This window comes from Burkholderia sp. DN3021 (assembly GCF_049805555.1).
GTDB lineage: Bacteria > Pseudomonadota > Gammaproteobacteria > Burkholderiales > Burkholderiaceae > Burkholderia > Burkholderia pyrrocinia_C.
Map to the genome: position 1 here is coordinate 1 of NZ_JBNCAB010000037.1, position 56,251 is coordinate 56,251.

54 protein-coding genes, 1 tRNA gene and 1 pseudogene (1 of these 56 cut by a window edge) are annotated in these 56,251 nt (G+C 65.4%); 33 read left to right on the plus strand and 23 right to left on the minus strand.

Annotated elements, in window-relative coordinates; all coding sequences use genetic code 11:
* The first annotated feature begins 293 nt into the window (after positions 1–293).
* From cueR to ACPUER_RS19070, 3 genes are all read left to right on the plus strand, one after another.
* A complete protein-coding gene (gene cueR / locus ACPUER_RS19060; protein WP_072445469.1) occupies positions 294–698 on the plus strand; it encodes a Cu(I)-responsive transcriptional regulator in 405 nt (134 codons plus the stop codon).
* A 216-nt stretch (positions 699–914) separates the two neighbouring features.
* Complete coding sequence (locus ACPUER_RS19065; RefSeq protein WP_072445473.1) at positions 915–1,061, plus strand: DUF3563 family protein; 147 nt, start codon at positions 915–917, stop codon at positions 1,059–1,061.
* Positions 1,062–1,174: 113 nt separating this feature from the next.
* The gene (locus ACPUER_RS19070; RefSeq protein WP_310141455.1) at positions 1,175–1,537 is read left to right on the plus strand and encodes a hypothetical protein; all 363 of its coding nucleotides are present in this window, start codon (positions 1,175–1,177) and stop codon (positions 1,535–1,537) included.
* A 21-nt stretch (positions 1,538–1,558) separates the two neighbouring features.
* Here the strand turns inward: ACPUER_RS19070 and ACPUER_RS19075 are convergent, their stop codons facing one another.
* Both ACPUER_RS19075 and ACPUER_RS19080 read right to left on the minus strand, forming a co-directional pair.
* The gene (locus ACPUER_RS19075) at positions 1,559–2,404 is read right to left on the minus strand and encodes a 23S rRNA (adenine(2030)-N(6))-methyltransferase RlmJ (protein WP_175964542.1); all 846 of its coding nucleotides are present in this window, start codon (positions 2,402–2,404) and stop codon (positions 1,559–1,561) included.
* A 111-nt stretch (positions 2,405–2,515) separates the two neighbouring features.
* Positions 2,516–3,487: a potassium channel beta subunit family protein gene (locus tag ACPUER_RS19080; RefSeq protein ID WP_175964541.1), complete on the minus strand. Its 972-nt coding sequence runs from the start codon at positions 3,485–3,487 to the stop codon at positions 2,516–2,518.
* Between the two features lie 163 nt (positions 3,488–3,650).
* Between ACPUER_RS19080 and ACPUER_RS19085 the strand changes: the two genes are divergently transcribed.
* Complete coding sequence (locus ACPUER_RS19085; RefSeq protein ID WP_425131871.1) at positions 3,651–4,439, plus strand: 3-hydroxybutyrate dehydrogenase; 789 nt, start codon at positions 3,651–3,653, stop codon at positions 4,437–4,439.
* Positions 4,440–4,579: 140 nt separating this feature from the next.
* Here the strand turns inward: ACPUER_RS19085 and ACPUER_RS19090 are convergent, their stop codons facing one another.
* On the minus strand, positions 4,580–5,779 hold the full coding sequence (locus ACPUER_RS19090; protein WP_072445377.1) for an amino acid aminotransferase: 1,200 nt from the start codon (positions 5,777–5,779) through the stop codon (positions 4,580–4,582).
* 251 nt (positions 5,780–6,030) lie between these two features.
* Between ACPUER_RS19090 and uvrB the strand changes: the two genes are divergently transcribed.
* The 5 genes from uvrB (at position 6,031) to ACPUER_RS19115 (ending at position 11,583) form a co-directional block, all read left to right on the plus strand.
* Positions 6,031–8,121 carry an excinuclease ABC subunit UvrB gene (uvrB, locus tag ACPUER_RS19095; protein ID WP_175964182.1) on the plus strand — a complete coding sequence of 697 codons (2,091 nt, stop codon included), beginning with the start codon at positions 6,031–6,033 and terminating at the stop codon, positions 8,119–8,121.
* A gap of 227 nt (positions 8,122–8,348) precedes the next feature.
* A complete protein-coding gene (locus ACPUER_RS19100) occupies positions 8,349–8,900 on the plus strand; it encodes an iron transporter (protein ID WP_175964181.1) in 552 nt (183 codons plus the stop codon).
* 55 nt (positions 8,901–8,955) lie between these two features.
* Positions 8,956–9,288, plus strand: coding sequence for a cupredoxin domain-containing protein (locus ACPUER_RS19105; RefSeq protein ID WP_072445375.1), 333 nt, complete (start codon positions 8,956–8,958; stop codon positions 9,286–9,288).
* Positions 9,289–9,346: 58 nt separating this feature from the next.
* Complete coding sequence (locus ACPUER_RS19110; RefSeq protein WP_034190352.1) at positions 9,347–10,189, plus strand: FTR1 family iron permease; 843 nt, start codon at positions 9,347–9,349, stop codon at positions 10,187–10,189.
* Entirely contained in the window at positions 10,186–11,583 is a 1,398-nt protein-coding gene (locus tag ACPUER_RS19115; RefSeq protein WP_034183486.1) for a 4Fe-4S binding protein, read from the plus strand. Before ACPUER_RS19110 ends, ACPUER_RS19115 begins: the two co-directional genes overlap by 4 nt.
* Before the next feature lie 311 nt (positions 11,584–11,894).
* Here the strand turns inward: ACPUER_RS19115 and hemP are convergent, their stop codons facing one another.
* The 3 genes from hemP to ACPUER_RS19130 all read right to left on the minus strand — a co-directional run bounded on the left by hemP (position 11,895) and on the right by ACPUER_RS19130 (position 13,733).
* Positions 11,895–12,140, minus strand: a complete 246-nt coding sequence (hemP, locus tag ACPUER_RS19120) for a hemin uptake protein HemP (protein WP_034183487.1) — start codon at positions 12,138–12,140, stop codon at positions 11,895–11,897.
* A gap of 137 nt (positions 12,141–12,277) precedes the next feature.
* Entirely contained in the window at positions 12,278–12,760 is a 483-nt protein-coding gene (locus tag ACPUER_RS19125) for an SRPBCC family protein (RefSeq protein WP_034183488.1), read from the minus strand.
* Positions 12,761–12,860: 100 nt separating this feature from the next.
* A complete protein-coding gene (locus tag ACPUER_RS19130; protein ID WP_175964178.1) occupies positions 12,861–13,733 on the minus strand; it encodes a pirin family protein in 873 nt (290 codons plus the stop codon).
* Positions 13,734–13,855: 122 nt separating this feature from the next.
* Between ACPUER_RS19130 and ACPUER_RS19135 the strand changes: the two genes are divergently transcribed.
* Both ACPUER_RS19135 and ACPUER_RS19140 read left to right on the plus strand, forming a co-directional pair.
* Positions 13,856–14,830: a LysR family transcriptional regulator gene (locus ACPUER_RS19135; protein WP_310141474.1), complete on the plus strand. Its 975-nt coding sequence runs from the start codon at positions 13,856–13,858 to the stop codon at positions 14,828–14,830.
* A gap of 105 nt (positions 14,831–14,935) precedes the next feature.
* On the plus strand, positions 14,936–15,181 hold the full coding sequence (locus ACPUER_RS19140; RefSeq protein ID WP_425131872.1) for a hypothetical protein: 246 nt from the start codon (positions 14,936–14,938) through the stop codon (positions 15,179–15,181).
* Between the two features lie 64 nt (positions 15,182–15,245).
* Here the strand turns inward: ACPUER_RS19140 and ACPUER_RS19145 are convergent, their stop codons facing one another.
* The 9 genes from ACPUER_RS19145 to ACPUER_RS19185 all read right to left on the minus strand — a co-directional run bounded on the left by ACPUER_RS19145 (position 15,246) and on the right by ACPUER_RS19185 (position 22,544).
* Entirely contained in the window at positions 15,246–15,674 is a 429-nt protein-coding gene (locus ACPUER_RS19145; protein ID WP_006478310.1) for an ExbD/TolR family protein, read from the minus strand.
* A 13-nt stretch (positions 15,675–15,687) separates the two neighbouring features.
* Positions 15,688–16,419, minus strand: a complete 732-nt coding sequence (locus tag ACPUER_RS19150) for a MotA/TolQ/ExbB proton channel family protein (protein WP_131945917.1) — start codon at positions 16,417–16,419, stop codon at positions 15,688–15,690.
* Positions 16,420–16,455: 36 nt separating this feature from the next.
* On the minus strand, positions 16,456–17,190 hold the full coding sequence (locus tag ACPUER_RS19155; protein WP_175964175.1) for an energy transducer TonB: 735 nt from the start codon (positions 17,188–17,190) through the stop codon (positions 16,456–16,458).
* Between the two features lie 218 nt (positions 17,191–17,408).
* Positions 17,409–17,645 (minus strand): (2Fe-2S)-binding protein, encoded by a 237-nt coding sequence (locus ACPUER_RS19160; RefSeq protein WP_034183493.1) that lies wholly within the window; start codon positions 17,643–17,645, stop codon positions 17,409–17,411.
* Between the two features lie 150 nt (positions 17,646–17,795).
* Positions 17,796–18,656: a glutamate racemase gene (murI, locus tag ACPUER_RS19165; protein WP_425131873.1), complete on the minus strand. Its 861-nt coding sequence runs from the start codon at positions 18,654–18,656 to the stop codon at positions 17,796–17,798.
* A gap of 28 nt (positions 18,657–18,684) precedes the next feature.
* A complete protein-coding gene (bfr, locus tag ACPUER_RS19170; RefSeq protein ID WP_174382342.1) occupies positions 18,685–19,161 on the minus strand; it encodes a bacterioferritin in 477 nt (158 codons plus the stop codon).
* Positions 19,162–19,354: 193 nt separating this feature from the next.
* A complete protein-coding gene (locus ACPUER_RS19175) occupies positions 19,355–20,878 on the minus strand; it encodes a fumarate hydratase (RefSeq protein WP_034183495.1) in 1,524 nt (507 codons plus the stop codon).
* Positions 20,879–20,913: 35 nt separating this feature from the next.
* On the minus strand, positions 20,914–21,522 hold the full coding sequence (locus ACPUER_RS19180; protein WP_425131874.1) for a TIGR00645 family protein: 609 nt from the start codon (positions 21,520–21,522) through the stop codon (positions 20,914–20,916).
* A gap of 113 nt (positions 21,523–21,635) precedes the next feature.
* Positions 21,636–22,544, minus strand: a complete 909-nt coding sequence (locus ACPUER_RS19185) for a DMT family transporter (RefSeq protein ID WP_425131875.1) — start codon at positions 22,542–22,544, stop codon at positions 21,636–21,638.
* Positions 22,545–22,847: 303 nt separating this feature from the next.
* Between ACPUER_RS19185 and acs the strand changes: the two genes are divergently transcribed.
* The 3 genes from acs (at position 22,848) to ACPUER_RS19200 (ending at position 27,279) form a co-directional block, all read left to right on the plus strand.
* The gene (gene acs / locus ACPUER_RS19190; protein ID WP_310141501.1) at positions 22,848–24,830 is read left to right on the plus strand and encodes an acetate--CoA ligase; all 1,983 of its coding nucleotides are present in this window, start codon (positions 22,848–22,850) and stop codon (positions 24,828–24,830) included.
* An 85-nt stretch (positions 24,831–24,915) separates the two neighbouring features.
* On the plus strand, positions 24,916–25,260 hold the full coding sequence (locus tag ACPUER_RS19195) for a DUF4212 domain-containing protein (RefSeq protein WP_034183498.1): 345 nt from the start codon (positions 24,916–24,918) through the stop codon (positions 25,258–25,260).
* A gap of 3 nt (positions 25,261–25,263) precedes the next feature.
* Positions 25,264–27,279, plus strand: a complete 2,016-nt coding sequence (locus ACPUER_RS19200) for a sodium:solute symporter family protein (RefSeq protein WP_425131876.1) — start codon at positions 25,264–25,266, stop codon at positions 27,277–27,279.
* A 106-nt stretch (positions 27,280–27,385) separates the two neighbouring features.
* Here the strand turns inward: ACPUER_RS19200 and ACPUER_RS19205 are convergent.
* Positions 27,386–27,476: transfer RNA gene (locus ACPUER_RS19205), tRNA-Ser, on the minus strand.
* Positions 27,477–27,777: 301 nt separating this feature from the next.
* Between ACPUER_RS19205 and ACPUER_RS19210 the strand changes: the two genes are divergently transcribed.
* From ACPUER_RS19210 to ACPUER_RS19270, 13 genes and pseudogenes are all read left to right on the plus strand, one after another.
* Positions 27,778–28,407: a LysE family translocator gene (locus ACPUER_RS19210; RefSeq protein ID WP_310141504.1), complete on the plus strand. Its 630-nt coding sequence runs from the start codon at positions 27,778–27,780 to the stop codon at positions 28,405–28,407.
* Positions 28,408–28,452: 45 nt separating this feature from the next.
* Positions 28,453–28,644 (plus strand): hypothetical protein, encoded by a 192-nt coding sequence (locus tag ACPUER_RS19215; RefSeq protein WP_310141505.1) that lies wholly within the window; start codon positions 28,453–28,455, stop codon positions 28,642–28,644.
* 179 nt (positions 28,645–28,823) lie between these two features.
* On the plus strand, positions 28,824–31,601 hold the full coding sequence (locus ACPUER_RS19220) for a type VI secretion system Vgr family protein (RefSeq protein WP_425131877.1): 2,778 nt from the start codon (positions 28,824–28,826) through the stop codon (positions 31,599–31,601).
* Between the two features lie 23 nt (positions 31,602–31,624).
* Positions 31,625–33,886, plus strand: coding sequence for a T6SS effector phospholipase Tle3 domain-containing protein (locus tag ACPUER_RS19225; RefSeq protein WP_204423862.1), 2,262 nt, complete (start codon positions 31,625–31,627; stop codon positions 33,884–33,886).
* A 134-nt stretch (positions 33,887–34,020) separates the two neighbouring features.
* On the plus strand, positions 34,021–35,364 hold the full coding sequence (locus tag ACPUER_RS19230) for a virulence factor (protein ID WP_425131888.1): 1,344 nt from the start codon (positions 34,021–34,023) through the stop codon (positions 35,362–35,364).
* Positions 35,365–35,373: 9 nt separating this feature from the next.
* Positions 35,374–35,637 carry a PAAR domain-containing protein gene (locus ACPUER_RS19235; protein WP_175964166.1) on the plus strand — a complete coding sequence of 88 codons (264 nt, stop codon included), beginning with the start codon at positions 35,374–35,376 and terminating at the stop codon, positions 35,635–35,637.
* A gap of 177 nt (positions 35,638–35,814) precedes the next feature.
* Positions 35,815–35,989: pseudogene (locus ACPUER_RS19240) on the plus strand (virulence factor); the annotation flags it as partial.
* A gap of 416 nt (positions 35,990–36,405) precedes the next feature.
* The gene (locus ACPUER_RS19245) at positions 36,406–37,494 is read left to right on the plus strand and encodes a toxic anion resistance protein (RefSeq protein ID WP_425131878.1); all 1,089 of its coding nucleotides are present in this window, start codon (positions 36,406–36,408) and stop codon (positions 37,492–37,494) included.
* A gap of 10 nt (positions 37,495–37,504) precedes the next feature.
* Positions 37,505–38,245 (plus strand): VWA domain-containing protein, encoded by a 741-nt coding sequence (locus tag ACPUER_RS19250; protein ID WP_034183503.1) that lies wholly within the window; start codon positions 37,505–37,507, stop codon positions 38,243–38,245.
* Between the two features lie 43 nt (positions 38,246–38,288).
* On the plus strand, positions 38,289–39,305 hold the full coding sequence (locus ACPUER_RS19255; RefSeq protein ID WP_072436946.1) for a DUF475 domain-containing protein: 1,017 nt from the start codon (positions 38,289–38,291) through the stop codon (positions 39,303–39,305).
* A 92-nt stretch (positions 39,306–39,397) separates the two neighbouring features.
* On the plus strand, positions 39,398–40,054 hold the full coding sequence (locus tag ACPUER_RS19260; protein ID WP_175964164.1) for a TerD family protein: 657 nt from the start codon (positions 39,398–39,400) through the stop codon (positions 40,052–40,054).
* Between the two features lie 51 nt (positions 40,055–40,105).
* Complete coding sequence (locus ACPUER_RS19265; RefSeq protein WP_425131879.1) at positions 40,106–40,972, plus strand: hypothetical protein; 867 nt, start codon at positions 40,106–40,108, stop codon at positions 40,970–40,972.
* Between the two features lie 136 nt (positions 40,973–41,108).
* On the plus strand, positions 41,109–41,729 hold the full coding sequence (locus tag ACPUER_RS19270; protein ID WP_310141523.1) for an HAD family hydrolase: 621 nt from the start codon (positions 41,109–41,111) through the stop codon (positions 41,727–41,729).
* 24 nt (positions 41,730–41,753) lie between these two features.
* On the opposite strand, the gene ACPUER_RS19275 is transcribed toward ACPUER_RS19270, so the two are convergent.
* Entirely contained in the window at positions 41,754–42,863 is a 1,110-nt protein-coding gene (locus ACPUER_RS19275; RefSeq protein WP_425131880.1) for a fatty acid desaturase, read from the minus strand.
* 226 nt (positions 42,864–43,089) lie between these two features.
* Between ACPUER_RS19275 and ACPUER_RS19280 the strand changes: the two genes are divergently transcribed.
* The gene (locus ACPUER_RS19280) at positions 43,090–44,127 is read left to right on the plus strand and encodes an AraC family transcriptional regulator (RefSeq protein ID WP_425131881.1); all 1,038 of its coding nucleotides are present in this window, start codon (positions 43,090–43,092) and stop codon (positions 44,125–44,127) included.
* A 63-nt stretch (positions 44,128–44,190) separates the two neighbouring features.
* On the opposite strand, the gene ACPUER_RS19285 is transcribed toward ACPUER_RS19280, so the two are convergent.
* Entirely contained in the window at positions 44,191–45,240 is a 1,050-nt protein-coding gene (locus ACPUER_RS19285) for a lactonase family protein (protein ID WP_425131882.1), read from the minus strand.
* Positions 45,227–46,594, minus strand: a complete 1,368-nt coding sequence (locus ACPUER_RS19290; protein ID WP_310141534.1) for an MFS transporter — start codon at positions 46,592–46,594, stop codon at positions 45,227–45,229. Before ACPUER_RS19290 ends, ACPUER_RS19285 begins: the two co-directional genes overlap by 14 nt.
* Positions 46,595–46,951: 357 nt before the next feature.
* On the opposite strand from ACPUER_RS19290, the gene ACPUER_RS19295 reads away from it, so the two are divergent.
* Together ACPUER_RS19295 and ACPUER_RS19300 are read left to right on the plus strand one after the other, a co-directional pair.
* Positions 46,952–47,932, plus strand: coding sequence for an acetyltransferase (locus ACPUER_RS19295; protein ID WP_310141536.1), 981 nt, complete (start codon positions 46,952–46,954; stop codon positions 47,930–47,932).
* A 313-nt stretch (positions 47,933–48,245) separates the two neighbouring features.
* Entirely contained in the window at positions 48,246–49,724 is a 1,479-nt protein-coding gene (locus tag ACPUER_RS19300) for a cryptochrome/photolyase family protein (protein ID WP_425131883.1), read from the plus strand.
* A 30-nt stretch (positions 49,725–49,754) separates the two neighbouring features.
* Here the strand turns inward: ACPUER_RS19300 and ACPUER_RS19305 are convergent, their stop codons facing one another.
* From ACPUER_RS19305 to ACPUER_RS19315, 3 genes are all read right to left on the minus strand, one after another.
* Positions 49,755–49,877 carry a hypothetical protein gene (locus ACPUER_RS19305; protein ID WP_275557394.1) on the minus strand — a complete coding sequence of 41 codons (123 nt, stop codon included), beginning with the start codon at positions 49,875–49,877 and terminating at the stop codon, positions 49,755–49,757.
* Positions 49,868–51,100, minus strand: a complete 1,233-nt coding sequence (locus ACPUER_RS19310; protein ID WP_425131884.1) for an MFS transporter — start codon at positions 51,098–51,100, stop codon at positions 49,868–49,870. The genes ACPUER_RS19305 and ACPUER_RS19310 overlap by 10 nt, the downstream gene beginning before the upstream one ends.
* A gap of 178 nt (positions 51,101–51,278) precedes the next feature.
* Entirely contained in the window at positions 51,279–52,220 is a 942-nt protein-coding gene (locus tag ACPUER_RS19315; RefSeq protein WP_175964156.1) for a LysR substrate-binding domain-containing protein, read from the minus strand.
* Between the two features lie 208 nt (positions 52,221–52,428).
* On the opposite strand from ACPUER_RS19315, the gene ACPUER_RS19320 reads away from it, so the two are divergent.
* Together ACPUER_RS19320 and ACPUER_RS19325 are read left to right on the plus strand one after the other, a co-directional pair.
* Positions 52,429–53,469, plus strand: coding sequence for an alpha/beta fold hydrolase (locus ACPUER_RS19320; protein ID WP_175964155.1), 1,041 nt, complete (start codon positions 52,429–52,431; stop codon positions 53,467–53,469).
* A gap of 183 nt (positions 53,470–53,652) precedes the next feature.
* The gene (locus tag ACPUER_RS19325; RefSeq protein ID WP_175964154.1) at positions 53,653–54,408 is read left to right on the plus strand and encodes a 4'-phosphopantetheinyl transferase family protein; all 756 of its coding nucleotides are present in this window, start codon (positions 53,653–53,655) and stop codon (positions 54,406–54,408) included.
* 21 nt (positions 54,409–54,429) lie between these two features.
* Here the strand turns inward: ACPUER_RS19325 and ACPUER_RS19330 are convergent, their stop codons facing one another.
* Positions 54,430–55,350, minus strand: a complete 921-nt coding sequence (locus ACPUER_RS19330) for a glutamate/aspartate ABC transporter substrate-binding protein (RefSeq protein ID WP_175964153.1) — start codon at positions 55,348–55,350, stop codon at positions 54,430–54,432.
* Between the two features lie 214 nt (positions 55,351–55,564).
* On the opposite strand from ACPUER_RS19330, the gene hutH reads away from it, so the two are divergent.
* On the plus strand, positions 55,565–56,251 hold the start of the coding sequence (gene hutH / locus ACPUER_RS19335) for a histidine ammonia-lyase (RefSeq protein ID WP_175964152.1). It continues 837 nt past the right edge of the window; the window shows 687 of its 1,524 coding nt (coding positions 1–687); its start codon is at positions 55,565–55,567; the stop codon falls past the right edge of the window.

The following is a 56,251-nucleotide window of genomic DNA, read 5'->3' on the forward strand; positions in this document are numbered from 1 at the left end:
GTGCGGATTCCCGTGTGAAAGTAGGTAATCGTCAGGCTCCCTCAAGCCAGAAACCCCCGCCCAAAAGGCGGGGGTTTTTGCATTGGCGCGGCGGAAATGCGGGCCGCGCCGGGCAAGGGGTAGCGTGCTCCATCATCGCATCCCGTCGGCATCCGCCGGAGATCAGCCGTCTTCCATCTACCTGCGCCCACCGCGGAACGAAGCCGCGTGATTTGGTACGATCGAAATGTCGTCGGCGATTGCATACGTCGACGTTCACGTTCGAAACCGGGGCTTGATGGAGAGGGCGGGGAATGAATATCGGTGACGCGTCGCGCGCATCCGGAGTCAGCGCAAAAATGATCCGGTACTACGAGCAGGTCGGCCTTCTTGCGCCGAGCAAGCGTACCGACGCCGGCTACCGGATCTACGGCGCGGACGAAATCCACGTCCTGCGCTTCATCCGTCAGGCGCGACGGCTTGGTTTTCTCGTCGAGGACATCCGCAAGCTGCTGATGCTCTGGCAAGACCGCTCCCGCGCCAGCGCCGAGGTGAAGTCGATCGCCCTCGAGCACGTGGCCGAACTCGACAGGCGCATCGCGGAGCTGAGCGACATGCGCGATACGCTGGCCGACCTGGCCGCGCACTGCCATGGTGACGGACGGCCCGAATGCCCGATTTTGGCGCGCCTGGCCGATCCCGTCAGCGAACCAGATTAGTGCGTGTGCTCAAAGCCCGAAATGGGCACCCGACTCAACCCATATAAAAATCAATGAGTTAGCTTGGGTGGGTGCGCACCCATTCCGAACTGGAATGGTTTCCATGCAAGTATTTCATTAGCATCTTGGTGCGGCGTCGCTATAATTCGGGAATACCCTATACGGGAAATCCCTGAATCTCGATTCGCCAGGGGTCCCCCTTCCTTGGAGAACATCATGATCGCCTACATCGTCGAAAAGCTGAGCAACTGGTTCGAATCCGCAGAACGTGAGCGCCGTGAGGCTTACCTCGCCACGTCGTCGGACATCGTCCAGCTCGAGCACCGCATCCGCTCGCTCGAAACCAATGGCTACTCGCTGTAATCCGAGTCACCGTCAGGTGCCGTACGGCACCGACCGATAAGCGGGCCCCGTGTTGACGGGGCTTTGTTTTTTGTGCGCCGGATCTGGCGCAATCGACGATGCGGCGCTATGGTATGGACCTGCTTTTCACCGTGAAGGACACGATCATGCGTTTGCGTCTCGATGTGCGTCGCAGTGCCCGCGCGCGTCTCGTTCTGGGCGCGGCCATGCTTGTCCATGGCTTCGCGGCCGGTGCCGCGACTTCGTCCAAACCGCTGATTCTCGATACGCAGCGCGGTATCCAGGACGGCAAGGGCGGGCTGGTGCTGCAGACAGCGCCGTTGTCTTCCGAGCCGATCGTCGAGCCGGCGGGCATGCGGGCTCCGGCCGGGCAAGTGCCGAACACGTCGGTGCCGCTGTTCGTCGCACCCTATATCAATGTGCCAGGCTGGGGCGTACCGCCGGCCAACCAACCGAGACTCGCACCGAGGCCGTAGCCGTAACGGCCGGTCGCCCGGTCAGTTTCCGCGGTGCTCGATCTGACAACGGGCGCCGCTATCCTGTCCCAGCACCTCGACCAGATAGGGCAGTGCCTCGTTCATGCTTTGCGCAAGCGTATACGGCGGATTCAGGATGAACATCCCGCTGCCGTAGAGGCCTAGTCCATCGGCAGGCGGATTCGATACCGTCAGCGTCAGATGCAGCCAGTTGTTCGGTTGCAGGCGCTTCAACTGCTCGGGAAAGCGCTGCGATTCCGTCCGCATGACCTGCGGATACCAGATCGCGTAGCAGCCCGTCGCGAAACGCTTCAGGCATTCCGCCACACAGCTTACCGTGCGCGCGTAATCCTTCTTGTCCTCGTACGACGGGTCGATCAGCACGAGTGCGCGTCGCGGCGGCGGCGGCAGCAGCGCCTTGATGCCTTCGAAGCCGTCGCCGGCGAAGATCATCGCGCGTCGCCCGGCGTCGCGGAAGTTGTGGCGCAGCACGTCGATTTCCGTCGTGTGCATTTCAAACAGGCGCATCCGGTCCTGTTCGCGCATCGATCGCCATGCGATATACGGGGAACCAGGGTAGAAGCGCAGTTCGCCGTCGTCGTTCAGTGCGCGTACTTCGTCCACATAATCGCCCAGCGCTTCCGGCAGGTTCTTGTCGTTCCACAGCCTGCCGATGCCGGTGTCGAATTCCGCCGTCTTTGCCGCGTAGCCGTCGCGCAGCGAGTACACGCCGGCACCGGCATGCGTGTCGATGTACCAGTACGACTTGTCTTTCTTGTTCAGGTAGCGCAGCAGTTGGACGACGACGGCGTGCTTGAGCACGTCCGCGTGATTGCCTGCGTGAAAACCGTGACGATAACTGAGCATGGCGGGCTGCCTGAAACAGAAGGTGAATCGATGAAAGCGGTCGATCGGGCGCGGCTGTCAGGCCGGGCGCCGATGCGGCCGCGTATTGTACGCGAGTGGCCGTGAGTCGCCTTACTCGTATGCGTTGCCGACCACCTCCTCGATGCGTTGCTTCACATCCGGCGTCAACTTCGCGACGACGTCGAGCGCGCGCATGTTCTCGCCGATCTGCTCGATTCGCGATGCGCCGGTGATCACCGAGCTCACGCGCGGATTCGCGAGCACCCACGCGATCGCGAGCTGGCCCGTGCTGCAGCCGAGGTCGGCCGCGATCCCGCCGAGCCGTTCGACGATGTTGTTGCTGGCCTGATCGGTCAGGCGGTCGCGCATCCAGTCGTAACCCTGCAGCTGCGCGCGGCTGCCCGGCGGCACGCCGTTGCGATACTTGCCGGTGAGCAGGCCCGATGCCAGCGGGCTCCAGGTCGTGAGGCCGAGGCCGTAGTCGTCGTAGAGCCGCGCATATTCCTGTTCGACCCGCGTGCGGTGGAACAGGTTGTACTGGGGTTGCTCGACGACCGGCTTGTGCAGGTGATGCCGTTCGGCGATCTCGCACGCGGCGCGGATCTCGTCGGCGCTCCATTCCGACGTGCCCCAGTACAACGCCTTGCCGCGCACGATCATGTCGCTCATCGCCCAGACGGTTTCCTCGATCGGGGTGTTCGGATCGGGCCGATGGCAATAGACGAGGTCGACATAATCGAGCTGCAGCCGGCGCAGCGAGCCGTCGATCGCGTTCAGCAGGTATTTCCGGTTCAGCGTGTGATACTGGTTCGGTGCTTCCGCGAGCCCCCAGAAGAACTTCGTGGACACGATATAGCTGATGCGCGGCCAGTCGAGCGATTTGAGCGCGTGGCCCATGATTTCCTCGGATTTGCCGCCGGCGTAAACCTCGGCGTTGTCGAAGAAATTGACACCCGCGTCGCGGGCCGCGGCGAGGCATTCCCGCGCGACCCGCTGGTCGACCTGGTTGCCGTACGTGACCCACGAGCCGAGCGAGAGCGCGCTGATCTGCAGGCCGGAACGGCCTAGCCGTCGATAGTGCATGCGAACCTCCTGCGTGACAGAACCGACCTTAAGCTTAGACGTTTTGCACGCGAACGGCGGGGCCGATCGTGCACAATGACGGCTGGCCCGCCGGTACGTCGCGCGATGAAAGCGGATGCGGCCGGCGCGTGTTTTATCGATCCGATAACGGGAGGAGACGGACATGGCAGCAGATCTGAATGGCAAGACCGCAGTCGTCACGGGCGCCGCAAGCGGCATCGGCAAGGAAATTGCGCTGGAACTCGCGAAAGCGGGCGCGGCTGTCGCGATCGCCGACCTGAACCAGGACGGCGCCAATGCGGTCGCCGACGAGATCAACAAGGCAGGCGGCAAGGCGATCGGCGTTGCGATGGACGTGACGAACGAGGAAGCCGTGAACAGCGGCATCGACAAGGTCGCCGAAACGTTCGGCTCGGTCGACATCCTCGTGTCGAACGCGGGCATCCAGATCGTCAACCCGATCGAGAACTACGCGTTCTCCGACTGGAAGAAGATGCAGGCGATCCACGTCGACGGCGCATTCCTGACGACGAAGGCCGCGCTCAAGCACATGTACAAGGACGATCGCGGCGGCGTCGTGATCTACATGGGTTCGGTGCACTCGCACGAAGCGTCGCCGCTGAAGTCGGCGTACGTGACGGCCAAGCACGGCCTGCTCGGCCTCGCACGCGTGCTCGCGAAGGAAGGCGCGAAGCACAACGTGCGCTCGCACGTCGTGTGCCCGGGCTTCGTGCGCACGCCGCTGGTCGACAAGCAGATTCCGGAGCAGGCGAAGGAGCTCGGGATCAGCGAAGAGGAAGTGGTGAAGAAGGTGATGCTCGGCAACACGGTAGACGGCGTGTTCACGACGGTGCAGGACGTCGCGCAGACGGTGCTGTTCCTGTCGGCGTTCCCGAGCGCCGCGCTCACCGGCCAGTCGTTCATCGTCAGCCACGGCTGGTTCATGCAGTAACGCACAGTAACGCGGGCGCGAGCGGCGTAGCCGCCCGCTGCGTCGAACGGTACAAAAAAAACGCGCTCACTTGGGAGCGCGTTTTTCATTTCGGCGGGGCAGGGCGGGGCCGGCGACGGCTGCCGCCTGCCGGTGCCGGGTTACTTCAGCACGGCTGCGATTGCATTGGCGACCACGTCGAGGTTGCGCGTGTTCAGCGCTGCGACGCAGATCCGGCCCGTGCCGACCGCATAGATGCCGAACTCGTCGCGCAGGCGATCGACTTGCGCCGAGGTCAGGCCCGAATACGAGAACATCCCGCGCTGCGCGTTGATGAAGCTGAAGTCGCGATCGACGCCGCTCGCCTTCAGGCGCTCGACGAGGCCGTTGCGCATCGCGCGGATGCGATCGCGCATTTCACCGAGCTCCTGCACCCACGAAGCGTGCAGTTCCGGCGATGCGAGCACCGCTGCGACGACCGCACCGCCATGGGTCGGCGGGTTCGAGTAGTTCGTGCGGATCACGCGCTTCAGTTGCGACAGCACGCGCGTGGCTTCTTCCTTGCTCGACGTGATGATCGACAGCGCGCCGACGCGCTCGCCGTACAGCGAGAACGACTTCGAGAACGACGACGACACGAACGCGTTCAGGTCGGCCGCAGCAAACAGGCGCACGGCGGCCGCATCGGCCTCGATGTTCTCGCCGAAGCCCTGGTACGCCATGTCGAGGAACGGCACGAGGTTGCGCGCCTTCACGACGTCGACGATCTGTTGCCATTGCGCTTCGGTCAGGTCCACGCCGGTCGGGTTGTGGCAGCACGCGTGCAGCACGACGACCGTGCCTGCCGCATAGCCGTTCAGCGCCGACAGCATGCCTTCGAAGTTCACGCCGTTGGTGGCGGCGTCGTAATACGGGTACGCGACGACTTCGAAGCCGGCCGCTTCGAACAGTGCGCGGTGGTTTTCCCAGCTCGGATCGCTGATTGCGACCTTCACGTTCGGGTTCACGGTGCGCAGGAAATCGGCGCCGATCTTCAGTGCGCCCGTGCCGCCTAGTGCCTGGGCCGTGACCACGCGGCCCGCTGCGATCAGCGGCGAATCGTTGCCGAGCAGCAGCTTCTGCACGGCCGCATCGTAGGCGGCGATCCCGTCGATCGGCAGGTAGCCGCGCGGCAGGCCGGCCTCGACACGCACCTTCTCTGCTTCGCGAACCGCGCGCAGCAGCGGAATCTTGCCTTCTTCGTTCGTGTACACGCCGACGCCGAGGTTGACCTTGGTCGGACGCGCATCGGCGTTGAAGGCTTCGTTCAGGCCCAGGATCGGGTCGCGGGGAGCAAGCTGGACAGCGGAGAAGAGCGACATGATGATTCGGCAGTAGTGAAAAGAGGGTCAGGCTTTCAGCCGGCGGGGCGGGCGCAGCGAACCGCGCGCCAACGGGCGCGGCGCCGGAAAGCGCAGCAGCCTGCCATTGTAGCGAATTCGCGCTGGCGGGGGCGGGCGATTCGGCGGTGAATCGCGATTTCGGGCGGCCGTCGCGCGTCAGGAGCCGACAGCAGTTCGCGCGGCCGCGAAGCGCTAGAATGCTTTCTTTGCCCTCGCTCCGGCCGCATTCCATGTCCGAACATCATGCCGAAGTCGGCGACGCGCTCGACGAATCCAAATTCGTCACCTTCGAAGGGTCGCCGTTCCAGCTGTATCAACCGTATCCGCCCGCAGGCGACCAGCCGACCGCGATCGACACGCTCGTCGAAGGCATCGGCGACGGCCTTGCCTTCCAGACGCTGCTCGGCGTGACGGGTTCGGGCAAGACCTTCACGATGGCGAACACGATCGCGCGGCTCGGCCGCCCGGCGATCGTGTTCGCGCCGAACAAGACGCTCGCGGCACAGCTCTATGCCGAGTTCCGCGAGTTCTTCCCGCGCAACGCGGTCGAGTACTTCGTCTCGTACTACGACTACTATCAGCCTGAGGCCTACGTGCCGCAGCGCGACCTGTTCATCGAGAAGGATTCGTCGATCAACGAGCACATCGAGCAGATGCGGCTGTCGGCGACGAAGAGCCTGATGGAGCGCCGCGACGTGGTGATCGTCGCGACGGTGTCGGCGATCTACGGTATCGGCAACCCGTCCGAATATCACCAGATGATCCTGACGCTGCGCACCGGCGACAAGCTCGGCCAGCGCGACGTGATCGCGCGGCTGATCGCGATGCAATACACGCGCAACGAGCAGGATTTCCAGCGCGGCACGTTCCGCGTGCGCGGCGACACGATCGACATCTTCCCGGCCGAACATGCGGAAATGGCCGTGCGCGTCGAGCTGTTCGACGACGAGGTCGAGACACTGCATCTGTTCGACCCGCTGACCGGGCGCGTGCGGCAGAAGATTCCGCGCTTCACCGTGTATCCGTCGTCGCACTACGTGACGCCGCGCGATACCGTGATGCGCGCGGTCGAGACGATCAAGGACGAATTGCGCGAACGCCTCGAATTCTTCCACCGCGACGGCAAGCTCGTCGAGGCGCAGCGCCTCGAGCAGCGCACGCGCTTCGATCTCGAGATGCTGCAGGAGCTCGGCTTCTGCAAGGGCATCGAGAACTACTCGCGGCATTTCTCGGGCGCGGCGCCCGGCGAGCCGCCGCCGACGCTCGTCGACTACCTGCCGCCCGATGCGCTGATGCTGCTCGACGAATCGCACGTGCTGATCGGCCAGTTGAACGGCATGTACAACGGCGACCGCGCGCGCAAGGAAAACCTCGTCAATTACGGGTTTCGCCTGCCGTCGGCGCTCGACAACCGGCCGCTCAAGTTCCCCGAGTTCGAACGCAAGATGCGCCAGGTCGTGTTCGTGTCGGCCACGCCGGCCGACTACGAGAAGCGCGTGACGGGGCAGGTCGCCGAACAGGTCGTGCGGCCGACGGGGCTTGTCGATCCGGAAATCGAAGTGCGGCCGGCGAGCTCGCAGGTCGACGACGTGCTGACCGAGATCAACGCGCGCGTGAAGGCCGGCGAGCGCGTGCTGATCACCGTGCTGACGAAGCGCATGGCCGAACAGCTCACCGAATTTCTGGCCGACCATGGCGTCAAGGTGCGCTACCTGCACAGCGACATCGACACGGTCGAGCGTGTCGAGATCATCCGCGACCTGCGGCTCGGTACGTTCGACGTGCTGGTCGGGATCAACCTGCTGCGCGAGGGCCTCGACATTCCGGAAGTGTCGCTTGTCGCGATCCTCGATGCGGACAAGGAGGGCTTCCTGCGCGCCGAACGCTCGCTGATCCAGACGATCGGCCGCGCCGCGCGGAACGTGAACGGCAAGGCGATTCTCTATGCCGACACGATGACCGAGTCGATGAAGCGCGCAATCGGCGAAACCGAGCGGCGCCGCGCGAAGCAGATCGCGCACAACGAGAAAATGGGCATCACGCCGCGCGGCGTCGTGAAGCGCATCAAGGACATCATCGACGGCGTCTACAACGCGGACGAGGCGCGCGCGGAGCTGAAGGAAGCGCAGCAACGCGCGAAATTCGAGGACATGTCGGAAAAGCAGCTCGCGAAGGAAATCAAGCGTCTCGAGAAGCAGATGGCCGACTACGCGAAGAACCTCGAGTTCGAGAAGGCCGCCGCGACCCGCGACCAGCTTGCGCTGCTGCGCGAGCGCGTGTTCGGCGCAAACGTCGGCGACCACGTCAACGGCGGCCGGTAAGTCTTTCCAAACGTCACCGAAACCTGTCAGTAACAGGTCTGTAAGCCTTGTCGGATCAGGGTTTTACACGGTATCCGGTTTGTTCCGGAACAGGTTCGGTGCTAAACTTCGCAATTATTGAGAATAGTTCGCATTAACGTTCTTCATTGCGTTAGTGTTTCCAGCGAGCCGCCCCGGCGGCAGCTCGCATGTCGTCAAGATAGTCAGACAAATAACAAGGAGTGTCCATGTTGGGTTCTTCGTTCATCCGCACGACGGTTGCGGTGGTAGCGGCGCTTGCCGCGATGTCGGCCTCGGCGGCCGAATATCCGATCGGCAAGCAGCAGATCCAGGGCGGCATGGAAATCGGCGCGGTGTACCTGCAGCCGATCACGATGGACCCGGAAGGGATGATGCGCAAGGCGTCGGATTCCGATATCCACCTCGAGGCCGACATCCATGCGGTCAAGAACAACCCGACGGGTTTCGCGGAAGGCGACTGGATGCCGTACCTGCAGGTCGCGTACAAGCTGACGAAGCAGGGCGACACGAAGTGGAAGGCTGAAGGCGACCTGATGGGCATGGTCGCGAGCGACGGTCCGCACTACGGCGACAACGTGAAGCTGAACGGCCCGGGCAAGTACCACCTGACGATGGTCGTCAAGCCGCCGATGCAGTCGGGCCACATGGCGTTCGGCCGTCACGTCGACAAGGAAACGGGCGTGGGCGCATGGTTCAAGCCCATTACGCTCGAGTACGACTTCCCGTTCGCCGGTATCGGCAAGAAGGGCGGTTACTGATCGGCGGCATCACGAACGGCGCGCTTCGGCGCGCCGTCGGCGTAGAGAACCCAGAATGAAAATTCCCCAGAAAATCATCGCCGCAGCCGCTGCGTTGTGGCTTGCCGGCGCAGCGCACGCTGCCGATCTGCCGACGTTCAAGCTCGAGATGGCGGACGGCAAGCTGAATCCTGCCCGCATCGAAGTGCCGGCCGGCCAGCGTTTCAAGATCGAGATCAAGAACACCGGCAAGGGCGCGGCCGAATTCGAGAGCGTGCAACTGCGCAAGGAGAAGGTGCTCGCGCCGGGCGCCGATTCGTTCGTGGTCGTCGCTCCGCTGTCGCCGGGCGAATACAAGTTTTTCGACGATTTCCACCAGCAGGCACAGGGCGTGATCGTCGCGAAGTAACGCGTTTTATCTGCGCGCGGGCATGGCAGTCCGTTGCTCCGCGCGTCAGGAGGTATCGATGGGTCAGATCTTGTTCATCGTCTGGCGGGAGAGCGTCGAAGCGCTGCTCGTCGTCGGCATTCTCTATGCATGGCTGAAAAACGGCGACGACGACGCGCGCCGCGGCCTGCCTTTTCTCTGGGCCGGCGTCGGTGTCGGCTTGCTGATGGCGGTCGGCCTTGGTGCCGCGCTGGTCGGTTTCACCGAAGTGCTGTCCGGCGACGCGCAGGACTACTTCCAGACTGCGATGGTGCTGATCGCATGCGTGCTGATCGTGCAGATGGTGCTGTGGATGCGCCGACACGGCCGCACGCTGAAGCGCGACATGGAGCAATCGCTGCAGCAGAGCACGCGCGATTCGAACTGGTGGGGCGTCGCCGTGCTGGTCGCGCTCGCGATCGCACGCGAAGGCAGCGAGACGGTGATCTTCCTGTACGGTCTCGGGTTCGGCCAGTCGGGCCACGTCGACGGCAACCAGATGCTCGCGGTGCTGATCGGCCTCGGTCTCGCGTTCTTCACGTTCTATCTGCTGCAGCTCGGTGGCAAATACTTCTCGTGGCGGCATTTCTTCCGCGTCACCGAAGTGATGCTGCTGTTCCTCGGCGCGGGCCTGTTCCAGACCGGCGTCGACAAGCTGATCGACAAGGAAATCCTGCCGCTCGGCATCTCGCAGGTGTGGGACACGTCCGCGATCCTCGATGATTCGGGCACGTTCGGCTCGCTCGTCGCGACGCTGACCGGTTATCGCGCGCACCCGGCACTGACCAACCTGGTCGCCTATGCGGTGTACTGGGCGGTTGTCTGGCTGCTGATGAAGCGCGCGAGCCGTCGCCCGGCCGTTGCAGCAGGCCGCGCGGCATGAGCGTTGTCGCCGCAGCCAAGCCGGGCTGGCTCGCGCAGGCCGGCCAGTGGATGCAGCGCCACGGTGCGCTGATCCGCGGCATCCAGTGGGGCGTCGTCGCCGTCTACGCGTTCCTGATCATCGTGCCGGCGGTGTTGCCGCTGCCGGACGATTCCGCGCATCTATGGAACAACCTCACGCTGATCGCGCAATTCGCGTTCTGGGGCATCTGGTGGCCGTTCGTGCTGCTGTCGATGGTGATGCTCGGCCGCGTCTGGTGCGGCGTGCTGTGCCCGGAAGGTGCACTCACCGAATACGCGAGCAAGTTCGGCCGCGGCGGCCCGATTCCGCGCTGGATACGGTGGGGCGGCTGGCCGTTCGTCGCGTTCGGGATCACGACGATCTACGGGCAGATGGTGAGCGTGTACCAGTACCCGCTCGCGGTGTTGTTCGTGCTCGGAGGTTCGACCGTCGGCGCGATCGTGATCGGCGTGCTGTACGGCCGCGAGAAGCGCGTGTGGTGCAAGTACCTGTGTCCGGTCAACGGCGTATTCGGGCTGCTCGCGCGGCTCGCGCCGATGCGCTACAAGGTCGACGAGGATGCGTGGCGCCGTTCGTACAAGAATGGCGAGCATGGCCATCGCGTGATTCCGATCAACTGCGCACCGCTCGTGCCGTTGCGCAGCATGAAGGGCGCCGCGGCGTGCCATATGTGCGGCCGCTGCAGCGGGCACCGCGATGCGATCTCGCTGTCGTCGCGCTCGCCGTCCGACGAGGTCGTGAACCTTGGCGCGCAGCAGGCGAACCCGTGGGATACCGCGCTGATCCTGTACGGCCTGCTCGGCGTCGCGATCGGCGCGTTCCACTGGACCGTCAGTCCGTGGTTCGTGCAGATCAAGCAATGGCTCGCGGGCTGGCTGATCGACCGTGACATCACCTGGCCGCTCGAAACCAATGCGCCTTGGTTCCTGCTCACGCATTATCCGGATCGCAACGACGTGTTCTCCTGGCTCGACGGCGGACTGATCGTCAGCTATATCGTCGGCACGGGGCTCGTGTACGGCACGGCGCTGCTGGTGCTGCTGGCCGGCGCTACGCTGATGCTCGGCCGCTTCGATCGCGTGCGGCTGCATCACCTCGCGCAGGCGCTGATCCCGATCGCGGGCGCAGGCGTGTTCCTCGGGCTGTCGGCAACGACGTTGTCGTTGCTGCGCGCCGAACACGTGCCGCTCGGCTGGGCGACCGACGTGCGCATCGCGATCCTGGTCGGCGCCAACGCGTGGAGTGCGTGGCTCGCGTGGAAAGTGACCGGGCGTTATGCGGCCTGGCCGCGCCGGCTCGCGGCATTCGCGTGGTTCGCCGTCGGGCTTGCGGTCGTCGACAGCGCATGGTGGTTGATGTTCTGGGGTTTCTGAAGCGGCTTGTGTGCAGCTTCGGCTGCGGTGCGAAGCCGCGAGGAAACAAGCGCGGTTCAGCTTTCAGCATGCATTGAGCGACAACGAACGCGGGCGACCTGCTTCACGCATTGGCTGCTCAAAAAAAAAGCGACACGTCGAAGGACGTGTCGCTTTTTTCTTCCTTGTGCGAGAACCAAAAAAGTGGCTTGGCTTGCTGCAACGGCTGCTTGAGTGTGTTTGCACGAAGGGGTCTAGATCTCGCGTGCAAGCCGTTACGCTGGCTAATGCCCAACACCTCTCAGGGAGGTGGTCCCCACAATACTCGGTCGCTACTTCGTCAGGATCAGTTTGCCGAGCCGTGTGGCACGCAACTGATAGGTCTCTCCGTTATGCGCGATGCTGATGTGGCTGTGGCCTTGCAGCAGCGCATCGCTGCTGACGACCCGCGTGCCTGCATCGCGGTTGCCGGCGGGCTTCGCCGGCGTTGTGACCGCTGCCGTCTTTTGACGGCTGCTGCCTGCAGTGCCGGTCGTGCGGCGCAAGGTCAGCGTGGTCGGGCGCATGGTGTCGGTCATTCGGTTGATCGGTGACTGTCGATACGATGGAATGAATTCTAAATGATAACTATTCCCATTTACAAAAACTCTTTATCGATCGAAGCGGTGAACTTGATAGCTTGAATCAAAGGGCGGCCCGCAGGCCGCCACCGGGTTCAGTGCAGCGGATCGGGGTCCTTGCGGCCCTGTGCGTATTCACGGATCAGGCGGACCGTGTCGATATCCGACGTGCGGTACGCTTCCTTGACGATTCCGTGCGTCTGCCGAGCTTCTTCGCTGTCGTCCGAGACGGTCAGCGTCGTGCGGTATTCGAAACGCAGGAACAGCTCGTGGTCTTCGCGCTCCTCGATCGTCATCGTCAGCGAGCCGCCGATCTCGCCATCGGCCGCGCGGATGTCGTAGCGGACCTGCTGGTTCGGCGTGAACGTGACGTGGTCGCGTACGGTCGCGTGGCCGTAGTGCAGTTCACGTTCGAGCGTCGTTTCCGTCCGTTCGTGGACGACGCAGCTATCGAGGCCGAGCACGAACAGCTGCGGCTGTTCGGCGCGCAGCACGAGGCCTTCCCAGAGCTGGTCGCGGGTGAGGGTCGGCACGGCCGGATCGTCGGAGTTGATCTGGATCAGGTGTTCGAAGTTCAAGGGTACGAATTCCTTCTGGTGGTGGGCGGCCACATGGTTCAAGAAGTTATTGTGACGCAAAACCATCCGTTTCGCGGCACCTGCCGCCCCCGATCGGGCGTCAGGCTTCGATGCGGCCCATGCGGCCGGTCTGGTAGTCGACGACGGCCTGCCGGATCTCTTCCTCGGTATTCATCACGAACGGGCCGTAGCGGACGATCGGCTCGTTGAGCGGCACGCCGCCGATCAGCAGCAGGTCGAGCGGCGTACCGCCGGCGGCGAACGTGACCGTGTCGCCGTCGTCGCCGTACACGATCATGTGCCGTGCATCGACAGCCTGCCTGTCGGGCCCGTAGAGGCCCGTTCCGTCGATTGGATAGGCAAACACGCGATAGCCGGCCGGCACGGGCTGCGTGACCGTCGCACCCGGTTCCAGCGTGAAATGCTGGTAGAGGATCGGCGTGCGCGTCTCGATCGCGGCCCGGACGCCGAACGCTTCGCCGGCGATGACGCGCACGCACGCGCGGCCGTCCGGCGACGTCGCGCTCGGAATGCGGTCGGCCGGAATCTCCTGATAGCGCGGCGCGATCATCTTGTCGCGGCGCGGCAGGTTGACCCATAGCTGGAAGCCGTGGGAGCGGCCGCCCGCCTGCGCGAACGCCGGATCGGGCATCTCGCTGTGCACGACGCCCGAGCCGGCCGTCATCCACTGCACGTCGCCGGGGCCGAGCGTGCCGGCATGGCCGGACGAGTCGCGATGGCGGAAGCGCCCGTCGAGTGCGTAGGTCACGGTTTCGAAGCCGCGATGCGGATGGTCGGGCGCGCCCACGGCTTCGCCGGGGGCGTAGTCGACGGGGCCCATTTCGTCGAGCAGCAGGAACGGATCGAAATCCATCAGCAGCCGGGTCGGGAACGGGCGGTGAACCACGAAGCCGCCGCCTTCGGTCGTGCGAAGCGCGGGGTATGTGCGGTCAAGCGAGCGAGCGGTCGTCATACGGAAGCCCTCGAAATCATCGGAATAGCGTTATTTTTGAAACATAGCGCTATTATATTGGGCGTTTAACCGTTCGATTTGCGGCGGTTCGCAATGGATTGTTCTGAAATTGGAACGATGACATGAATATCGATGCGCATAACCTGAACGACCTGATGTACTTTTCGCAGGTCGTCGAACATGGCGGTTTCTCGGCTGCGGAGCGCGTGCTGGGCATCTCGAAATCGCGCCTGTCGCGGCGCCTGACCGAGCTCGAGGCGGCGCTCGGCGTGCGCCTGCTGCAGCGCTCGACGCGCAAGCTCGCGCTGACCGAGGCGGGAGAGCTGTTCTACCAGCATTGCCAGGCGATGCTCGCCGAAGCGCAGGCCGCGATGAACGCAGTGCAGCAGTTGCGCTCGTCGCCGCGCGGCTCGGTGCGGGTCAGCGTGCCCGTCACGCTGTCGCAGACGATGTTGTCGCGCATCCTGCCCGAATTCCTGCGTCGTTATCCGGAGGTGAAGGTGCACGTCCGCGTGACAAACCGCGTGATCGACCTGTTCGAGGATTCGGTCGACGTCGCGCTGCGAGTTCGCTCGGAACCGCCGCAGAACGCCAACATCGTCGTGCGGCCGCTGTGGCGCACCGAGCAGATGCTGGTCGGCGCGCCGAGCCTGCTGAGCCAGAATGCGCCGCCGCTGGTGCCGGACGACCTGACTTACTTCGAGACGCTCGATACGCCGAGCGTCGACGGGCGGCATGTGTTCAACCTGATCGCGCCGGACGGTACGCGTCATGTGCACGAGCACGACCCGCGGCTCGTGACGGCCGACCTGATGACGATTCGCGAGGCCGTGCTCGACGGCCTCGGCATCGCGGCGCTGCCGGAGATGATGTACGGCAACGCGCTGCGCGCGGGCCAACTGTCGCCCGTGATGCCGGGCTGGACGCTGCCGGTGCCGCAACTATATGCGGTGTTCGTGTCGCGGCAGGGGATGCCGCCCGCAGTGCGTGCGTTTGTCGACTACCTGGTCGAGAAGCTCGATCACGGCGCCTACAAGGAGCCGGATTGCCCCGAGCGCGCAAAGAACGACGCGGCGGCCGATGCTTCGGCGACCTGAACACGACGCGCACGACGAGGCAAATTTGTTTTGTCATTGAAGCGTCGCCGGCAATCGCAAGTTTCAATCGCCGGAACCTTGAATGCGCGGGCGGGCGGGCCTATATTGAAATCCCATTTCGTGAAGGAAGTTTCTGAGCGAAATCAGGTGGCCGCATATATTGCGAGCCAGATAGGGCAGAACGCGCAGTCCGTGCAGACCACGGTAGCCGCATTTGCGTTGCTCGAGGCGCAACCGATACCGCCGAAGAGCCCGCCGCCCGAAGGCGCCCGCGTGCGCATGAAAAAAGGCCTTCATCTGGCGATGAAGGCCTTTTACTTTGGGGACGCCCGGTTAGGGGCGGCCGGTTAGGTACGCCCGGTCAGGGACGGCCGGCTAACTAGGTGCACCCCGCGAGGTGCGAAACGCGCGTGCGTTACTTCGCTTTCGCGCCCGGCTCCGTCACGAAGCCGAGCTTCGTCAGGCCGCCGGCCTGCGCATCCGACATCACTTCGGCCACATGCTCGTATGCAACCTTGCGGTCCGCACGCAGGTGCAACTCCGGCTGCGGCGTGCGTTTCGCCGCTTCCGCGATGCGTGCCTGCAACTGTTCGCGCGTGACCGTGTGGTCGTCCCACAGGATCGTGCCGTCGCCCTGGATCGCGACGTCGACCGTCTGCGGCTTTTCGTCGACGGGCTGGCTGCTGGCGTGCGGCAGGTCGATCTTCACCGCATGCTGCATCGCCGGGATCGTCACGAGAAAAATGATAAGGAGTACGAGCATCACGTCGACGAGCGGCGTCATGTTGATCTCGCTCATCACGGCATCGTCGTCATCGTCGCTGAAACCGGTGTTCATCGCCATGGTTCACCTCGCCTCAGCTGGCGCGCGTCGCGAGACGCAGGCCGTCGCGCGTCGACGACGATGCGAGGCTCGCGCCCGTCACGAAGTACGCGTGCAGACCGTGCGCGAAGCGGCGCAGCTTGCTGACGACACCCTTGTTCGCGCGGGTCAGTGCGTTGTAGCCGAGCACGGCCGGGATCGCGACGAACAGGCCGAAGGCGGTCATGATCAGCGATTCGCCGACCGGGCCCGCGACCTGGTCGATCGACGTCTGGCCGGTTGCGCCGATCGCGAGCAGTGCGTGGTAGATCCCCCAGACCGTGCCGAACAGGCCGACGAACGGTGCCGTGCTGCCGATCGACGCGAGGATCGCGAGACCGCTCTGCATGCGCGAGATGCCTTCGTCCATCGTGTCCTTCAGGCAGCGCGTGACCCAGTCCGACACGTCCATACGGTCGTGCAGGTGCGGTTGCGTCTGGTGGTGGTGATCGGCGGCTTCCTTGCCCGACAGCGCGAGTGCGAGGAACGGGTTGTCGTTCGGCGTCGATGCGGCGAGGCCGAGCTTCTTGACGCCGTCGTCGAAATTGTCCGAATGCCAGAACGCCTGTTCGGCGTTCTTCGTGAGGCGGTTCAGGCGAATCACGTTCCAGCCCTTGATGACGATCACGATCCACGACAGGACCGACATCACGAGCAGCGTGATCGCGATGGCGCGCGTGACGAAATCACCTTGCGCCCAGACGTGCGCGATACCGTAGCTTTGCATTTTTTTGTTTCCTTTGAATCTTCCGGATGAGGCAGGTTAGTCGGTGAGCCCGAAGCTGTAGGGCTGTGTACGGGCGGCGCGGATCGCCTGGCCGTTCTCGATGTACGGACGGCAGGTGGTCGAACGCATCGCGTCGAGTGCGGCATCGTCGAGGCGCGGGTAGCCGCTGCTCTTCTGCAGATCGATGCTTTCGATCTTGCCGGTCACGCCGACGACGAAGTGAACGTAGGCTGTACCCGATTCGCCGCGGCGGCGCGACATCGACGGATAGTCAGGCTTCACGAAGTTGCATTGGAGCGTCGGCACGTTCTTCGGCGCGCTGACCTGCATCGTCTCGCGAGCCGGGCCAGGCGCGGCGGCCGGTGCTGCGGGAGCGGGCGCGGCCGGAGCGGGCGTCGGATCGGCGGCCGCCGGCGCAGGTGTCGGCGACGGGGCCGGCGATTGCGTAACCGGCTGAGGTGTCGGTTTTGCCGCTTTCGGCACCGGCTTCGGCTCGACCTTCGGCTTCACGCGCGGCACCGGCTTCGGCGGTGCCGGTTGCGGAATCGATTCGGCCGCGACCTGCTGGGCGATCGGTGCGGGCGTGATGAGTTGCGCGGTGATCGCCTGGACCTCGACCGATTTCGGTGGCGGCGCATTGCGATGCAGCCAGGCGGCCGTCAGCATGACCGCGTGTGCGGCAAGCACACCGACCGCGACGACGATCACTCGGGGATTCATACGTGGTGCAGCCGGCAAGACGCCGGCAGGAGCGGAATGCGAAGCCTGCATGTTAGCTTGAAAGAACGATGTCGCACCCGGGGCGCGGCGGGTGAATCGGCATCACTTGCGGAAGATCAGCAGCGAGATGCAAACGGTGGTCACGAATCCGATCAGCAATTCCATCACAGGCTCCTTGGCGGGTAAGCCGCTGGCTCGCGCAGACGGTGGCTTGCTGACGGTCAAAACAAAAAATGCGGCCGGGGCCGCATGCGCATACTCGGCGCCGGTCAGGCGGCCTTGCGTTCGTAGAACGTGACCGGGATCGGGTGAGCGTGATGCTCGACACCGCACCGGCTCGCGCAGACGCCTTGCTCGGCCATGAGGTCGCGTACGGACTCCTCGCACTTGCCGCAGCACGTGGCCACGCCGAGCTCGAACTGGAGTTCATCGAAAGAGTTTGCGCCCTCAGCGAGGGACGCGCGAATCTTGCGATCGGAAACAGACTTGCACACGCAGACGATCATGATGAGTTGCGATAGCTAACGTTAATGCGAATTATTATCATTAATTTTGCTGGCGTTGACAAGTCCGGGTCGGGCTTTTTTTAAGGTCATCGGACCCTTGAAACGGCGGGGGCGGCGCAGCCGCGTCGGGAGAGGGCGTGCCGGCCCGCGTCAGGCGGTCGCGCAGGCGCGCGCGTTCGGCGAGGAAATGGTGACGGATTCGACCGGCGCATCGAGACCGAGCAGCGTCGACGCGAGCGCCTGCAATTGCCGGCCGTCGCCGGTCGAGCAGAAGCGGGGCGAGGCGACGGGCGTGCCGGCGGGTGCACGCAGGCCGTGCTGGTCGAGCACGCGCGCGAGCTGGAGCGCGATCGCGTCGCTCGTGTCGATGATCGCCATGCGGTCGCCGACAATGTCACGAATCGTTGCGGTGAGAAACGGGTAGTGCGTGCAGCCGAGGACAACCGTATCGGCGCCGTCGTCCAGCATCGGTTGCAGATAACTGTCGAGCAGCGCGCGCAGCGCGGGCGAACCCGTGTCGCCGTTCTCGATTGCCTGCACGAGCCCGTGGCCCGGCTGACAGATGAAGCGGCAGCCGGCGCCGTGACGTTCGAGCAGCGCCTGGAAGCGCGCGCTGCGCAGCGTCGCCTGGGTGGCGAGCGCGCCGGCGACGCCGCTCGCGGACTGCTGGACGGCCGGCTTGATGCCCGGCTCGACGCCGACGAGCGGGATTGCGAGATGCTCGCGTACCGCCGCGATCGACTGGGCGGTCGCCGTATTGCAGGCGACGACGAGCGCCTTCGCGCCCTGGCGGACAAACCATTCGCCGATCGCGAGCGTGCGCTCGGTGATGAATGCGTCGTCGCGTTCGCCGTACGGGATGTAGCGCGTATCGGCCGTATAGACGAACGATTCGCCGGGCAGGTGCGCGCGCACGGCGCGCAGCACCGACAGGCCGCCGAGCCCCGAATCGAAGATTCCGACAGGGGCGGCGTGCATCGCGGGAGCGGCTGGCTGGTTCGTCATCGTCATGCGGACGGCGCGGTGGCGGGCGGGGCGATTACTCGGCCGAACCCATCATCGATTGCTGGTAGTTCTGGAGGCCGACCTTGCCGATCAGGTCGATCTGCGTTTCCAGCCAGTCGATGTGCTCTTCGGTGTCGTCGAGGATCTTTTCGAAGATCTCGCGCGACACATAGTCGCGAACCGATTCGCAGTAGGCGATCGCTTCCTTGCACGTGGCCTGCGAGATCTGCTCGAGCTTCAGGTCGCACTTCAGGATTTCTTCGGTTTCCTCGCCGACGAGCAGCTTGTGCAGGTCCTGCAGGTTCGGCAGGCCGTCGAGCATGAACACGCGCTCGATCAGCCAGTCGGCGTGCTTCATTTCGCCGATCGACTCGTCGTACTCGTGCTTGCCGAGCTTGTCGAGGCCCCAGTGCTTGTACATGCGCGCATGCAGGAAGTACTGGTTGATCGCCGTGAGTTCGTTCTTCAGTTGGGCGTTCAGATATTCGATGACTTTCTTGTCGCCTTGCATGGCTGTTCCTTGTTCAGTGGGGCTTCAGAAACCGAACGATAATCGCTCGAACGAGAAAAGCCAAGCCTCGAAGCCTTGTCGGGCCTGCCTTTTGCGTGTAATGAGAATCAGCCTTGAATAACCGGCTGCATACAATAATGAGAACGGGAAGCAAAAAGGCCGGACTTCCGTCCGGCCTTTCGTGCGATCGCGCTTAAGCGGCTGCGACCGGGATCTTGCCGATCTTCGCCTGCCACTCCTTCGGACCGGTCTGGTGCACCGACGTGCCCGACGAATCGACCGCGACCGTCACCGGCATGTCCTGCACGTCGAACTCGTAGATCGCTTCCATGCCGAGGTCTTCGAACGCGAGCACCTTCGCGCCGCGGATCGCCTTCGACACGAGGTAGGCCGCGCCGCCGACCGCCATCAGGTAGGCCGCCTTGTGCTTCTTGATCGCGTCGATCGCGACCGGGCCGCGCTCGGCCTTGCCGACCATAGAGATCAGGCCCGTTTGCGCGAGCATCGTCTCGGTGAACTTGTCCATGCGCGTGGCCGTCGTCGGGCCGGCCGGGCCGACCACTTCGTCGCGCACCGGATCGACCGGCCCGACGTAGTAGATCACACGGTTCGTGAAGTCGACCGGCAGCTTCTCACCCTTCGCGAGCATGTCGGCGATGCGCTTGTGCGCGGCGTCGCGGCCGGTGAGCATCTTGCCCGACAGCAGCAGCGTCTGGCCCGGCGTCCAGCTCGCGACTTCTTCCGGCGTCAGCGTGTTCAGGTCGACGCGCTTGCTGGTTTCCGTGTTCGGTTCCCACTGGACCTTCGGCCAGGCGTCGAGCGACGGCGCTTCGAGCTTGGCCGGGCCCGAGCCGTCGAGCACGAAGTGCGCGTGGCGCGTGGCCGCGCAGTTCGGGATCAGTGCGACCGGCTTCGATGCCGCGTGCGTCGGCGCGGCCATGATCTTCACGTCGAGCACGGTCGCCAGGCCACCGAGGCCCTGCGCGCCGATGCCGAGCGCGTTGACCTTCTCGTGCAGTTCGACGCGCAGCTCCTCGACCCAGTCCTTCGGGCCGCGCGCGATGATTTCCTGGATGTCGATCGGCTCCATCAGCGATTCCTTCGCCATCAGCATCGCCTTCTCGGCGGTGCCGCCGATGCCGATCCCGAGCATGCCGGGCGGGCACCAGCCCGCGCCCATCGTCGGGACCGTCTTCAGCACCCAGTCGACGATCGAGTCGGACGGGTTCAGCATCACGAACTTCGACTTGTTCTCCGAGCCGCCGCCCTTCGCCGCGACCTGCACGTCGACTTTGTCGCCCGGCACGATCTCGTAGTGGATCACGGCCGGCGTGTTGTCCTTCGTGTTCTTGCGGGCGCCTTCCGGCGGGTTGACGATCGACGCGCGCAGCACGTTGTCCGGGTGCGTGTAACCACGACGCACGCCTTCGTTGATCATGTCGGTGAGGCCCATCGTCGCGCCGTCCCAGCGCACGTCCATGCCGACCTTCACGAAGATCGTGACGATGCCGGTGTCCTGGCAGATCGGGCGCTTGCCTTCCGCGCACATGCGGCTGTTCGTGAGGATCTGTGCGATCGCGTCCTTCGCGGCCGGGCTCTCTTCCAGCTCGTACGCGCGGCCGAGTGCCTGGATGTAGTCGAGCGGGTGGTAGTAGCTGATGTACTGCAGCGAATCCGCGATGCTCTGGATCAGGTCTTCCTGTTTGATGACGGTCATGGCTGAGACTCTGTGAGGACAGTGGGGAATGCGTTTTATGCGTTGACGGCTGCTTCGGCCGGCTGGCGGGACGCGGTCGCGGCGGGCGCATGCGTCTCGTGGAAATGGGCCGGGTGCGTGTGGGTCGTCAGGCGGTCGACCCACGCCATCACGAGCGCCGACACGAGGAACGACACGTGGATGAGAACCTGCCACATGATCGCGTGCGTCGTGTGCTGGTCGGGGTTGATGAAGGTCTTCAGCAGGTGGATCGACGAAATGCTGATCAGCGCCATCGACAGCTTGACCTTCAGCACGCCCGCGTTCACGTGGTCGAGCCATTCGGGCTCGTCGGGGTGGCCTTCGATGCCGAGGCGCGACACGAACGTTTCGTAACCGCCGACGATCACCATGATCAGCAGGTTCGAGATCATCACCACGTCGATCAGGCCGAGCACCGCGAGCATCACGCTGACTTCGTCGAGGCCGGCCGCATGCGACAGCAGGTGCCAGACTTCCTTCAGGAACAGGAACACGTAGACGGCCTGCGCGACGATCAGGCCCAGGTAAAGCGGAACCTGGAGCCAGCGGCTCATGAAAATCAGCGCGGGAAGCGGGCGAAGCGGGCGGCGGGCGGGGTGGCCGGGCGAATGCGGGGCGGACATGATGGCGGTGCGGGCGCGGTGCGCAGGTATCGGGGGTAATCTTGAAAAGGCGCGCTATTGTAACGCGTCGGCCGGCGCGACTGCAGCGACGCGCCGGCACTGGCGGGGACCGATCAGGATGCGGCCGCCGGCACGCGTTTTGCGCGCAGGCTCGCGAGCACGATGCCGGCGACGACGCACGCGAGCGCGATGCCGTGCGCGAGCGTCGGGCGCTCGCCGAGGAATGCGATCCCGTACGCGGCCGCGGCGATCGGCAGTACCGCGCTGAACACGCCGGCGAGGCTGCCCGGCACGTGCCGGATGCCTTTCATCCATAACCAGAACGAGAAGATGCTGGCCGACAGGCCATACCAGACGACGAGCGCCCACGTGCCGGCCGGCACGCTTGCGTAATCGAAATGCCACAGCGCCGTCGCGCCGAGCGGCAGCATCAGGAACAGGCCGAACAGGTGCGTGTACGCGCAGATGTCGATCGGCGCGAGCGTCTGCGTGAGCCGGCGCGACAGGATCACGTAGATCGATTCGCAGCACACGGCGCCTAGGATCAGCAGGTTGCCGGTCAGCGAGCCGGATGCGTCGCTGGGGGCGCCGTGCGCGGCCGCGCTGCCGTTGGCGAGGTTGATCGTCACGACGCCGGCGATCGCGAGCGCGATCGACACGAGCGCACGGCCGTTCGGTTTCTCGCGCAGGATCAGCCATGCGAACAGTGCGACGATCGCCGGGATCGTGCTGGTGATGACGCCGGCCGCCACCGCGCTCGTGCGCTGCACGCCGTTGAGCATCAGCAGCGTAAACATGAAGGTGCCGAAGAACGCCTGCAGGAACAGGTTCAGCCATTCGCCGCGCTTGACCGCGCGCATCTTCACGGGGCTGAACAGCGGCCACAGCACGGCGATCGCGATCACGAAGCGCAGCGTGGCGAGGATGGCGACGGGGACGAATGCAACGATGGATTTACCGATACCGACGTTGCTGCCGACGAACAGCATCGACAGGATGAGGAAGAGGGCGTAGCGATTCAAGCTGGAATCCGGGGGGCGAGTTCAGTTAGGATTGTAGGGTCGCGGTCGTTACAGCGTAAAGCGCCGCCCGGCGTGCGAAACGGCCATGCCGCGTAAGTGACGGGTAAGTTGGAGCGCTTATCGTGGAAATTGCCGCGCCGCACGTTCATCGTCGTGTGACGTGGTGCGGTGCAGCATCGCGCGCAGCCTTCGCGGCCGCGTGCGGATGGGTGGGAGACAGCGGCGCACATGCGCCGGCCAAGACGCGCGGCGCGCACGATCGCGCCGCCATGCAGAGGATTCATGTTCACCAAGGGGTTGTCGATGTCTGCGATTGAATCGGTTCTTCACGAAACCCGCCAGTTTGCGCCGCCCGCGGCGCTCGAGCAGGCGGCGGCCATTTCCGGCATGCCGGCCTATCGCGCGCTCGTCGCCGAGGCCGAGCGCGATTACGAAGGCTTCTGGGCGCGTCTCGCGCGCGAGGGCCTCGCGTGGCACAAGCCGTTCACGAAGGTGCTCGACGAGAGCAACGCGCCGTTATACAAGTGGTTCGACGACGGCGAGCTCAACGCGTCGTACAACTGCCTCGACCGCCACGTCGAAGCCGGCAACGGCGAGCGTGTCGCGGTGATCTTCGAAGCCGACGACGGCACCGTCACGCGCGTCACTTATGCCGATCTGCTGGCACGCGTGTCGCGCTTCGCGAACGCGCTGAAGAAACGCGGGATCGGCAAGGGCGATCGTGTCGTCATCTACATCCCGATGTCGATCGAAGGCATCGTCGCGATGCAGGCCTGCGCGCGCATCGGCGCGACGCACTCGGTCGTGTTCGGCGGCTTCTCCGCGAAATCGCTGAACGAGCGCCTCGTCGACGTCGGCGCGGTCGCGCTCGTCACGGCCGACGAGCAGGCGCGCGGCGGCAAGACGCTGCCGCTCAAGAGCATCGCCGACGAGGCGATCGCGATGGGCGGCTGCGAAGCGGTGAAGAGCGTGATCGTCTATCGCCGCACCGGCGGCAAGATCGACTGGCATGCGGGCCGCGACCTGTGGATGCATGAGATCGTGGACGGCGAAGCCGACCGCTGCGAGCCGGAATGGGTCGGCGCCGAGCATCCGCTGTTCATCCTGTATACGTCGGGCTCGACCGGCAAGCCGAAGGGCGTGCAGCACAGCACCGGCGGCTACCTGCTGTGGGCCGCGCAGACGATGAAGTGGACCTTCGACTGGAAGCCGACCGACGTGTTCTGGTGCACGGCCGACATCGGCTGGGTCACCGGTCATACGTACATCACGTACGGCCCGCTCGCGTGCGGCGGCACGCAGGTCGTGTTCGAAGGCGTGCCGACCTACCCGGACGCCGGCCGTTTCTGGAAGATGATCGGCGACCACAAGGTCAGCGTGTTCTACACCGCGCCGACCGCGATCCGTTCGCTGATCAAGGCGGCCGACGCCGACGACAAGGTGCATCCGAAGAGCTATGACCTGTCGAGCCTGCGCATCATCGGTACGGTCGGCGAGCCGATCAATCCGGAAGCGTGGATGTGGTATCACAAGCACGTCGGCCAGGAGCGCTGCCCGATCGTCGATACGTGGTGGCAGACCGAGACGGGCGGCCACATGATCACGCCGCTGCCGGGCGCGACGCCGACGGTGCCCGGTTCGTGCACGCTGCCGCTGCCGGGCATCATGGCCGCGGTGGTCGACGAGACGGGCCAGGACGTGCCGAACGGTCAGGGCGGCATCCTCGTCGTCAAGCGCCCGTGGCCCGCGATGATCCGCACGATCTGGGGCGACCCGGAGCGTTTCAAGAAGAGTTACTACCCGGAAGAACTCGGCGGCACGCTCTATCTCGCCGGCGACGGCACCGTGCGCGACAAGGACACCGGGTACTTCACGATCATGGGCCGCATCGACGACGTGCTGAACGTGTCGGGCCACCGGCTCGGCACGATGGAGATCGAGTCGGCGCTGGTGTCGCACGAGCTGGTTGCCGAGGCGGCCGTGGTCGGCCGGCCGGACGACACGACGGGCGAGGCAGTGGTCGCGTTCGTGGTGCTGAAGCGTTCGCGTCCGGAGGGCGAGGAAGCGGCGGCGCTCGCGAAGACGCTGCGCGACTGGGTCGGCAAGCAGATCGGGCCGATCGCGAAGCCGAAGGACATCCGCTTCGGCGACAACCTGCCGAAGACGCGCTCGGGCAAGATCATGCGGCGCCTGCTGCGCTCGCTCGCGAAGGGCGAGGCGATCACGCAGGACACGTCCACGCTCGAGAACCCGGCCATCCTCGATCAGCTCGCCGAAGTGCGCTGATCTCACCTGTCGTGCGCCACGCGCGCATGAGCCCCTGCGCGGCAATCCCGATTGTCCGCGCAGGGGCTTTTTGCTAAACAACGGCATGACCGTTCCGACTCGTCCGGCGCCTGTCGCGCCGCCGCCCGTTCCCGAACCGCTCGCGCGTGCCCACGCGCGCTACTGGCGCTTCAATGTCGCGTTGATCGCGGTGCTGATGGCGATCGGTTTCTCGGTGTCGTTCATCGTGCCGTTCTTCGGGCCCGCGCTCGCCGGGGTCCGGTTTGCCGGCTTCAGCCTGCCGTTCTATGTCGGCGCGCAGGGCGCGATTCTCGTGTACCTCGTGCTGATCGTCGTCTACATCGGGCTGATGCAACGCGCGGACCGTACGCTGCGCCGCGCGTACGACGACCATGCGGCGCGCACCGGCAATGCGCACGGCGGGCGCTGATTCATGCTGACGCATCGACTGATACGCGCATACGCGCTCTACACGCTGGGTTTTCTCGGGTTCGTGCTGCTGATGTGGCGGATCGAGCGCGCGACCGGCTCCGGTGTCTGGATCGGCTACGTGTTCCTGTTCGTGCCGATCGCCGTGTATGCGGTGATCGGGCTGCTGTCGCGCACGTCCGATCTCGTCGAATACTACGTGGCCGGGCGGCGCGTGCCGTCCGCGTTCAACGGGATGGCGACGGCGGCCGACTGGCTGTCGGCCGCGTCGTTCATCGGCCTGGCCGGATCGCTGTACTCGACTGGCTACGACGCGCTGGCGTACGTGATGGGCTGGACGGGCGGGTTTTGCCTCGTCGCCTTCCTGCTCGCGCCTTATGTGCGCAAGCTCGCGCGCTACACGATTCCCGACTTTCTCGGCACGCGCTTCTCGAGCACGGCCGTGCGCGCGCTGGCGGCCGGCGCGGCGATCCTGTGTTCGTTCGTGTACCTGGTCGCGCAGATCCAGGGGATCGGGTTGATCGCGACGCGCTTCATCGGCGTCGATTTCGCGATCGGGATCTTTTGCGGGCTCGCGGGCATTCTCGTGTGCTCGTTTCTCGGCGGGATGCGCGCGGTCACGTGGACGCAGGTCGCGCAGTACATCATCCTGATCAGCGCGATCCTGATTCCGGTGTCGCTGATCGCGATGAAGAACGGGCTCGGCCCCGTGCCGCAGTTCAATTACGGCAAGCTGATGGAGCGCGTCGCGGCGCGCGAGGCGCAGGTGCGCGATGCGGCCGACGAGCAGCAGGTGCGCGACGCGTATCGGCGGCAGGCTGCGGACATCCAGACGCGGCTCGACCGGTTGCCGGCGTCCTATGCGGACGCGCGCAGGCATCTCGTCGACCAGCTCGCCGACTTGCGGCGCCACAACGGGCCGCTGCGCGAGATCAGCCAGCGCGAGCGCGAGCTGGCCGACTTCCCGCGCGATCCGGCGGCGGCGCGCGTCGCGTGGACGCAGGCGCGCGACGATCTGCTGGCCCGTGCCGAGCCGCCCGTGCCGATGCACGAGCCGTTTCCCGCCGCGAGCGACGACGAACGCAAGCCGCGCGAGCGGAATTTCCTCGCGCTGCTGATGTGCCTGTCGCTCGGCACCGCGAGCCTGCCGCATATCCTGACGCGCTACAACACGACCACGTCGGTCGCGTCGGCGCGCCGCTCGGTCGGCTGGACGCTGTTCTTCATCGCGCTGTTCTACCTGAGCGTGCCGGTGCTCGCGGTGCTGATCAAGTACGAGATCCTTGCGAACCTCGTCGGGCGGCCGTTCGCCGAATTGCCGGCGTGGGTCACGCAATGGCATCACTTCGAACCCGACCTGATCAGCGTCGTCGAGGTGATTCGCGACGGCATCGTGCACTGGTCGGAAATTCAGATGCAGCCGGACATGGTCGTGCTGGCCGCGCCTGAGATCGCGGGGCTGCCGTATGTCGTGTCGGGGCTGATCGCGGCCGGCGCGCTTGCCGCGGCGCTGTCGACCGCGGACGGGCTGCTGCTGACGATCGCGAACGCGCTATCGCACGATGTCTATTACTGCATGGTGGCACCCGACGCATCGAGCCAGCGGCGCGTGACGATCTCGAAGGTGCTGCTGCTCGGCGTCGCGCTGTTCGCATCGTATGTCGCGTCGCTCAATACGGGGAAGATCCTGTTTCTCGTTGGCGCGGCGTTCTCGCTGGCGGCATCGAGCTTCTTTCCGGTGCTCGTGCTCGGCGTGTTCTGGAAGCGCACGACGACGCGCGGCGCGATCGCCGGGATGGTGACGGGGCTCGCGGTGTGCGTGTACTACATCGTGTCGACCTATCCGTACTTCACGCAGTTGACGGGGTTCGTGGGGCGCACGTGGTTCGGGATCGAGCCGATCAGTTCGGGCGTGTTCGGCGTGCCGGCGGGGTTTGCGGTGGCGATTGCGGTGAGTTTGTGCGATCGGCGGCCGGATGAGTATACGCGGGCGTTGGTGGATTACATCAGGCATCCGTGACGCGGGAGGCGGGTGGATGGGGAGGGTGTCGGCGCCCCAAACGCCCAAAACGCCCAAAACGAAAAGCCCCTTGATTTGTCGGGAAATCAAGGGGCTTCTTGCATTCTGGCGGAGAGAGGGGGATTCGAACCCCCGATAGGCGATTAACCTATACACGCTTTCCAGGCGTGCGACTTAAACCACTCATCCATCTCTCCGGAAGACCGAGAGTATAGCAAACTCTGGCGGCGGCCCGCCACTCCCTTGCACGCACGTCAGAAATCCGTCGTCATCGACAGCCACACCGACCGCGGATCGCCCTGCGTCAGATAGCTGCCGATCGTCGACGACCAGTACGACTTGTTTACGGCGTCCACGTACTGCCGTATAGGGGCGAACGTGCGATCATTGGCCGTCCGTATTCGTCGCATCAAATCGGGCCTGCCGGTTGCGCCCCGCGTGGCCGACCAGGACGATGCAATCCGCTCGCACGGCTCCCATCAGAAGGAACGCCACATCATGTCGCTCTCCGCCTTGCTCGCATTTGCCCTGATCCTGTCCGTCGGCGTCGCGACGCCCGGCCCGACGGTGTTGCTTGCGATGAGCAACGGTTCGCGATACGGCTTGCGTCACGCGATGGTCGGCATGCTCGGCGCCGTCACCGCCGACGTCGTGCTCGTCGCGCTGGTCGGGCTCGGCCTTGGCGTGCTGCTCGACGCGTCGGAAACGGCGTTCGTGACGCTGAAGCTGCTCGGCGCGGCGTGGCTCGCGTATGTCGGCATCCGGATGCTGATGTCGAGCGGCCATTCCACTGCAGCGCAGGAACCCGAGCACCCGACGCCCGGTTGCCGGACCGCGTTCCTGAAGAGCTTTTTCGTCGCGATGAGCAACCCGAAGTACTACCTGTTCATGTCCGCGCTGCTGCCGCAGTTCGTCGACCGGTCGCACGCGATCGCGCCGCAATACGCGATCCTCGCGGCGACGATCGTCGCGATCGACGTCATCGGGATGACCGGCTACGCGCTGCTCGGCGTGCATTCGGTGCGCGTATGGAAAGCGGCCGGGGAGAGGTGGCTGAACCGGGTCAGCGGGTCGCTGCTGCTGATGCTCGCGGGGTACGTCGCGCTGTATCGCAAGACCGCGAACTGATGCGGCGATGCATCGGGAAAGCGGCATGCTCAAGTCGGCGCGGCAATGAAGCCGGTCGATCGCTATACGCTCGAAACGCACGACGGTCCGTACGAAGCGTGGCCGTCACGCACGCGTGTGCTCGTGGACGGCGTGCGCTCCTGTCTCACCGTTTCCGGCTACGTGCTGCTCCGCCAGTTCGAGACGCCGGCTGCCTATCTGCTCGTCACCGACTATGACTGCTTTGAAAGATTATGAATTTTAAAATCCTGTCAGACGGTTTGCTCAAGGGATTCTAAAATCCTTCAAAAGTTCGTCATCGCCCTGACAATTTGATATGCTCGCCGAAAACGAGACGGGCAGCACTCCCAGGACGGACCAGCGGGCGTGGTTGCCCGATGCATAACGAAGTAAAATAAAATCCTGAGAGTCCCGCTGTGAATACAGCCGAATTGCTACGCGCATTTGCGTCCGGGGTGGTCGATCAGAATAATCGACCGATTCGCATGAACTGGGGGCCTGCCCAGAAGACGCTCGAGCAGGTGCTTGCTCTCCAGTATGCCGACGTCCGGGAAGGATTGATGACGGGCATCGAAGGGCATCTGACCTGCGTGTCCGCACGTGCCGATCTCCCGATCCGCAGCTTCATCGGGCTACCTGTCTCCGTCGAGATGACGACCGATCGCGGGCGTCTCCACACCATCAACGGTATCGTCACCGACGTTCGTACCGGACAGTCGGACGGGTCCCTGACCTGCTACCAGTTGACGATTCGCGACGTGCTGTCCGTGATGGAGCGGCGGACCAACTCGCGACTGTTTCGCACCAAGAGCCTGCCCGACATCCTTGCGGTGCTGCTTCAGGAGTGGCGCCAGCGCAGCTCCGCGCTCGCCGGCGCCTTCGAATTCGATCTGTCCGGCCTGCAAGGTGAGCGTTACCCGGCACGCGAACTTACGCGGCAGGTCAACGAGTCGGATGCGCACTTCATCCGGCGGCTGCTGCGGCGGGACGGTGCGACCGTATTCGTCAAGGCGGGCAAGGCGGGCGAGCGGGCGAACGGCAATGCGAACGACACGCCGGTGCATACGCTTGTCTTTGCCGACGACTCGATGAAGCTGCCGGAGACGGTTGCCGGCACCGTCCGTTACCACCGCGATGCAGCCACCGAAGAGCGCGATTCGATCACGCTGTGGGCGACGAGCCGCAGGTTGATTCCGGGCAAGATCGTCCGGCCGACGTGGGATTACAAGAGTGGCCGGATGTCGCAAACCGAACAGGCGACGATCGTCGACCAGGGCGACGGCGGCAATGACCTCGGGCATTTGCTGGCCGACGCCGTCATCGATATCCCGCACGCCGGAAATTCGTCGTCAGACCTCGACCGGATCGGTAAGGACCGGATGCTTGCGCACGAGTTGCGCGCCGAATCCGTCGACGGCGTGAGCAATGTGCGCGATCTGGCCGTGGGCCACTGGTTTGCGCTCGCCGAGCATCCGCAACTCGATACGTTGCCGGCCGAGCAGCGGCAGTTCGTCGTCACGTCGCTTCATCATCGCGTGCGGAACAACCTGCCGAAGGAACTGAACGAGCGCGCGCAGTCGCTGTTCGCGGCAAGCCGCGTGCTGTTCAACGCCATGCCGACCGATGTGAGCAGCAAGCCGGGCGATGAAAGCGACACGCGCTACGAGAACACGTTCTCGTGCGTGCGGCGCGGCGTGCCGCTGACGCCTGCCTACGATCCCCATGTCGACCTGCCGCCCGTGCATCCGATGACGGCCGTCGTCGTCGGGCCGCAGGGAGAGGAGGTGTTTTGCGATGAAATGGGCCGCATCCGTGTGCGGATCCAGGGGCTGAACGCAGACGATCACGCGCACGCGCAGGGCGCCGGGACGAGCGGCACGCCGTCCGACAGCGCGCCGGTACGCGTTGCCTGCGCGCTCGCCGGGCCGAGCTTCGGCGCGAATACCTTGCCGCGCGTCGGCATGGAGGTGCTGATCGGCCATATCGGCGGCGATCCGGACCGGCTCGTCGTAATGGGCGTGCTGGCCAACGGGCCGAACATGCCGGCGACCTTCAGCCATACCGGTGCGCTGCCGGGCAACCGCTATCTGTCCGGCACGAAGACGAAGGAAATCAAGGGGCAGCGATACAACCAGATCCGCTTCGACGATACGCCGGGGCAGATCAGCAGCCAGCTGGCGAGCGAGCACGCGTACAGCCAGTTGAACCTCGGCTATCTGACGCAGCCGCGCGATAACGGCCAGGGCGCGGCGCGTGGCGAAGGCGCCGAATTGCGCAGCGATGCGCACGTGGCGATTCGTAGTGGCAAGGCGATGCTGATCTCGGCCTGGGAACGGCTGCGTGCGAGTGACGGTCACCTCGCGCGGGACGAGTATCTGCAACTGATGCAGGAATGCGTCGAATTGTTCAAGAGTCTCGGCGGCTATGCGGGCCAGCATCAGGGTGTTGCACCGGATACGCAGCCGCACGACGCGCTCATGACGACGGTGAAAGGCTGGCCGAACGGGGAAGCGTCCGGGGGCGGCGAGTCGTCAGGCGCGTCGGTGGCCGCGATCGGGATCACCGCGCCCGCCGGGATCAGCATGGCGACGCCGAAGACCGTCACGACCCATGCGGGCGGTAATGTCGATATCGTCGCGCAGAACCACCTGCAATACACGAGCGGGCAGCGGATCAACCTGCAGGCCGGGCATGGCGTGGCCATGTTCGCGCACAGCGAAGGGGTTTCTGCGATAGCCAACCAGGGGAAGGTTACGCTGCAGAGCCAGAACGACGATACGCAGATCGATTCGGCGAAAAACATCCAAATGACGGCGGGAGGCGGGAAGCTCGCGGGCATGGCCAGCGAGCAGGTCGTGTTCGTGACCTCGGGCGGCGCGTATCTGAAGCTGCATGGCGGGGATATCGAGCTCGGATGTCCGGGGAGTTTTACCGTCAAGTCCGCATCGCATACGTGGGCCGGGCCGGCGAGCATGAGCGCCGATTTTCCGAAGTTCGATCAGGGCTCGCTGGGGCGGGTGCCGAAGCTGGTCAGGGCCACCGACGGGCAACCGGTCGAAGGCATGGAGGCCGAGGTGCGGAAGGCGTCGGGCGAGTTGATCAAGGGGAAGACCGACGCGCAAGGCAAGCTGGCGCCGGTCAGCAGCGATCAGTTCGAACAATTGGCGGTTCGCTTTTTCAAGTCGAGAACCTGAGCTGAGTCTTCAAGAAAAACAACATGTTCAACTATAACTTTGCGCAAGACGCGAACGGGCAGACGCCGACGACCGATCCGTCGCAGATGCCGGTGGGCGGTGGAGTGGGGACGACGCTGTTCAACCGCAACGACCTTCAATGCGTGATGCAGATGCCGCTGCCGGGCGTCGTCATTTTCGTTCACGGGGTGAATTCGGAGGGCGAATGGTTCAAGGAGGCCGAGAAAGGACTGTGCGACGGATTGAACCGGCGCATGGGGCGTTATGACGATCAGTTGTTTCACTGCGGGCCGGTGGCCGGGCAGATGACGCCGGTCAGCTATATCGACAGTTTGACGCCTGACGGATTCCTGAATCCGGATATGTCATCGCAGACGTACATCAAGCCCGATCCGTCCTTTTCACCCGTCATTCACTTTCGGTGGGGCTATTCCGCGAACGCGGAGGAGCTGAAGGAGTATGGCGACAAGATCATGCTCAACGAGAAGAATTACTGGGGCGGAGGCCCTTTCGCGGGAGGGTGTTCGAGCCTGCCGGATCTGTGGAACGATGGGCTGAACGACCGGCTCTTCCTGTGGTTGACCGTTCAGCACATGAATGGCATCGGCAATCGCAAGATCTACTCGACTCCGCCGCGCATTTACGGCGTGCTTGGGGCACTGCGGCTTGCGCGCCTGGTCGAATCGATTCGCAAGAGACAGGCTGACGCGCCGATCACGATCGTGTGCCATAGCCAGGGAAACATGATTGGTCTCGCCGCAGCATTTCTCGGCGACCGTTTGCCCGAGGTAACGGATCAGTGGGGCAAGAGCGGGCGCTGCGTTGCGGACACCTATGTTCTCGCCAATCCCCCGTACAGCCTTGTGGAAAGCAACATGACTGACACTTGGGCACAGCGCGGGGTCCGCGACAAGGACGGGCACGTGGGGCGCGAGACCTATGTCGCGCGCAAGGAAACGCTACGGGAGTACTTCGATATCCTTCGCGCCCGGGCCGATCTGGAGATGCCTGCGGAGGATCTCGATCGCGCGATGGAAAACGCGCGACCGTCGAAGAATGGCGGGAAACCGTATAGCGCAGCCAAGGACCGAGAGGCGCACGGGTTGTACCAGAAAAACACCTACGGGAGAGTGACGTTGTACTGCTGCCCGCATGACCAGGTGATTTCCGCACTGACCGTCCAGGGAATCGGCTGGCGCGGCATGTGTATCGACGAGATCAATGCGACAAACGGGTGGGGCGTTTTCTCGCAACGTGTGTTCGCATCGAATATCCAGGTGGGCGGTGAAACCAAGCTGTACCGGTATTGGCAGGATGACTGGCGCAAGGACAAGAACGAAAAGGAAGGCTTCTGGTATCCGTCGTCACCGCCTGCACGGTATGGCCTTGGACGAGGCATGCATTCAAATGAAGGGTTGTTCACGAAATTCATCACGCTTGTAACGAGCCCAGCCCTCTATCTGTTCAATTTGACGGACATGAAGGTCAATGCTGATCCGCCGAAAGATTGGGAAATCCCGATTACGGCTCCGATGCTCGATAAAGAAACACGCTTCGAGCCGCAGGCGTTGCGCTACGGCAAACCATCGGGCGCTTGCGACGGGCAGGGGAAACCGATCGAGGAAGGGCGCTTCAACGAGGGTTACGATCCGCCGTCGGCTGCACGCGATGCTGGTAAGGAAAACAAGCGAGACGACGATCCGTACGACAACTTCGACACGAAGTCGGAAAAGTTCAAGACCGAGGGTGACGCGCTGAAAGCGAAGGGTGATGCTGAATCGGAGGCTGCGCAACGGTATGAGGATCATTCGATTCTTCGTATGGAAGCGAGAAGGTCGAAGAATCGCGAATGGGTGGACGAGGAAGGAAGGGTGGTCGGAGAGGATGACCCATCAGTCGCATCAGCAGACTACGCCGAATGGCGGAACAAGGAAGTCTTCGACATTCTGAATGGGGGCGACAAGAATAACCCTACCAACCATTCGACCATCATGACCAACAAGGAGCATGCTGAAAAGGCATTGGCTTATGATGTGGCAATCGGGCTGTGTTATTTGACAGAGCTTGATTTTTACAGGTTGAGGATCGAGGCCGATTGGAGATTCGTTGAAGGGTTGAATAAGGATAATTCGAGTCGGAAATTTTCCGAGTACATTTCATTCGGAAAATTTGAGAAAAAATTTCTGCAAGATTGGGTGAAAGTAGACAAGACTGCTGCGATGCCATCGAAAATACATGACGAGCGTGATGGGGGATTCTTCATGAAGATCGGGAGTATTCTATGAGCGCGGTCATCGCCACGTGGCCTCGTCGCGCAGGACTTGCGTGCGTTGTGATGATCCTGGCCTCGTCGGTCTCGCTCGCGCTGTCGATTGCCGCCGGCGATACGTCGAGCGTGCTATCAAATTTGGGAGAGTTGATGAAGCGAATAGTGTTGCTGCCGGGACTGCTGGCAATCGTGGCGTTTGCGTTGACGACGGCTCTGTCGGCGCCGAAAGCGGTAGCCGCTTCATCCGTCGGCAAGGTGAATGCTGGCGTGGCTGCGGAGTCGTCAAGACCCTTTGTGGCGCAAGTGGTGGGTCTTGAATGGATGAACCCGTTGCAGAGACGAGACTATCCGACAGAGTGGCAGTTGTTGTGGACACTTGAGTTGGTTAAGCCAAATAGTAGCGACGATATGGTTCGGACAAATCCGAAAAAGTACTCGACTCTACAGCCGATTTCAATTGTGGCGGACGGCCAGTGGGGTAGCGAGTCATTCGAGGGGTTTTATGAAAAATATATCGATAAGCTGCTTGTTTTGTTTCGCACGCGTTACGTGACGAATTCCAATTATTTTTACACAGTCAAGTCTGACGACAAAAAGAAGTGGCGTGAATTGGCCGGTATTCGCGTTGAGCTTGCGATCCCGTCTGGTCGTCTGGATCCGGAGCGTGCGAAGGTGTATGTGCGCGACAACATGGTCAATGCGTATGAGATCGGTAACCCCTCGGCCAGAGATCTGTGGAGCCGCGATACGCCTCCCGATGTGCACGTGACGTCGGGGCAAGGGAATGCCGGTTTTACATCGTTGAACGCGGCCCTGGACTATCTCGCATCGCATCCGGACAAGAGCGTATGGGTGATGAACTGGGACGCGCCGAGTTTTCCTCCGAAGGATGGGCAAATCAACGAGAACATGGTGGTGCTGTTCCTCGCTGGCCCGGATCTGAAGACCGAGCGTGAGCCACTTGCTTGGATCGGTAAAGCTGCACGAAGCAACGTCAAGGATTTCGAGGCGAAACAAGGCGCGAGCCGCGCGGTACAGGCATGGAAGTCGACGATCGATACGGCGGCGAGTAATGCAGGCGTGCCGGTGTCGTCGGTAAATTACATCGTGCACGACGCGGGCAAGGGCAGCGATGCCGCATCGACACGAATTGCCTCACTATCGCAGACGTTGACGGAAGTGCTGCCGGAATACGATTTCCGTACGCAGACTTTCAATACGTCGGCATTGCTCGGCGACATGGGCGCCGGCGCGGCATTGACCGACGTGGCGCTGGCAATCGGCCGCGCGAATCACCTTGGTGGAAACGTGCTCGTGGCGGGAACGACAGACGCCGAGCATCCGACGGCAGTGGTGGTGGTCGCGCCGTCAAAACTGACGCCGATCGACGCAAGCAAGGACTGGTTCCGTGCACGTGGCGAAAACAACGCGTACTTGCCTTGGTGGGGGCGTCGCCACGATGCGCGGCCGGCGTCGCAAGGTTATTCGGAATAAGGAGCGCGCATGCGCGGAATCATTCGGGTCGGCGATGCGACGAGCCACGGGGGGCAGGTCGTGACCGGCAGCGCGGTCAGTGAAGTGATGGGGCGGCCGGTCGCCCGGCTCGGTGATACGTGCATCTGCCCAATCTCAGGGCATCAGGCGTGCTTTATCGCCGAAGGCGATCCGCAGGTCATCATCGACGGAAAACCCGCCGCTTTCGACGGTCACAAGACATCGTGCGGCGCGACGCTGATTTCGAGTCTGGCGTCGTCCGGGCGGGAATGAATTGCCGGATCGCTCGCCTCGAGAAATTCACTACGTTGCACGACAGCAGCGCTCCAGTTCGACGGAGTGCCGGACTGGTCCGCGTGGTTGACCGGTTCGATCTGGAACATCCATGCACCGCTTCACTCTTGTCGGACGCGCTGGGTTCGTCTCGATCGTCATGGCGACAATCTTGTCGGAACGACCGACATCGAACATCCGACCGCAGTGGTGGTCGTTGCACCTTCGAAACTCACACCGATTGACGCAAGCAAGGGACTGGTTCCGCGCACGCGGCGGAAACAACGCGTACTTGCCGCGGTGTGGCCGTCGTCACGATGCGGGTCCGGCAACGCAAGGTTATTCAGAGTAGGACCGACGCAGGGTGATTGGTGCGATACGGCCGCAGGTCCGCATATCGACGGGTACGCCACCTGATGAGTCGCGACAGTGTGCGGCATTAAGCAATCTGTAACAATCAGCGGAATAGCGCAAGTCGATTTCTTTCAAAATACCTTCTATTCGGCGCTTTCCGGGCCACCCGCGAAATCTGGATTCTCACTCCATCAAGGGGTTTGTCCGCGCCCTCCCGAAACTCGCGTCGAGGTTTTCATCGTCAACATTACAAGGCGTATGGAAAATGAAAGATGTGACTCCCTTGACGCACCGCACCGTCGCCATTTATTGTCCGTCTGCCGCCCGTGAGAGAGCACGGCGGTTATCGCGGATGTGCGCGTCGCGCGCACGACAACACGTAGCAAAAAGCAGAAAAGGAAACGTGGTAGCCACATGAAGCCGCTATTCGATGACAAGAAATCCGATGCGGTCAGCGATCGTCCTTCCACCCCGTCTTTGTCACCCGTCGCCGTGCCCGCCGCCACCGTCGTGCCGGCAGCGCAGCCGACTGAGCACGCGCGCCTGATCACCGTCGACGAGATCGACCAGCTCGGCGCGACGCAGGGTACGCGGATCGCCGCCTTCTCCCAGCAGATACTCGCGAGCGTCCGTGCGTCCGACGCCGACCAGTTCGGCGACAAGCTCAACGAACTGATCTCGACCGCGAAAGGACTCGACCCGCGCGGTGCCGACAAGGGCGGCTTCATCACGCAAGTCACGCGGCTGTTCCGCTCGACCAAGGAAAAGCTGCTGTCGCAATACGAGTCGGCGAGCAAGCGGATGGATACGCTCGTCGTCGAGCTCGAAAACCATGCGCAGCGCCAGAAGGCCGGCATCGACGAGCTCGAGCGGATGTACAACGACAACTATGCGCTGCACCAGGAGCTCGCGCAGTCGAAGGCGCACGGCGAATCGGCGCTCGCGACGCTGCGCGCGCATCTCGCGGCCGGCCAGCAGCCGGCGGACGACGCGTTCGCCGCGCAACGCCTGCTCGACGTGAAGCGCAAGGTCGACGCGCTCGAAAGCAAGCTCGACGACCTCGACCGCGCAATGCTGATGTCGAAGCAGCTCGCGCCGCAGATCCGGATGGAGCAGGACCAGAAACGCACGCTGACGTCGAAGTTCATGACGATCAAGATCGTGCTGATCCCCGCGTGGACCAACGCGTTCGCGCTCTACCTCGAGCAGCTCGGCACGAAGCGCGCGGCGGCGCTCGCGAACGCGACATATGACGCGGCCGACGAGGCGATCCGCGCGCAGGCCGACCTGAATCGCCAGAACGCGCAGGAAGTCGCGAAGCTCGGCCAGCGCCCGGTGATCTCGACCGACACGTTCGAATACGCGCAGCAGCAGCTGTTCGGCGCATTCGACGACGTCACGCAGATCATCGCCGACGGCAAGCGCCAGCGTGAGCAGGACGCGCCGCGCCTGCGCCAGCTCGAACAGGACCTGATCACCCGATTCGCTCCGAAGCATAACTAAGGAACACCGCATGATTACGCTTGAGAAACGCGCGGCGAAGGTCGCGATCGTCCTCGAAAAACGCCAGATCCTGAAGCCGCCCGTCGTGCGTGTCGGCGCGGCGCTCGACATCTCGGGCTCCGCGAAGCCGCTTTACCAGTCGGGCGTGATCCAGGAGACGCACGACCGGATCCTCGGCATCGCACTGAAGTTCGACGACAACGGCGAAGTCGATACGTGGACCTTTACCGAAGGCTACGACCGCCTGCCGACCGCGACGCCGGACAACTACGGCTCGTACATCTCCGATCACGTGCTCGAAGCCCGGATCGACAAGTGGGGCGGCACGCAGTACGCGCCGGTGATGAACGACATCGTCGACTTCTTCTTCCGCGCGCCGGAGCCGAAGCGCGAAGAAAAGCGCGGCTTCCTGAGCCGGCTGTTCGGCGGCGCGGACGAAGCGCCCGCGCCGGCCGCCTCCGCACCGGTGAACGGCCACCTGCCCGCATGGGTGCTGTTCGTCACCGACGGGCAGAACCCGAAGAACGACCGCAAGCGCGTGCGCCAGTTGATGGCCGAGTCTCAGCACTTTCCGCTGTACTGGTCGCTGGTCGGCGTCGGCGATCCGAACGAATTCGGCTTCCTCGCGGAAGTCGCGGACGAAATGCCGAACGTCGGCTTCCTGCATCTCGAGTCGCTCGATCTCAGCGACGAACAGATCTATGAACAGTTGATCACGCAGGAATTCTGCGACTGGGTGCGCGCGAAGTAAGCGCGGCCCGCATACCCCTTTTTCAAAACTCGATTACCCCATCATGTTGAAAGACTTCAAGATCCCGCTGTCGCTCACCGTGCTCGCGCTGGTCGCGGCCTATCTCCTCGGCGGCGTAAAGGACATGCTGATCGTCGCGGTCCTGTGCGTGCTCGAAATTTCGCTGTCGCTCGACAACGCGGTCGTCAATGCATCGGTGCTCAAGAACTGGTCGGAGAAGTGGCGCAACCGCTTCATGGTGTTCGGCCTGCCGGTTGCCGTGTTCGGCATGCGGCTCGTGTTCCCGCTGCTGATCGTCGCGGTGATCGGCCACATCGGAATGTGGGACGCGCTGACGCTCGCGATCGAATCGCCGGAGAAGTACGCGGCGATTCTGACCTCCGCGCATCACCAGGTGTCGGCGTTCGGCGGCGCGTTCCTGCTGATGGTGTTCTTCAAGTTCATGCTCGACACCGAGAAGGACGAGCACTGGATCGGTTTCCTCGAAGGCCCGATGCGCCATCTCGGCCGCATCACGGCGCTGGAAGTGGCGCTGACGCTCGCGATCGTGATCGTCGCGTCGTTCTATGTGCCGGCGGCCGAGCAGGTCAGCTTCCTGCTCGCGGGCGCGTTCGGCGTGATCAGCTTCGTGATTGCGCACGGCATCGGCGACCTGATCGGCGGCGAGGACACCGGCACGCGCGTTGTGCGCGAAGGCGTCGCGGGCTTCATGTATCTCGAAGTGCTCGATTCGTCGTTCAGCTTCGACGGCGTGATCGGCGCGTTCGCGCTGTCGAACAACATCTTCCTGATCGCGCTCGGCCTCGGCGTCGGCGCGGCCTACATCCGGGAGATGACGCTCGTGCTGCTGAAGAAGGGCACGCTCGCGCAGTATCGCTTTCTCGAGCACGGTGCGTTCTGGGCGATCGGTGCGCTCGCAACGATCATGTTCCTCGGCGTGAAGTTCGAGGTGCCCGAGGTTGTCACGGGCCTGATCGGTGCGGCGATGATCGCCGCGGCCGTGTGGTCGTCGATCGTCGTGCAACGCAAGGAAGACCGGACCGCGGTGGCGGGCAAGTAATACACGCGGCACGGACACCATCAACGAGGGGCCGCGCACGGCGCCCCGGCATTGCCGCCGGCGCAACGGCGGTTCCAGCAGAAGAGGTTCAGATGATCAATTTGTCGAAAGGCGGTCGCGTCAACCTGTCGAAGGAAGCGCCCGGCACGCAGAAATTCCGCATCGGTCTCGGTTGGGACGCGAACGCGACGGACACGGGCACGGATTTCGATCTCGACGTGTCGGTGTTCCTGTGCAAGTACGATGCGCAGACCAATCCGAAGCTGATCTCGGATCAGCACTTCGTGTTCTACAACAGCGAAGTGCGCACGATGGACCGCGAGGAAACCTTCATCCAGCCGGGCGACGATTTCCCGAAGCGCGGGATGCCGGCGTCGAAGTGCATGGGCGTCGTGCATAGCGGCGACAACCGCACGGGCAGCGGCGGCGGCGACGACGAAGTGATCTTCATCGACATGACGAAGCTTGCTGCCGACGTCGAGGAAATCTCGGTGGTCGTGACGATCGACCAGGCCGAAGCGCGTCGCCAGAATTTCGGACAGGTTCGCAACAGCTACATCCAGATCGCCGACGAGGTGTCGGGTGCGGTGATCGCGAAGTATGCGCTCGAGGAAGACTTCTCGATGGAGACGTCGGTGCAGGTCGGCAGCTTCTATCGTCGCGACGGCCACTTCATGTTCAAGGCGGTCGGCGCCGGTTACAACCGTGGCCTCGGCGATTTCGTGCGCGCGTACGGTGTCGCGGTCTGACTGGCGGCAGCCCGGCGTGCGGGAGACCGCCGCGCCGGGCAGGATGCAGCGATGACGAATCCGTCCGACGAGCCGAAGCGGCTCGAGTTCGATACGACGCCCGAGCGCACGCCCGGGCGTCTTGCGTTCGACGCGCCGTCCACGGCCGGTGTGCCGGCCGCGCGTGTGCCCGACCGGCCGGCGCCGCAGGCGCTCGACTTCGGGCCGGCGTCCGACAAGGCCGTGCGCGCGGCGAGCGCCGATGCGATCGGCCGCGCGCTGTTCGGCGAATCGAACCACCCGCTGCTCGAAGCGTGCTTCCGCGCCGCGCAGGCCAGCTTCCCGAATCTCTATCCCGACTACGCGCCGCGCATCGAGCGGCACATCCGGCAACTGGTGCCGCTCAAGCTCGCGACGGTCGCGACGATCGGCGACAGCGCGCTGGAGACGGCGGGCAACCTCGTCGAAGCCGTCGCGGCGACGACGCGCGAATTCAACGAACTTGGCGCGGCGGACATGATGGCCGGCCTGCTCGCGCAGGCGACGCGCAAGGCCGGCAGGTTCGAACGCTGGTTCGGCGCGGCGTCGATCCATGTCGACTACCGCGCGGCGCTCGGCGCGCTCAAGCAATCGCTCGGCTTCTTCCCGCGTCGCACCGAGGAGCTTGCCGCGAAGGTCCGCCATGCGGAAGAAAACCTCGTGATCGTGCTCGCGGCGCTGAGCGCGGTGGCGGACGTCGTGCGCGTGCCGGACGACGCGGGCGTCGAGCGCACGCTGTTCGACCGCCGCAACATCGTCGGGCAGGCGGTCCAGCAGATCCGGATGCAGCCCGCGCAACTGCGCGGGCTCGACGAGCGCGTGACCGACCTGCTGTCGCGCGCCGATCACCTGATGAACGTCGTGCTGCCCGCGGCACTGGCGGCGCGACCGCAGCGCTGAGCGAACGGCACGACGGCCACGTGCGCTTCGGCGCGCGTGGTCGCCGCCCGGGCCACGCTTCGTCACGCCGTTTCGCGCGCACTGGCGCGAGTCTGCTATCTTCCCGGGCATCTCATCGCTTTTCCGCCGATTCTCCATGACTGACCGCATCGTCGCCGCATTCGATTTCGACGGCACCATCACGACCACCGACAGCTTCCGCCACTTTGTCCGCTACGCAGTCGGCACGCCGCGCTTCGCGTGGGCCGGGCTGCGCGCGCTGCCGTGGATCGTCGCGATGAAGGCCGGGTTGCTGTCGCGCGGCGACGCGAAGGCGAAGTTCGCGTCGTTCGCGTTCGGGCCGGTTCGCGAGGACGCGCTCGATGCGCTGGCAAGCACTTTCGTCGGTACGACCCTGCCGCGCTTCGTGCGGCCGGAAATGCTCGAACGGATTCGCGAGCATCGGGCGCGCGGGCATGAAGTCGTGCTGGTCAGCGCGTCGCCGTCGCTGTATCTGGAGAAGTGGGCGAAGACGGCCGGTTTCGACGCCGTGCTCGCGACGCGGCTTGCGTTCGAGCGCGGCGCATTCGCCGGGCGGCTCGACGGCGAGAATTGCTGGGGGCCGCAGAAGGTCGTGCGGCTGCGCGGGTGGTGGGGCAACCGGCCGCCGACGCAACTGTTCGCGTACGGCGACAGCCGCGGCGACAAGGAAATGGCCGAACTCGCGAACTGGTCGTGGATCCGCGGGCAGGGAGCGATGCCGCCGATCGGCGATTGATGCGGCGCGCTGCCGACGCCGGTATTACGCGTCGACCTGCACGTGACGCGTGCCGCGCGAAGGACGATAAGCACCCCAGCGATTTGCACGCGCGAACGTGCCGACGTCGTTGAAGCGCACGCCCACTTCGCGCAGCGCCGCATGCGCGGTTCGCGCGGTCAGTTGCCGGATGTAGAACGGGTCGCGCACGACGAAGTGATGGATCGCGTGCGTGTTGCCGAAGTTGAAGCAGAACAACTGGAACGGCAGCATCCACCACGGGTTGAGTACCTGCGTCTGCTGGATCACGTTGCGCGAATCGATGTCGCCGAAGTAATGCATGTTCGAGCTGACGAAGTTGATGCAGAAGCTGCGCACGAAGTTCGGCCCGAGCCACACGACCGCCAGGAAATCGACGACATCCATCACACGCTCGATCAGGGCCGGCACCGTCACCGCATAGCCGAACGCGTGCAGTGCGAACAGGCCGATGTGATAGACGATGAACGCGTGCCACAGCGCGTAGTACACGTGACCGACCGGCATGTACGACGACACCTGCTCGACGCGCAACTGCATGCGCTCGGCCGGATCCTGCACCGGCTGCGCGGCCACATACTGCTTCACCTTGCGGCGCATCGCGGCCGGCCGCAGCACGACGGCGAGCATCCCGTCCGCGATCATCAGCAGGCGCTTCACGCCCCAGCGCTCGCCGTTGGTGATGCCGAATTCCTCGAGATCCGATTCGCCGCCCGACACCTTGTGGTGATGCAGGTGCATGCGCCGCCGCGTCCACGGGTTGATCGTGCCCGGCCGCGTGAGCCAGCACAGCGCCATCATCAGGTGATAGGCCCACGGCGTCTTCTTGAAGTACATCAAGTGGATCAGGTCGTGCTCGAGTTCGTGGATCAGCGACGTGACGAACGCGGCGAGCGGCAGCGCGACGTACCACGCGATCGTGCCGCATGCATACAGCCACGCGATCGCGAGCATCGCGGCGACCGACACGGCCATCACGGTCGCGCCGACGAGGTTCTGGTTGTCGAGCAGCGGAAAGCGCGCGCGGATCGCGTCGCTCGCGGCGTTGACCTCGCGGCGGACGTACGCGACCTTGTCTGCGTCGTGGCGAAAGACGGTTCGTGCGGGTTGGCTCATCGACCGGAATCCGTGCGGAAAGAGTGGGGCGTTATGCCGATGTGACAAGCATAGGCGGGCGCCGCACCGCACGCGAGGGCCGCCGGTGCCAATGGTGGTGTCATTTCGGGCCACGATGGCCGGCGAGCGGGCGCCCGATCGCGCGCCGCGAGGCTAGAGTGCCGCCGCGGTGTCATTGCGGGCCAGCGGCGCTACAATCCGCCGAAATCGCTCCGGAGTCCGCCGCATGGCCCTGTCCGTCCCGGATGCCGCGCGCCAGTTGAACAAGGCGACGGTGTCGTCCGCGTATGCGCTGTTCATGCTGATGCTGGCCGAGGAGCGCGGGATCGATAACGATCGCATTCTCGCTGGCTCGGGCGTCGAGCGCGAGCGGCTCGCGCAGCCCGATGCGCGCATCACGCCGCTGCAGCAGGCGGCGATCGTGTTCAACCTGCTCGACGCGACGGACGACCCGACGATCGCGATCGAGATCGGCCTGCGCAGCAGCCTGACGAAAGCGGGGCTGATCGGTTTCGGGCTGATGAGCTGCGCGACGCTTGGAGAGGCGATCGCGCTCGGCATCCGCTATCTGCCGACGCGCGTGCCGTTCTTCTCGGTGCGGCTCGCACAACTCGACGGGATCGTCGACATCGACGTGCTCGAAGCGTTTCCGCTCGGCCGGCTGCGCCAGTTTGCAGTGGAGAACTTCCTGGTCGAGACCGCGATCCTGTTCAATTCGCTGCTGTATCCGGCGCCTGGGCGCACGCTGCAGTCGCGTGCCGAACTGCACTTCGAATGGCCCGAGCCGCCATGGTTCGAGCGTTATCGCGCGCGGCTGCCGCGTTGTCATTTCGATGCAAGCGCGAACCGCATCCGCTGCGACGCCGCACTGCTCGACGAGCCGATCGGTACCGCGAACGCACACACAGCGCAGATGATCGTCCAGCAGTGCGAGGCCGAACTCGCGCGGCTCGGTTATGCGGAGAGCATCGTCGAGCGCGTGCGCAACCTGCTGATCTGCGGCGATGGCGGTTATCCGTCGGTCGACGACGTCGCGCGCGAGCTGCACGTATCGGCGCGCACGCTCAAGCGCAAGCTCGCCGAGTACGGCGCGACCTATTCGGCGCTGCTCGACGAGATCAGGCTGCGCGATGCACTGCGGCTGCTGGAGGGCACGCGGCTGCCGGTCGACGAGATTGCGGCGCGCGTCGGTTATACGGACCGCGCCAATTTCACGCGTGCGTTCAAGCGCTGGACGGGTGTTGCGCCGAGCGAGCGGCGCTGAGCGAGGGCACGGGGGGCCAGCGTTCGCAGCGGACCTGCCGGATCGTGCCCAGGCGTTGCTTGGTCAGACGATCTCGACCCAGTTTGCACCGCGCCCGCCTGCTGCACGCGCGTGCAGCGACAGCGCGCCGTCGTCCGGCGCGATCGCATATACCGACACGTATTCCGACTGTTCGCCGCACGCGACGAGCCAGCGCCCCGACGGATCGATCGCGAACCCACGCGGCTGCGTTTCGGTGGTCGTCGCGTGCGCGGGCTCGAACGTGCCGTCGGCGGTGCGGCGATAGCAGAGCAGTTGGCTCGACGTGCGTTCGCTGACATACACGAAACGCTCGTCGGGCGTCAGATGCAGGTCGGCGGCCCACACCGAAGGTTCGGCGGGCGCGGGCGGTCGCGCATGGCCTTGCGCGAGTTCGGCGATGGCCGGGTGGCGCGCGCTCACGTGCGCATCGCCGAGCCGGCCGCTGTCGGGATCGCGCGCGAAGGTGGCGAGCGTGCCCTGGAATTCGCTGACGACGACGAGCGCGCGGCCGTCGCGCGCGAATCGCAGGTGACGCGGGCCGAAGCCGGCCGGCACGCGCGTTTCGCCGTGTTCGGCCAAACGCAGGCCGGCTGCGTCCTCGACGAGCGCGAAGCTGAACACGCGATCCGAGCCGAGCGAACTGACGTACGCGAAACGATTGTCCGGCGACACGATCACCGCGTGCGCGTTCGCGATGCCGCCGGCCACCTGCAGCGGCGCGCCGTCGCCGTCGCGCACGCGCGCGGCGTCGTAGAGGCTCAGCGAATTCCCGCCGTACGACGCACCGAGCAGCCAGCGGCCGCTGCGGTCGAGCGACAGGTACGCGTGGCTCGCATCGATCGCGGTCGCGCCGATGCGCGCGAGCGCGCCCGTGGCCGCGGCGACGCGGAACGCGACGAGCGTCGGCTGCTCACCGCGCGTCGCGACGTAGAGCCGCGCGCGGTCGGCCTGCACGACGATCGGCATCGCGACGTCGGCGGCCGGATAGCGGGCGAGCGGCGCGAGCGTGCCGTCGCTCGCGAGGGAGAACGTGGCGAGGTCGCCGTCGGCGGCATTCGAGACGACGACGGTCAGGCGGTCAGTGTTCGGCATGGCGGAGCATCGTAGCGTTCGTGAAGGATTCGTCGACCGACGGGCCGCGCGGCGGATCGCTGCGCCGGTGCGTGCGCGCGAACAGCGCGGCGACCGCGGCGACGAGGGACGCGATCGCGAGCGCATACAGCCCGCCCGTGATCGAACCCGTATGTTGCTTCAGATAGCCGAATGCCGTCGGCGCGACGAATCCGCCGAGATTGCCGACCGAGTTGATCAGCGCGATCACGGCCGCGGCCACGCGCGTGTCGAGGTAACCCTGCGGGATCGGCCAGAACAGCGACGCCGCAGCCTTGAAACCGAGCGCGGCGAAGCAGATCGACGCGAACGACCACACGGGATCGTGCGACGTCGACGCGAACAGCCCGCACGCGGCGAGCACGAGCGCGAACGCGAGCCAGCGCTGCGGATGCTTCCATTTCGCGGACAACACCGCGAAACCGTACATCGCGCCGATCGCGATCATCCACGGAATCGTGTTGTACAGGCCGACCTGGAAATCGCTGAGGCCGCCCATCTTGCGAATGATCGTCGGCAGCCAGAACGTGGCCGCGTAGATCGTCAGCTGGATCGAGAAGTACAGGAAGCAGAACAGCATGATCTGCGGATCGCGCAGCAGCGCGGTGGCGCGCACGGGCACGTTCGAGCGTACGTCGCGCGTCGCGCGCTCCGCGTCGAGCGCCGTTTCGAGCGCCGCGCGTTCGTCGGTGGTGAGCCACGTCGCGTCGCGGATGTGCGATTTCAGCAGCAGCCAGCTCGCGCCGCACAGCGCGACCGAGAACAGCCCTTCGATCAGGAACATCCATTGCCAGCCTTCGAGGCCGAAGCCGCGGATCGACAGCAGCGCGCCGGTGACGGGCCCGGACAGCACCGACGCGAACGCGGAGCCGCCGAGGAAGATCGCCATCGCCTTGCCGCGCTCCTGCGGCGGCAGCCATTGCGACAGGTACAGCACGACGCCGGGGAAGAAGCCGGCCTCGGCCGCGCCGAGCAGGAAGCGCAGCACGTAGAACGACGTGTCGTTCCACACGAACGCCATCGCGGCCGCGACGATGCCCCACGTCGCCATGATCCGCGCGAGCCACACGCGTGCGCCGTAGCGCTGCATCAGCAGGTTCGACGGCACTTCGAACAGCGCATAGCCGACGAAGAACAGCCCGGCGCCGAGCCCGTACGCGGCCGCGCCGATGCCGATCGACGCTTCGAGGTGGCGATCGACGAAACCGACGTTCACGCGGTCGATGTAGTTCGCGATGAACATGATCAGCACGAGCGGCAGCACGTGCCACTTCACTTTCGAGATGGCGGACGCGAGCGGGTCGCGGCCGGGTAGCGCGGGCGAGGGCGGGTTCAACGGTGTCTCCGGTCGGGCGGTGGACGGGGCGGCAGCCCGCGTCGGCGTCTGGGTGGTGGCTTATGTAGTATGTCGTCGTATGACATGGTACGCCTGAGTGTTAATCGAGACGTCACGGGTTTACCCGGAAATTTTCCGGATATTGGGGAATGTCATGAGATCGATTGGATATTCGATCATGTCTGATGACGTATGACTATCGTGGGCGTGTGCGCTGCAAGCCATTTGCAGGTGAATCCGGCTACGCTGTATCGAGGAGCGCGCGCGGTTGCGGCAAAATACCGGGCTCGCGCGCTCGGTGTGCATGGCATGTGCGCGAGCGGCGGCGATTTCATGCTGAAGACGGAGCGACGGAACATGCAGGACAACCACCAAGGACGGCACTTCTTCGCGTTCAACGGCGATGCGGACGGCCTGTGCGCGCTTCAGCAACTGCGGCTCGCGGAAGGCGCACACGGCCTGCTCGTGACAGGCGTGAAGCGCGACATCCGGCTGCTCGAGCGGATCGATGCGCGGGCCGGCGATCGTGTCACCGTGCTCGACGTGTCGCACGATCAGAACCGCGACGCGTGCGCGCGACTGCTGCGCGAAGGGGCGACAGTCCGCTATTTCGATCATCACTTTGCAGGCGAGCTACCCGCCGATCCGGGCTTCCACGCGCATATCGACACGGCGGCAGATGTCTGCACGAGCGCGCTCGTGAACCGCCATCTCGGCGGCCGGCATGTGCGCTGGGCGATCGTCGCGGCATTCGGCGACGAACTGCCGGCGCTCGGCGGCGCGCTTGCGCGCGAGCAAGGGATCGACGACGCCGAACGTTGCACGCTCGCCGAACTCGGGCTCTACCTGAACTACAACGCGTACGGCGATTGCATCGGCGATCTGCACTTCGATCCGGCGGCGCTCGCCGACGCGATGTTGCCGTGCGTCGATCCGCTCGATTTCGTGCGCGGGACCGCCGTGTTCGCCGCACTGCGCGACGGCTACCGCGACGACATGGCGCGCGCATGCGCGCTTGCGCCGCTGCGCGAGGTGCCGGGCGCGACGCTGGTACGGATGCCTGATCAACCGTGGGCGCGGCGCGCGACCGGGATGCTCGCGAACGAACGAATGCGCAACGCGCCGCATGCGGCGCTTGCGGTGCTGTCGCCGCGCGCCGAAGGCGGGCTCGTCGTCAGCGTGCGCGTGCCCGACGGCCGGCCGCTCGGCGCCGACGAGTTCTGCCGCGGCTTTGCGACCGGCGGCGGGCGCAAGCGCGCGGGCGGCATCAACCATCTGCCGGAAACCGAGTTCGACGCATTCGCCGCGCGTTTCGAGGCAGCGTTCCGGCTCGATTGACGAAGCGATCGGCGACGCGCGCCGTGCAGCCGTTGCGCGGCGCGCGTCGTGGCCAGGTCAGCCGAATCGGCCGGTCGCACCCGCGAGCACGGCCGGCACGTACCGCGCATCGCGGTGCACATGCACCCGACATCGAGCGTAGGCCGGCGGACGCGGCGAAGAATCGTCGGAATGGACCAAGGCGTTTCACCGGGCGCGCGACGCGGTGCGATGGCCGTGGCCGTCATCGGCACGTTGGCACGTCGAACGTCGACACCGTGTGGCGCAGCCGCGACAATACGCATCCTGTTCCGCGTTCCGCATCGAGGTGCCCGTGCCCGCCAAGTCGTCCGTTGCTCCCGCGATCGTCTGGTTTCGCGACGATCTGCGCGTGACCGACCAGCCCGCGCTGACGCGCGCGGTCGAGTCAGGCCGGCCGCTCGTGTGCGTGTTCGTCGACGATACGGGCGCCGGTTCGGGGCGCCCGCCGGGCGGCGCAGCGCGCTGGTGGCTGCACGGGTCGCTGGCCGGGCTCGACGCCGCGCTCGCGCGTCACGGCGGGCGCTTGCTGCTGTTGCGCGGTGACGCGCAGCGCGAGATCGAGCGCGTCGTACGCGACACGGGCGCGGCGGCTGTGTACTGGAACCGCCGCTACGCGCAGCCGCAGCGCGACGCCGACGCGGCGCTGAAAGCGTCGCTCAAGGCGCGCGGCGTCAAGGTCGAGAGCAGCAACGGCAGCCTGCTGAACGAGCCATGGGAGGTGCTGACGGGCAGCGGTGCGCCATACCAGGTGTTCACCGCGTACTGGCGCGCGGCGCGCCGCGACCGCACGGTCGCCGCGCCGCTGCCGGAACCGGAACGGATCGTGTTTCAACCATGGCCGGAAACGGTGCTTGACCGTGCGCTGGCGCTCGCCGCGCTCGCGTTGCGATCGCCCGTGCCGGATTGGGCTGGCGGCCTGCGCGACGCATGGCCCGCGCCCGACGAGGCCGGTGCGCACGAACGGCTCGACGCGTTCCTGACGGCGTCGCTTGCCGGTTATGCGGATGCGCGCGATCGTCCCGACCGGCCCGCGACGAGCCGGCTGTCGCCGTTCCTGCGCTTCGGCAATGTATCGCCGCGACAGGTGTGGCACGCTGTGCAGGGCGCCGCGAATGCAGGCGGCGCGGCGTACGTTGCGGGCGCCGACAAGTTCCTGAGCGAACTCGGCTGGCGCGAATTCAGCTACGCGCTGCTGTATCACTTCCCGGCGCTCGCGACCGACAACTTCCGCGCGCGGTTCGACGCGATGCCGTGGCGTGACGATTCCGCGGCGCTGCGCGCGTGGCAGCGCGGCCGGACCGGCTATCCGCTCGTCGATGCGGGCCTGCGCGAGCTGTGGACGACCGGCTGGATGCACAACCGTGTGCGGATGGTCGTCGCGTCGTTCCTGGTCAAGCATCTGCTGATCGACTGGCGCGCGGGCGAAGCGTGGTTCTGGGACACGCTGGTCGACGCCGATCCCGCGAACAACGCGGCGAGCTGGCAGTGGGTGGCCGGCTGCGGCGCCGATGCCGCGCCGTATTTCCGCATCTTCAATCCGGTCGCGCAGGGCGAGAAGTTCGACCCGGACGGCGCGTACGTGCGGCGCTGGGTGCCCGAACTCGCGGGCCTCGACACCGCGTCGATCCACGCGCCGTGGGAAGCGTCGCCGCTGCAGCTCGACGCGGCCGGCATACGGCCTGGCATCGACTATCCGGCGCCGCTCGTCGATCACGCCGCCGCGCGCGCTCGCGCGCTCGATGCGCTGGCCGCATTGCCGAAACGTCGCTGACTGCCTGCCCGCGCGACACGGTTCGCCGCGTCAGTTGCAGAACGCGACGTGTTCGAGCAGCGCGTACGCGACCCCCGAATCGAAGTAGGCCGAGCCGCACCACGCGACGAACGCGAGCGTGCCGGCCGCCAGCGCCGCGCGGATCATGCCCATGCCGCGTTGCCCGATGCCGGGCGCGCGACACGCGCGTCGTCGATCGGCAGGTGCAGAAGCGCCGCGAGCACGCCGAGCGCGATCGAACCGATCCACAGCGGCAGGTACGAATGCATCGCGTCGTACACGATCGCACCGAGCCAGACGCCGAAGAAGCTGCCGAGCTGGTGCCCGAAGAACACGAAGCCGAACAGCGTCGCGATGTAGCGCACGCCGAACACCTGCGAGATCACGCCGTTCGTCAGCGGCACCGTGCCAAGCCACGTGAACCCCATCACCGCCGCGAACACATAGACGCTCGCGGGCGACAGCGGCGCGGCGACGAACGCGGCCATCGCGAGCGCGCGCACGAGGTACAGCACCGACAGCACGTACTTGCGTCGCAGCAGCCCGCCGAGATGCCCGCACGCATAGGTGCCGGCCACGTTGGTCAGCGCGATCAGCGCGAGCGCGACGCTTGCGTGGCGCGCCGGCAGCCCGTGGTCGAGCAGGTAAGCGGGCAGGTGCGTCGCGATGAACGCAAGCTGGAAGCCGCACGCGAAGAAGCCCGCGTTCAGCAGCCAGAAGCCGCGATGCGCGAACGCCTCGCGCACCGCTTCGCCGATCGACTGGTCGGGGCCGGCGGCGGCGCCGGACGCTTGCGCGGGCCGGTCGCGCAGCAGCACGGCGAGCGGCGCGAGCAGCGCGGCGACGAGCGCCAGCGCGACGAACGCGTGCCGCCAGCCGATGCCGCCGATCAGTTCCTGCGCGACGGGCACCATGCAGAACTGGCCGAGCCCGCCGATCGCGCCGGCGACGCCGAGCGCCCAGCCGCGCCGGTCGGGCGGAAACAGGCGGCTCAGCGCGCCGTAGATCGATGCGAATGCCGATCCCGACAGTGCGATGCCGATCACGAGCCCGGCGCCGACCGTGAACATACCGGTCGACGCCGCGTGCGCCATCGTGACGAGCCCGGCCGCATACAGCAGCATCCCGGCGACGATCACGCGCACCGACCCGAAGCGGTCGGCGACCATCCCCGTGAACGGCTGCGCGACACCCCAGATCAGGTTCTGCAGCGCCAGTGCGAGCCCGAATGCTTCGCGCGACCAGCCATGGTCGAGCGATACGGGCGCGAGGAACAGGCCCTGCACATGGCGGATGCCGAGCGCGGCGCCCATGATCAGGCCGCCCGCCAGCACGGGCAGCCAGCGGCGTCGGACTTCCTGCTCGATCGGGGTCATGCGTGTCTCCGGATGTAGGCGCGCGGCGAAACGGCCGCGCTCGATTCGATTAGACGATCGGGCCCGGCGTCGCTCAAGCGATCATTCGGTCAGGTTGGCATGCGTGCGGGGAATGTGACGGAGTGCGGGGTGGCGGCGGCCGGCCGTGGTCACGGTCATTCGGAAAGCCTGCGCCGGCTTACGTCGACGCCATGTCGTGCGCGCGCATCGCGGTATCGCATTCGGCCGCTTCGGCGAGCATCCAGTCGCGCACGTCGGCGACTTCGCGGCGCGGTGCCGGATCGTGCTGGAACAGCCAGTAGCCGTACGCATCCGACGGCGCCTGCGTGTGCGGCCCGAGCACCGCGAGCCGCCCGTCCGCGAGCATCGGCGAGACCAGCGCGAGCCGGCCGAGCGCAACGCCCTGGCCCGCGATCGCGGCCTGGATCACCTGGTCGTACTGGTTGAAGCGCAGCACGCCTTTGGGGCGCGCGTCGCCGAGCCCGGCCGCGTGCAGGTGCGTGCGCCACTGCAATTGCGGTTGCGGCGGCCCGTCGAATTCGAGCAGCACGTGGTCGGCGATCGCGGCCGCGCTCGTGACCGGCCGCGCGGCGAGCGCGGGATGCGCGACCGGCATGACGATCTCGTCGAACAGGCGCAGCGCGCCGGCCGGCGCGCGATCGCGCGGGCAATAGCGGATGCCGAGGTCGATGCCTTCGGTACGCAAATCGAGTACCTTGTCGTTCGCGGCGACGCGCAAGTCGATCTCCGGCAGGCGCGCCTGCAGCCGCCCGAGCCGCGGCAGCAGCCACAGCGCGGTGACGCCGATGCTCGCGGTGATCGTGACGGGCTGGCGTTCGCGTGCGGCGGCGAGCGACGCGACGGTGTCCTGCAGGCTGTGCAGCGCCGCATCCGCGACGCGGAACAGCCGTTCGCCTTCCGGCGTGAACGCGATCTTCCGGTAGCCGCGCTGCAGCAACGCGACGCCGAGATGCGCTTCGAGCGCATGCACCTGGCGGCTGACCGCCGACTGCGTGACGCACAGGTCCTGCGCGGCGAGCGTGATGCTCATGCGGCGGCCGACGGCGACGAAACCGCGGACCAGGTCGAGCGACGGGAGACGGACGAGAGGCGTTGACATGCGCGTGACTCATGCGAACGGAGCAGGAAGATTGGTTGAGAACGCGGCACGCGTCAAGTTCAATGGACGCTGACCGATGGGCGCGGGCGGTGGCTCGTAGCGTGAAGCACGGGGCCGGAGCGGGCGCTGAAGCGCTGACTCTGGCCGACCGCAAAGCATGGGGCTCGAGTAAGCGCCAAAGCGCTAACTGCGATCGACAGGAGACAGGATGACGATTTCGAGCGAAGGGGACGGAGCGGCACCGGGCAGTCGCGCGGCGGGCGCGTTGCCACCCGAGCCCGTGACGCTGCGTGCGGCCGACGGCTTTGAATTGCGCGGCCATGTGTGGCGCCATCGCGGCGGCGGTGCGGCGCGGCCCGTGACGGTCGTCAATTGCGCGACGTCGGTGCGCTGCGACTATTACTTCCGTTTCGCGGCCTGGTTGTTCGCGCAGGGGCGCGACGTGCTCGTCTACGACTATCGCGGCATCGGCGGGTCGCGCCCGGCGCGGCTCGCGAAGCTGCGCGCGAACTGGCTCGACTGGGGGCAGCTCGATTGCGAGGCCGCGCTGCAACACGCACGCGACGCGTTTCCGGGCCAGCCGATCGACGTCGTCGCGCACAGCATCGGCGGCTGCGTGCTCGGGCTCGCGGCGTCGAACGTGCACGTGCGGCATGCGGTGACCGTCGGCGCGCAGTATGCGTACTGGCGCGATTACCTGCCGGCCGAACGGCGGCGCATGTGGTGGAAGTGGCATGTCGCGATGCCCGCGCTCGCGGCCGTGTTCGGCTACGTGCCCGCGAAGCGGCTCGGCTGGATGGAGGACACGCCGCGCGGCATCGCGCTGTCGTGGGCGCGTTCGCGGCCGCGTTTCGAGGACGGCTACGTCGGCGGCCTGTTCGAGGACGGTGCCGTGAGCCGTGCGGCGCTGCCCGCGCGCTTCGCGGAACTGTCGGCACCGATGCTCGCGATCGGCGTCGACGACGACGCGTTCGGCACGATCGACGCGATCGAGCGGCTGGTCGGTTACTACACGGGCAGCGATGTCACGCACCTGCGGATTGCGCCGGCCGACATCGGCGTCGACGCGATCGGCCATTTTGCGTTTTTCCACAGCCGCTTCACCGACACGCTGTGGCCCGTCACGTTGCACTGGCTGCAGCACGGCGTGCTGCCGGCCGATGCGCCGGGCAGCGTGCACGCGCTGCATCCGGCGTCGCGTGCGCGGGTGACGGGTAGCGGCGTGCCGGGCGTTGCCGCGAACGGGTGAAGCGGGGCGGCCGCGCAATGAGGTGCCTACGCGGCACGTTGCCGCGCGCGGCCTTCGAATGTCGTTCGTGAAGCATCCGTCGTTCGATGCGGGCGCGGCAATCCGCGCACACGCCGGTTCGTGCGACGGCGCGATCGATTAACATCTGACGTTTCATCCCACAGCACAGGCTGCTGCGTGCCGATGTCCATTCCGTCCGATTCCGCTTCCCCGGTCGACACACTCCGTGCGTGGCGCATGCATGCGCTCGACGTGCCGGCCGCCGCGTCCCGCGCCGGCGTGCGGATCGCGCGCATCGATTTCGACTGGCGCGTGCCGCTGGCGTCGCCCGCGTATGCGGCGCTCAGCGATGACGAGCGTGCACGGGCCGCACGCTTCATGCGGCACGAGGATGCGGTGCGCAGCGCCGCGACGCGCGCCGCGCTGCGCGACGTGCTCGGCGCGGCCCTCGGTGTCGCGCCGCACGCGGTCGCGATCGTCGTCGACGAAGCGGGGCGGCCGTCGCCGGACCCCGCGCATGGCACGACGCTCGATTTCAACGTGTCGCACGCGGGCGATCATGCGCTGCTCGCGTGGGTGCCCGCGGGCCGTGTCGGCGTCGACATCGAATCCTGCAGCCGCACGACCGACTGGCGTGCGCTGACGAGCGAAGTCTGCGCGCCGGCCGAGGCCGCGTATCTCGACGGCCTGCCGCCCGACGCGCGCGCGGGCGAATTCATGCGAGTCTGGTCCGCGAAGGAGGCGCTGCTCAAGGCGCTCGGCACCGGCATCTCCGGCGGGCTGCGCGCGTTCGCGGTCATGCCGCCGCGCGATGCGGCGACACCGGCGACGACGATCGTCGAGCCGGCCGCGCCCGCCGCCGGCGTCGCGGCGTTCGACGCGGCGTGGGTCGACGCGGCGCCCGGCTACGCGGCATGCGTCGCGTGGACGCGCGCGTGAACCGGCGTCAACGAGCGGCGTTCATTCGAGCGGCGTGTCGTTCGGCGCCGCGTAGCGCGCCCTGATCACGTCGCTCATCGGGAAGTCGAACGACAGCCCCTTCGGCGGCACCGGCTTCGTGAACCACTTGTCGTACAGCGCGTCGATCTCGCCGCGTTTCATCAGTTGCACGAGCACGCCGTCGACGAGCGCCTTGAACTGCGGATCGTCCTTGCGCAGCATGAACCCGTAGGCCTCCGACGACTGCGGCGTGCCGACGATCTGCCAGTCGGCCGGCTTCGCGGCGAGCTGGCGCACGCCCGCGAGCAGCACGTCGTCCATCATGTACGCGGCCGCGCGGCCCGATTCGAGCGTGAGGCGTCCTTCGCCGTAGTCCTTCGCGCTGATGATCTGCATGTTCATCTTCTTTTCCTCGTTCATCTTGCGCAGCAGGCGTTCGGACGTCGTGCCCTGGTTCGTCACGACCGTCTTGCCGGCGAGGTCGGGGAAGTCGCGGATGCCCGAGCTCGTGCGCGTGAGCAGGCGCGTCGTCGCGACGAAGAACGTGGTCGAGAACGCGACCTGCGCGTGGCGCGCGGCCAGGTTCGTGGTCACGCCGCATTCGAGGTCGACGGTGCCGTTCTGCACGAGCGGGATGCGGTTCTGCGACGTGACCGGGATGAAGCGCACCTGCAGGTCGGGCTTGCCGGTGCGCGCCTTCACCGCGGTGATCACGCGGTCGCAAAGGTCCTGCGAGAAGCCGATTACCTTGCCGCCCGCGTCGACATAGGAGAACGGCACCGACGTTTCGCGATGGCCGATCGAGATCAGGTTGCTCTGCCGGATCTTATCGAGCGTGCCCGACAGCGGCTCGGCGGCGAGCGGCGCGCCGCACGCGAGCGTGCACGCGGCGACGAGCAGGCTGCGGCCGAACAGGGCGGCGAACCGCGGCGGGATGTTCATGACGGGGCTCCTTGGCGAATGATGATCCGTATGTTGCCAAAGAAAAAATAATTGCAACATATGTTAATAGCCGGATCCCGCCGGCCGGTCCGGCGGGCCGCGCCGGACATCAGGGAAACTCCCAAGCCGAAATCGGTGAAAAACGGGTTGTCTAGACAAGTTTGGCTGGCTACACTTCAATCCATTCCGAACTTGTCTAGACAGGATTGCTCACATGATTACGTTGACCCCCGGCCACCTGACCCTTCCGCAACTGCGCCGGATCGCACGCGAATCCGTGCAACTGACGCTCGACCCGGCCAGCTTCGCGAAGATCGACGCCGGCGCGAAGGCCGTCGCCGACATCGCCGCGAAGGGCGAGCCGGCCTATGGCATCAACACGGGCTTCGGCCGCCTGGCCAGCACGCACATCCCGCACGACCAGCTCGAACTGCTGCAGAAGAACCTCGTGCTGTCGCACGCGGTCGGCGTCGGCGAGCCGATGGCGCGTTCGTCGGTGCGCCTGCTGATGGCGCTGAAGCTGTCGAGCCTCGGCCGCGGCCACTCGGGCATCCGCCGCGAAGTGATGGACGCGCTGATCAAGCTGTTCAACGCGGACGTGCTGCCGCTGATCCCGGTGAAGGGCTCGGTCGGTGCATCGGGCGACCTCGCGCCGCTCGCGCACATGTCGGCCGTGCTGCTCGGCGTCGGCGAAGTGTTCATCCGCGGCGAGCGTGCCAGCGCGCTCGACGGTCTGCGCGTCGCGGGCCTCGCGCCGCTGACGCTGCAGGCGAAGGAAGGTCTCGCGCTGCTGAACGGCACGCAGGCCTCGACGGCGCTGGCGCTCGACAACATGTTCTCGATCGAAGACCTGTACCGCACCGCGCTCGTCGCGGGCGCGCTGTCGGTCGACGCGGCAGCC

Excerpts from the sequence above, each read along its gene's own strand:
- cueR (WP_072445469.1), top strand. The coding sequence starts at position 294 with ATGAATATCGGTGACGCGTCGCGCGCATCCGGAGTCAGCGCAAAAATG.
- ACPUER_RS19065 (WP_072445473.1), top strand. The coding sequence starts at position 915 with ATGATCGCCTACATCGTCGAAAAGCTGAGCAACTGGTTCGAATCCGCA.
- ACPUER_RS19070 (WP_310141455.1), top strand. The coding sequence starts at position 1,175 with ATGGACCTGCTTTTCACCGTGAAGGACACGATCATGCGTTTGCGTCTC.
- ACPUER_RS19075 (WP_175964542.1), bottom strand. The coding sequence starts at position 2,404 with ATGCTCAGTTATCGTCACGGTTTTCACGCAGGCAATCACGCGGACGTG.
- ACPUER_RS19080 (WP_175964541.1), bottom strand. The coding sequence starts at position 3,487 with ATGCACTATCGACGGCTAGGCCGTTCCGGCCTGCAGATCAGCGCGCTC.
- ACPUER_RS19085 (WP_425131871.1), top strand. The coding sequence starts at position 3,651 with ATGGCAGCAGATCTGAATGGCAAGACCGCAGTCGTCACGGGCGCCGCA.
- ACPUER_RS19090 (WP_072445377.1), bottom strand. The coding sequence starts at position 5,779 with ATGTCGCTCTTCTCCGCTGTCCAGCTTGCTCCCCGCGACCCGATCCTG.
- uvrB (WP_175964182.1), top strand. The coding sequence starts at position 6,031 with ATGTCCGAACATCATGCCGAAGTCGGCGACGCGCTCGACGAATCCAAA.
- ACPUER_RS19100 (WP_175964181.1), top strand. The coding sequence starts at position 8,349 with ATGTTGGGTTCTTCGTTCATCCGCACGACGGTTGCGGTGGTAGCGGCG.
- ACPUER_RS19105 (WP_072445375.1), top strand. The coding sequence starts at position 8,956 with ATGAAAATTCCCCAGAAAATCATCGCCGCAGCCGCTGCGTTGTGGCTT.
- ACPUER_RS19110 (WP_034190352.1), top strand. The coding sequence starts at position 9,347 with ATGGGTCAGATCTTGTTCATCGTCTGGCGGGAGAGCGTCGAAGCGCTG.
- ACPUER_RS19115 (WP_034183486.1), top strand. The coding sequence starts at position 10,186 with ATGAGCGTTGTCGCCGCAGCCAAGCCGGGCTGGCTCGCGCAGGCCGGC.
- hemP (WP_034183487.1), bottom strand. The coding sequence starts at position 12,140 with ATGACCGACACCATGCGCCCGACCACGCTGACCTTGCGCCGCACGACC.
- ACPUER_RS19130 (WP_175964178.1), bottom strand. The coding sequence starts at position 13,733 with ATGACGACCGCTCGCTCGCTTGACCGCACATACCCCGCGCTTCGCACG.
- ACPUER_RS19135 (WP_310141474.1), top strand. The coding sequence starts at position 13,856 with ATGAATATCGATGCGCATAACCTGAACGACCTGATGTACTTTTCGCAG.
- ACPUER_RS19145 (WP_006478310.1), bottom strand. The coding sequence starts at position 15,674 with ATGGCGATGAACACCGGTTTCAGCGACGATGACGACGATGCCGTGATG.
- ACPUER_RS19150 (WP_131945917.1), bottom strand. The coding sequence starts at position 16,419 with ATGCAAAGCTACGGTATCGCGCACGTCTGGGCGCAAGGTGATTTCGTC.
- ACPUER_RS19155 (WP_175964175.1), bottom strand. The coding sequence starts at position 17,190 with ATGCAGGCTTCGCATTCCGCTCCTGCCGGCGTCTTGCCGGCTGCACCA.
- ACPUER_RS19160 (WP_034183493.1), bottom strand. The coding sequence starts at position 17,645 with ATGATCGTCTGCGTGTGCAAGTCTGTTTCCGATCGCAAGATTCGCGCG.
- murI (WP_425131873.1), bottom strand. The coding sequence starts at position 18,656 with ATGACGATGACGAACCAGCCAGCCGCTCCCGCGATGCACGCCGCCCCT.
- bfr (WP_174382342.1), bottom strand. The coding sequence starts at position 19,161 with ATGCAAGGCGACAAGAAAGTCATCGAATATCTGAACGCCCAACTGAAG.
- ACPUER_RS19175 (WP_034183495.1), bottom strand. The coding sequence starts at position 20,878 with ATGACCGTCATCAAACAGGAAGACCTGATCCAGAGCATCGCGGATTCG.
- ACPUER_RS19180 (WP_425131874.1), bottom strand. The coding sequence starts at position 21,522 with ATGTCCGCCCCGCATTCGCCCGGCCACCCCGCCCGCCGCCCGCTTCGC.
- acs (WP_310141501.1), top strand. The coding sequence starts at position 22,848 with ATGTCTGCGATTGAATCGGTTCTTCACGAAACCCGCCAGTTTGCGCCG.
- ACPUER_RS19195 (WP_034183498.1), top strand. The coding sequence starts at position 24,916 with ATGACCGTTCCGACTCGTCCGGCGCCTGTCGCGCCGCCGCCCGTTCCC.
- ACPUER_RS19200 (WP_425131876.1), top strand. The coding sequence starts at position 25,264 with ATGCTGACGCATCGACTGATACGCGCATACGCGCTCTACACGCTGGGT.
- ACPUER_RS19210 (WP_310141504.1), top strand. The coding sequence starts at position 27,778 with ATGTCGCTCTCCGCCTTGCTCGCATTTGCCCTGATCCTGTCCGTCGGC.
- ACPUER_RS19215 (WP_310141505.1), top strand. The coding sequence starts at position 28,453 with ATGAAGCCGGTCGATCGCTATACGCTCGAAACGCACGACGGTCCGTAC.
- ACPUER_RS19225 (WP_204423862.1), top strand. The coding sequence starts at position 31,625 with ATGTTCAACTATAACTTTGCGCAAGACGCGAACGGGCAGACGCCGACG.
- ACPUER_RS19230 (WP_425131888.1), top strand. The coding sequence starts at position 34,021 with ATGAAGCGAATAGTGTTGCTGCCGGGACTGCTGGCAATCGTGGCGTTT.
- ACPUER_RS19235 (WP_175964166.1), top strand. The coding sequence starts at position 35,374 with ATGCGCGGAATCATTCGGGTCGGCGATGCGACGAGCCACGGGGGGCAG.
- ACPUER_RS19245 (WP_425131878.1), top strand. The coding sequence starts at position 36,406 with ATGAAGCCGCTATTCGATGACAAGAAATCCGATGCGGTCAGCGATCGT.
- ACPUER_RS19250 (WP_034183503.1), top strand. The coding sequence starts at position 37,505 with ATGATTACGCTTGAGAAACGCGCGGCGAAGGTCGCGATCGTCCTCGAA.
- ACPUER_RS19255 (WP_072436946.1), top strand. The coding sequence starts at position 38,289 with ATGTTGAAAGACTTCAAGATCCCGCTGTCGCTCACCGTGCTCGCGCTG.
- ACPUER_RS19260 (WP_175964164.1), top strand. The coding sequence starts at position 39,398 with ATGATCAATTTGTCGAAAGGCGGTCGCGTCAACCTGTCGAAGGAAGCG.
- ACPUER_RS19265 (WP_425131879.1), top strand. The coding sequence starts at position 40,106 with ATGACGAATCCGTCCGACGAGCCGAAGCGGCTCGAGTTCGATACGACG.
- ACPUER_RS19270 (WP_310141523.1), top strand. The coding sequence starts at position 41,109 with ATGACTGACCGCATCGTCGCCGCATTCGATTTCGACGGCACCATCACG.
- ACPUER_RS19275 (WP_425131880.1), bottom strand. The coding sequence starts at position 42,863 with ATGAGCCAACCCGCACGAACCGTCTTTCGCCACGACGCAGACAAGGTC.
- ACPUER_RS19280 (WP_425131881.1), top strand. The coding sequence starts at position 43,090 with ATGGCCCTGTCCGTCCCGGATGCCGCGCGCCAGTTGAACAAGGCGACG.
- ACPUER_RS19285 (WP_425131882.1), bottom strand. The coding sequence starts at position 45,240 with ATGCCGAACACTGACCGCCTGACCGTCGTCGTCTCGAATGCCGCCGAC.
- ACPUER_RS19295 (WP_310141536.1), top strand. The coding sequence starts at position 46,952 with ATGCAGGACAACCACCAAGGACGGCACTTCTTCGCGTTCAACGGCGAT.
- ACPUER_RS19305 (WP_275557394.1), bottom strand. The coding sequence starts at position 49,877 with ATGGGCATGATCCGCGCGGCGCTGGCGGCCGGCACGCTCGCGTTCGTC.
- ACPUER_RS19310 (WP_425131884.1), bottom strand. The coding sequence starts at position 51,100 with ATGACCCCGATCGAGCAGGAAGTCCGACGCCGCTGGCTGCCCGTGCTG.
- ACPUER_RS19315 (WP_175964156.1), bottom strand. The coding sequence starts at position 52,220 with ATGTCAACGCCTCTCGTCCGTCTCCCGTCGCTCGACCTGGTCCGCGGT.
- ACPUER_RS19320 (WP_175964155.1), top strand. The coding sequence starts at position 52,429 with ATGACGATTTCGAGCGAAGGGGACGGAGCGGCACCGGGCAGTCGCGCG.
- ACPUER_RS19325 (WP_175964154.1), top strand. The coding sequence starts at position 53,653 with ATGTCCATTCCGTCCGATTCCGCTTCCCCGGTCGACACACTCCGTGCG.
- ACPUER_RS19330 (WP_175964153.1), bottom strand. The coding sequence starts at position 55,350 with ATGAACATCCCGCCGCGGTTCGCCGCCCTGTTCGGCCGCAGCCTGCTC.